General features: G+C 40.6%; 63 protein-coding genes, 2 tRNA genes and 1 pseudogene (2 of these 66 cut by a window edge). 61 read left to right on the top strand and 5 right to left on the bottom strand.

The window, feature by feature from the left end:
- From dcm to EHLA_RS10380, 36 genes and pseudogenes are all read left to right on the top strand, one after another.
- Positions 1–748 carry the 3' portion of a DNA (cytosine-5-)-methyltransferase gene (gene dcm, locus EHLA_RS10560; protein WP_096240797.1) on the top strand. Its footprint begins 662 nt before the window's first position, so the window shows 748 of its 1,410 coding nt (coding positions 663–1,410); its start codon lies off the left edge, out of view; the stop codon is at positions 746–748.
- Positions 741–1,043, top strand: a complete 303-nt coding sequence (locus tag EHLA_RS10555; RefSeq protein ID WP_096240796.1) for a helix-turn-helix domain-containing protein — start codon at positions 741–743, stop codon at positions 1,041–1,043. The genes dcm and EHLA_RS10555 overlap by 8 nt, the downstream gene beginning before the upstream one ends.
- A gap of 440 nt (positions 1,044–1,483) precedes the next feature.
- Positions 1,484–1,894 (top strand): helix-turn-helix domain-containing protein, encoded by a 411-nt coding sequence (locus EHLA_RS10550; protein WP_242970719.1) that lies wholly within the window; start codon positions 1,484–1,486, stop codon positions 1,892–1,894.
- Positions 1,872–3,086: a PBSX family phage terminase large subunit gene (locus EHLA_RS10545; RefSeq protein ID WP_330400047.1), complete on the top strand. Its 1,215-nt coding sequence runs from the start codon at positions 1,872–1,874 to the stop codon at positions 3,084–3,086. The genes EHLA_RS10550 and EHLA_RS10545 overlap by 23 nt, the downstream gene beginning before the upstream one ends.
- Positions 3,087–3,091: 5 nt before the next feature.
- Entirely contained in the window at positions 3,092–4,450 is a 1,359-nt protein-coding gene (locus tag EHLA_RS10540; protein ID WP_096240793.1) for a phage portal protein, read from the top strand.
- Between the two features lie 2 nt (positions 4,451–4,452).
- On the top strand, positions 4,453–5,445 hold the full coding sequence (locus EHLA_RS10535; protein ID WP_096240792.1) for a phage minor head protein: 993 nt from the start codon (positions 4,453–4,455) through the stop codon (positions 5,443–5,445).
- On the top strand, positions 5,445–5,852 hold the full coding sequence (locus EHLA_RS10530) for an HK97-gp10 family putative phage morphogenesis protein (RefSeq protein ID WP_096240791.1): 408 nt from the start codon (positions 5,445–5,447) through the stop codon (positions 5,850–5,852). The genes EHLA_RS10535 and EHLA_RS10530 overlap by 1 nt, the downstream gene beginning before the upstream one ends.
- Complete coding sequence (locus EHLA_RS10525; RefSeq protein ID WP_096240790.1) at positions 5,852–6,352, top strand: hypothetical protein; 501 nt, start codon at positions 5,852–5,854, stop codon at positions 6,350–6,352. The genes EHLA_RS10530 and EHLA_RS10525 overlap by 1 nt, the downstream gene beginning before the upstream one ends.
- A 4-nt stretch (positions 6,353–6,356) precedes the next feature.
- Entirely contained in the window at positions 6,357–6,749 is a 393-nt protein-coding gene (locus EHLA_RS10520; protein ID WP_096240789.1) for a hypothetical protein, read from the top strand.
- Between the two features lie 9 nt (positions 6,750–6,758).
- Entirely contained in the window at positions 6,759–7,700 is a 942-nt protein-coding gene (locus tag EHLA_RS10515) for a GH25 family lysozyme (RefSeq protein ID WP_096240788.1), read from the top strand.
- Positions 7,701–7,771: 71 nt separating this feature from the next.
- Positions 7,772–8,356: a hypothetical protein gene (locus EHLA_RS10510; protein ID WP_096240787.1), complete on the top strand. Its 585-nt coding sequence runs from the start codon at positions 7,772–7,774 to the stop codon at positions 8,354–8,356.
- A 12-nt stretch (positions 8,357–8,368) separates the two neighbouring features.
- The gene (locus EHLA_RS10505) at positions 8,369–9,289 is read left to right on the top strand and encodes a hypothetical protein (RefSeq protein WP_096240786.1); all 921 of its coding nucleotides are present in this window, start codon (positions 8,369–8,371) and stop codon (positions 9,287–9,289) included.
- A gap of 50 nt (positions 9,290–9,339) precedes the next feature.
- Positions 9,340–9,819: a hypothetical protein gene (locus tag EHLA_RS10500; protein ID WP_096240785.1), complete on the top strand. Its 480-nt coding sequence runs from the start codon at positions 9,340–9,342 to the stop codon at positions 9,817–9,819.
- A complete protein-coding gene (locus EHLA_RS10495; protein WP_157908584.1) occupies positions 9,816–10,163 on the top strand; it encodes a phage head closure protein in 348 nt (115 codons plus the stop codon). Before EHLA_RS10500 ends, EHLA_RS10495 begins: the two co-directional genes overlap by 4 nt.
- Complete coding sequence (locus EHLA_RS10490; RefSeq protein ID WP_096240783.1) at positions 10,160–10,525, top strand: hypothetical protein; 366 nt, start codon at positions 10,160–10,162, stop codon at positions 10,523–10,525. Before EHLA_RS10495 ends, EHLA_RS10490 begins: the two co-directional genes overlap by 4 nt.
- A gap of 12 nt (positions 10,526–10,537) precedes the next feature.
- Positions 10,538–11,113 carry a hypothetical protein gene (locus tag EHLA_RS10485; RefSeq protein WP_096240782.1) on the top strand — a complete coding sequence of 192 codons (576 nt, stop codon included), beginning with the start codon at positions 10,538–10,540 and terminating at the stop codon, positions 11,111–11,113.
- Positions 11,114–11,123: 10 nt separating this feature from the next.
- A complete protein-coding gene (locus EHLA_RS10480) occupies positions 11,124–11,522 on the top strand; it encodes a hypothetical protein (RefSeq protein ID WP_096240781.1) in 399 nt (132 codons plus the stop codon).
- Positions 11,523–11,775: 253 nt separating this feature from the next.
- Positions 11,776–14,091: a phage tail tape measure protein gene (locus EHLA_RS10470; protein WP_242970771.1), complete on the top strand. Its 2,316-nt coding sequence runs from the start codon at positions 11,776–11,778 to the stop codon at positions 14,089–14,091.
- 89 nt (positions 14,092–14,180) lie between these two features.
- On the top strand, positions 14,181–17,222 hold the full coding sequence (locus EHLA_RS10465) for a fibronectin type III domain-containing protein (protein WP_123864854.1): 3,042 nt from the start codon (positions 14,181–14,183) through the stop codon (positions 17,220–17,222).
- Positions 17,222–18,235, top strand: coding sequence for a hypothetical protein (locus EHLA_RS10460; RefSeq protein WP_096240777.1), 1,014 nt, complete (start codon positions 17,222–17,224; stop codon positions 18,233–18,235). Before EHLA_RS10465 ends, EHLA_RS10460 begins: the two co-directional genes overlap by 1 nt.
- A complete protein-coding gene (locus EHLA_RS10455; RefSeq protein ID WP_096240776.1) occupies positions 18,228–19,376 on the top strand; it encodes a hypothetical protein in 1,149 nt (382 codons plus the stop codon). The genes EHLA_RS10460 and EHLA_RS10455 overlap by 8 nt, the downstream gene beginning before the upstream one ends.
- A 2-nt stretch (positions 19,377–19,378) precedes the next feature.
- Complete coding sequence (locus EHLA_RS10450) at positions 19,379–19,666, top strand: hypothetical protein (protein ID WP_096240775.1); 288 nt, start codon at positions 19,379–19,381, stop codon at positions 19,664–19,666.
- Positions 19,663–19,902 (top strand): hypothetical protein, encoded by a 240-nt coding sequence (locus EHLA_RS10445; RefSeq protein WP_096240774.1) that lies wholly within the window; start codon positions 19,663–19,665, stop codon positions 19,900–19,902. The genes EHLA_RS10450 and EHLA_RS10445 overlap by 4 nt, the downstream gene beginning before the upstream one ends.
- A gap of 13 nt (positions 19,903–19,915) precedes the next feature.
- Positions 19,916–21,775, top strand: coding sequence for a hypothetical protein (locus EHLA_RS10440; protein WP_096240773.1), 1,860 nt, complete (start codon positions 19,916–19,918; stop codon positions 21,773–21,775).
- A 2-nt stretch (positions 21,776–21,777) separates the two neighbouring features.
- Positions 21,778–21,942, top strand: coding sequence for a hypothetical protein (locus tag EHLA_RS16375; RefSeq protein ID WP_162290845.1), 165 nt, complete (start codon positions 21,778–21,780; stop codon positions 21,940–21,942).
- A gap of 63 nt (positions 21,943–22,005) precedes the next feature.
- On the top strand, positions 22,006–22,347 hold the full coding sequence (locus EHLA_RS10435) for a phage holin family protein (RefSeq protein ID WP_157908583.1): 342 nt from the start codon (positions 22,006–22,008) through the stop codon (positions 22,345–22,347).
- Positions 22,348–22,381: 34 nt separating this feature from the next.
- Positions 22,382–22,633 carry a hypothetical protein gene (locus tag EHLA_RS10430; protein ID WP_096240771.1) on the top strand — a complete coding sequence of 84 codons (252 nt, stop codon included), beginning with the start codon at positions 22,382–22,384 and terminating at the stop codon, positions 22,631–22,633.
- A gap of 102 nt (positions 22,634–22,735) precedes the next feature.
- Complete coding sequence (locus tag EHLA_RS10425) at positions 22,736–23,113, top strand: hypothetical protein (RefSeq protein ID WP_096240770.1); 378 nt, start codon at positions 22,736–22,738, stop codon at positions 23,111–23,113.
- Positions 23,114–23,620: a hypothetical protein gene (locus EHLA_RS16265; RefSeq protein WP_157908582.1), complete on the top strand. Its 507-nt coding sequence runs from the start codon at positions 23,114–23,116 to the stop codon at positions 23,618–23,620.
- Positions 23,621–23,720: 100 nt separating this feature from the next.
- A complete protein-coding gene (locus EHLA_RS10410; protein WP_096240767.1) occupies positions 23,721–24,557 on the top strand; it encodes a hypothetical protein in 837 nt (278 codons plus the stop codon).
- 115 nt (positions 24,558–24,672) lie between these two features.
- Complete coding sequence (locus EHLA_RS10405) at positions 24,673–25,095, top strand: hypothetical protein (protein ID WP_096240766.1); 423 nt, start codon at positions 24,673–24,675, stop codon at positions 25,093–25,095.
- A gap of 13 nt (positions 25,096–25,108) precedes the next feature.
- Positions 25,109–25,507 (top strand): hypothetical protein, encoded by a 399-nt coding sequence (locus EHLA_RS10400; RefSeq protein WP_096240765.1) that lies wholly within the window; start codon positions 25,109–25,111, stop codon positions 25,505–25,507.
- Between the two features lie 17 nt (positions 25,508–25,524).
- Positions 25,525–25,842: a hypothetical protein gene (locus EHLA_RS10395; RefSeq protein ID WP_096240764.1), complete on the top strand. Its 318-nt coding sequence runs from the start codon at positions 25,525–25,527 to the stop codon at positions 25,840–25,842.
- A 79-nt stretch (positions 25,843–25,921) separates the two neighbouring features.
- A pseudogene (locus EHLA_RS10390) lies at positions 25,922–26,470 on the top strand (sigma-70 family RNA polymerase sigma factor); the annotation flags it as partial.
- Positions 26,471–26,655: 185 nt separating this feature from the next.
- On the top strand, positions 26,656–27,486 hold the full coding sequence (locus tag EHLA_RS10385) for a tRNA (adenine(22)-N(1))-methyltransferase (protein ID WP_096240763.1): 831 nt from the start codon (positions 26,656–26,658) through the stop codon (positions 27,484–27,486).
- 68 nt (positions 27,487–27,554) lie between these two features.
- The gene (locus EHLA_RS10380; RefSeq protein ID WP_096240762.1) at positions 27,555–28,409 is read left to right on the top strand and encodes a histidinol-phosphatase HisJ family protein; all 855 of its coding nucleotides are present in this window, start codon (positions 27,555–27,557) and stop codon (positions 28,407–28,409) included.
- Positions 28,410–28,833: 424 nt separating this feature from the next.
- Here the strand turns inward: EHLA_RS10380 and EHLA_RS10375 are convergent, their stop codons facing one another.
- A complete protein-coding gene (locus tag EHLA_RS10375) occupies positions 28,834–29,058 on the bottom strand; it encodes a helix-turn-helix domain-containing protein (protein ID WP_096240761.1) in 225 nt (74 codons plus the stop codon).
- A 91-nt stretch (positions 29,059–29,149) separates the two neighbouring features.
- On the opposite strand from EHLA_RS10375, the gene EHLA_RS10370 reads away from it, so the two are divergent.
- Both EHLA_RS10370 and EHLA_RS10365 read left to right on the top strand, forming a co-directional pair.
- Positions 29,150–29,614, top strand: coding sequence for a hypothetical protein (locus EHLA_RS10370; protein ID WP_096240760.1), 465 nt, complete (start codon positions 29,150–29,152; stop codon positions 29,612–29,614).
- Between the two features lie 23 nt (positions 29,615–29,637).
- Positions 29,638–30,096 (top strand): hypothetical protein, encoded by a 459-nt coding sequence (locus tag EHLA_RS10365; protein ID WP_096240759.1) that lies wholly within the window; start codon positions 29,638–29,640, stop codon positions 30,094–30,096.
- Between the two features lie 397 nt (positions 30,097–30,493).
- On the opposite strand, the gene EHLA_RS10360 is transcribed toward EHLA_RS10365, so the two are convergent.
- The 4 genes from EHLA_RS10360 to EHLA_RS10345 form a co-directional block, all read right to left on the bottom strand.
- Positions 30,494–31,690 (bottom strand): DNA polymerase Y family protein, encoded by a 1,197-nt coding sequence (locus EHLA_RS10360; RefSeq protein WP_096240758.1) that lies wholly within the window; start codon positions 31,688–31,690, stop codon positions 30,494–30,496.
- Positions 31,691–31,725: 35 nt separating this feature from the next.
- The gene (locus EHLA_RS10355) at positions 31,726–31,998 is read right to left on the bottom strand and encodes a hypothetical protein (RefSeq protein ID WP_096240757.1); all 273 of its coding nucleotides are present in this window, start codon (positions 31,996–31,998) and stop codon (positions 31,726–31,728) included.
- A 225-nt stretch (positions 31,999–32,223) separates the two neighbouring features.
- Positions 32,224–32,295, bottom strand: a tRNA-Glu gene (locus tag EHLA_RS10350).
- A gap of 75 nt (positions 32,296–32,370) precedes the next feature.
- Positions 32,371–32,442 (bottom strand) — tRNA-Glu (locus EHLA_RS10345).
- A 134-nt stretch (positions 32,443–32,576) separates the two neighbouring features.
- Here EHLA_RS10345 and miaB point away from each other — a divergent pair.
- The 23 genes from miaB to lspA form a co-directional block, all read left to right on the top strand.
- Positions 32,577–34,025, top strand: coding sequence for a tRNA (N6-isopentenyl adenosine(37)-C2)-methylthiotransferase MiaB (miaB, locus tag EHLA_RS10340; protein ID WP_021907141.1), 1,449 nt, complete (start codon positions 32,577–32,579; stop codon positions 34,023–34,025).
- Entirely contained in the window at positions 34,018–36,648 is a 2,631-nt protein-coding gene (mutS, locus tag EHLA_RS10335; RefSeq protein WP_096240756.1) for a DNA mismatch repair protein MutS, read from the top strand. The genes miaB and mutS overlap by 8 nt, the downstream gene beginning before the upstream one ends.
- 62 nt (positions 36,649–36,710) lie before the next feature.
- Positions 36,711–38,831, top strand: a complete 2,121-nt coding sequence (mutL, locus tag EHLA_RS10330) for a DNA mismatch repair endonuclease MutL (protein ID WP_096240755.1) — start codon at positions 36,711–36,713, stop codon at positions 38,829–38,831.
- 6 nt (positions 38,832–38,837) lie between these two features.
- Positions 38,838–39,812 (top strand): tRNA (adenosine(37)-N6)-dimethylallyltransferase MiaA, encoded by a 975-nt coding sequence (gene miaA, locus EHLA_RS10325; protein WP_096240754.1) that lies wholly within the window; start codon positions 38,838–38,840, stop codon positions 39,810–39,812.
- A complete protein-coding gene (locus EHLA_RS10320; protein ID WP_096240753.1) occupies positions 39,796–41,115 on the top strand; it encodes an aminotransferase class I/II-fold pyridoxal phosphate-dependent enzyme in 1,320 nt (439 codons plus the stop codon). Before miaA ends, EHLA_RS10320 begins: the two co-directional genes overlap by 17 nt.
- 102 nt (positions 41,116–41,217) lie before the next feature.
- The gene (gene radC / locus EHLA_RS10315) at positions 41,218–41,940 is read left to right on the top strand and encodes a RadC family protein (RefSeq protein WP_096240752.1); all 723 of its coding nucleotides are present in this window, start codon (positions 41,218–41,220) and stop codon (positions 41,938–41,940) included.
- Between the two features lie 162 nt (positions 41,941–42,102).
- The gene (locus EHLA_RS10310) at positions 42,103–43,143 is read left to right on the top strand and encodes a rod shape-determining protein (protein WP_021907135.1); all 1,041 of its coding nucleotides are present in this window, start codon (positions 42,103–42,105) and stop codon (positions 43,141–43,143) included.
- A gap of 15 nt (positions 43,144–43,158) precedes the next feature.
- The gene (gene mreC / locus EHLA_RS10305) at positions 43,159–44,028 is read left to right on the top strand and encodes a rod shape-determining protein MreC (protein WP_096240750.1); all 870 of its coding nucleotides are present in this window, start codon (positions 43,159–43,161) and stop codon (positions 44,026–44,028) included.
- Between the two features lie 75 nt (positions 44,029–44,103).
- Positions 44,104–44,619, top strand: coding sequence for a rod shape-determining protein MreD (gene mreD / locus EHLA_RS10300; protein WP_021907133.1), 516 nt, complete (start codon positions 44,104–44,106; stop codon positions 44,617–44,619).
- Positions 44,603–47,551, top strand: a complete 2,949-nt coding sequence (locus EHLA_RS10295; protein ID WP_096241642.1) for a penicillin-binding transpeptidase domain-containing protein — start codon at positions 44,603–44,605, stop codon at positions 47,549–47,551. Before mreD ends, EHLA_RS10295 begins: the two co-directional genes overlap by 17 nt.
- A gap of 79 nt (positions 47,552–47,630) precedes the next feature.
- Entirely contained in the window at positions 47,631–48,377 is a 747-nt protein-coding gene (gene minC / locus EHLA_RS10290) for a septum site-determining protein MinC (RefSeq protein WP_021907131.1), read from the top strand.
- 21 nt (positions 48,378–48,398) lie between these two features.
- The gene (gene minD / locus EHLA_RS10285; RefSeq protein ID WP_021907130.1) at positions 48,399–49,190 is read left to right on the top strand and encodes a septum site-determining protein MinD; all 792 of its coding nucleotides are present in this window, start codon (positions 48,399–48,401) and stop codon (positions 49,188–49,190) included.
- 14 nt (positions 49,191–49,204) lie between these two features.
- Positions 49,205–49,480, top strand: coding sequence for a cell division topological specificity factor MinE (minE, locus tag EHLA_RS10280; RefSeq protein ID WP_021907129.1), 276 nt, complete (start codon positions 49,205–49,207; stop codon positions 49,478–49,480).
- A 19-nt stretch (positions 49,481–49,499) separates the two neighbouring features.
- Positions 49,500–50,624: an FtsW/RodA/SpoVE family cell cycle protein gene (locus tag EHLA_RS10275; protein WP_096240749.1), complete on the top strand. Its 1,125-nt coding sequence runs from the start codon at positions 49,500–49,502 to the stop codon at positions 50,622–50,624.
- Between the two features lie 13 nt (positions 50,625–50,637).
- Positions 50,638–51,033 carry a methylglyoxal synthase gene (mgsA, locus tag EHLA_RS10270; protein ID WP_021907127.1) on the top strand — a complete coding sequence of 132 codons (396 nt, stop codon included), beginning with the start codon at positions 50,638–50,640 and terminating at the stop codon, positions 51,031–51,033.
- A gap of 24 nt (positions 51,034–51,057) precedes the next feature.
- Complete coding sequence (locus EHLA_RS10265) at positions 51,058–52,023, top strand: D-alanyl-D-alanine carboxypeptidase family protein (protein WP_096240748.1); 966 nt, start codon at positions 51,058–51,060, stop codon at positions 52,021–52,023.
- A 119-nt stretch (positions 52,024–52,142) separates the two neighbouring features.
- Positions 52,143–52,559, top strand: a complete 417-nt coding sequence (locus tag EHLA_RS10260; protein WP_021907125.1) for a hypothetical protein — start codon at positions 52,143–52,145, stop codon at positions 52,557–52,559.
- A gap of 132 nt (positions 52,560–52,691) precedes the next feature.
- Positions 52,692–53,639, top strand: a complete 948-nt coding sequence (locus EHLA_RS10255; protein ID WP_096240747.1) for a TIGR01212 family radical SAM protein — start codon at positions 52,692–52,694, stop codon at positions 53,637–53,639.
- A gap of 1 nt (position 53,640) precedes the next feature.
- A complete protein-coding gene (locus EHLA_RS10250) occupies positions 53,641–55,026 on the top strand; it encodes an HlyD family efflux transporter periplasmic adaptor subunit (protein WP_096240746.1) in 1,386 nt (461 codons plus the stop codon).
- A complete protein-coding gene (locus tag EHLA_RS10245; protein ID WP_096240745.1) occupies positions 55,026–55,718 on the top strand; it encodes a YggS family pyridoxal phosphate-dependent enzyme in 693 nt (230 codons plus the stop codon). Before EHLA_RS10250 ends, EHLA_RS10245 begins: the two co-directional genes overlap by 1 nt.
- A 15-nt stretch (positions 55,719–55,733) precedes the next feature.
- Positions 55,734–56,279, top strand: coding sequence for a cell division protein SepF (locus tag EHLA_RS10240; RefSeq protein WP_242970718.1), 546 nt, complete (start codon positions 55,734–55,736; stop codon positions 56,277–56,279).
- Positions 56,280–56,424: 145 nt separating this feature from the next.
- Positions 56,425–57,516, top strand: a complete 1,092-nt coding sequence (aroB, locus tag EHLA_RS10235; protein ID WP_096240744.1) for a 3-dehydroquinate synthase — start codon at positions 56,425–56,427, stop codon at positions 57,514–57,516.
- Positions 57,516–57,671: the beginning of a signal peptidase II gene (gene lspA / locus EHLA_RS10230; protein ID WP_021907119.1), read on the top strand. Its footprint extends 360 nt past the window's final position; the window shows 156 of its 516 coding nt (coding positions 1–156); the start codon lies at positions 57,516–57,518; the stop codon falls past the right edge of the window. Before aroB ends, lspA begins: the two co-directional genes overlap by 1 nt.

The following is a 57,671-nucleotide window of genomic DNA, read 5'->3' as shown; positions in this document are numbered from 1 at the left end:
CGGTTACAGAAGAAATACGCAGGTATTTGCACCTGATGGAATTACAGAAGCTCTTGATACTGGTCAAGGTGGTGGGAGAGGGCATCATGTAGCATTGCCGTGTTTTATAGATTTGTGCAATAGTGGAACAGAAACAACTAGCGTTGCTAGATGCTTGCAAGCGAGATACCAAAAAGGATATGGAACGTATAAAGCGCAAAATAGTGGTATTGCAATTCCGGTATTAACACCAGACCGAGCAGAAAAGCGTCAGAATGGACGGAGATTCAAAGAAGATGGTGAGCCGATGTTTACACTTACTGGACAGGATAGACACGGAGTGGCGATTGAACCGATTGGAGTTATTGATTCGCAGGGCATAAAAGTAGCCAAAGCAACAAAGCAAGGCTATTCCGAGTGTAGAGTAGGCATTGATAGCGTGAATTTATCAGTTCCAGGAAGTAAAACAAGAAGAGGAAGAGTCGGACAAGAAATCGCCAACACACTCGACACGAGTTGTAATCAGGGAATCTTCATTCAGGTATCGGAAGAACTAGTTGCGTATGCGGTCTGGTATGAAAAATATCAATGTTACATAGCAATCAGAAGACTAACGCCGTTAGAATGTTTTAGACTACAAGGGTGGACCGATGATTATTTTAAAAAGGCCGAGTTTGTAAATTCAGATAGTCAATTATACAAACAAGCAGGAAACGGCGTAACTGTAAATGTAATAAGAGCTATTGCAGAAAGGATAAAAAATGAGTAACCCCAAACACGATTGGTACGGACACGCAGTAAAGCAGGTAAAAAAATACCCAGACAAACTGATTGCAGAAAACACAGCTCAGTCGGCCTTGTGGATGTACGCTATTAACAAGGCGATAAAGCAGACAGAGGGGATGGACAACGGTGAGGACAGAATGAAAGCCGTACAGCTGGTATATTTTGAAGATAGATACACGATAGCAGGGGCGGCGGATAAGCTTGGATATGCAGAAATGACTATACGCAGATGGCTCAGTGCTTTCGCCAATTTGGCTGGTGAATATGCGGGATATTAGAGAGGGGAAATTATCTCCCTCTCTTTTTTTATGTTTGTCTAACGTGGCTTAAAAAATGCCGTACAATACACTTGTACGGACGAGTCTGGTAACTTTTTGTGAGACATAGCCTCCTCTATCTTGTGGTAAAAGTGTAAACTCTCACCCGCGTAAAAGAGAGTACGCAAGACGCCTATCCCACGGTGCCTTGCGTCCCATACGGGTTGCGGGATTTACAAGTGTTTAGGGACCAGTCGCTTATTAGACCCCGGCGGCTGTTAAGGTGCAATTCCTTATACTTGTGTTTGGTTGCATTATGCAACTGGTGCAAACGTTTTTTTTCATATTTTCTTTTCTTTCATATAACCCCGTAAACAATTCATTACGGGGTTATGGTTGTATTTAGGAGGTGACCCCAAAATGGGATAAGTAAATATCAAGAGTGGCTGACCAAAGAAGGGTTGCTAAAAATAGAGGGATGGGCGCGGGATGGATGCACAGACAAAGAGATCGCGGCAAACATCGGTATTAACCCAGATACCTTGTATACATGGAAGAAAAAATTTCCAATTTTAGCCGACACCTTAAAAAAGGGGAAAGATGTTGTAGACAGGCAGGTGGAAAAAAGCCTGTTACAACGGGCACTAGGGTACAGCTACAAAGAGACGAGCGAAAAGTACGAAGGCGGAGTAATGACGGAGCGAAAAGTAACAAAGAAGCACATTCCACCAGATACAACAGCGCAAATATTTTGGCTAAAGAACAGGAAGCCAGAACAGTGGCGTGATAAGCCACAGTCAGAGAGCGCAAGCGATAAAGTACTAGCAAAAGCTATTGAAATCCTTGGGGGTGTCGATAGTGCCATTGACTAGCAAGCAGGCAGAATACCTGCAAGGCTGCAACCATCGTTGGAATGTAAAGACCGGGGCGACAGGCTCCGGGAAATCCTTTGTTGACTACGCGGTCGTAATTCCTCAACGCCTGACACATCTAAAAGGATTAGGGTTGGCTGTGATGTTGGGAAACACCAGAGGCACACTACAACGTAACATACTTGACCCCATGCGAGAGATATGGGGCGAGGAGTTAGTTGGCGAGATACGGAGCGACAACACAGTACAGCTATTTGGCAAAAAGGTATATGCGATAGGCGCTGATAACAAAAAGCACGTTGCAAGAATACAGGGGGCAACGATTGAGTATGCTTACGGCGATGAGCTGACAACGTGGAATCAAGAAGTTTTCGAGATGTTAAAATCTCGTCTCAGGACGTCGCACAGTCATTTTGACGGGACGTGCAACCCGGCGGGGCCGAAACATTGGTTTAAGGGCTTTCTGGATTCCGATGCAGATATATTCCAACAGGCGTACAACATACACGATGGCTGCCTGCCTCCGGCGGTAGTGGACGAGTTAATAAAGGAGTACTCAGGGACACACAGGTATCAACGCTACATACTGGGCAAATGGGCAGTGGCAGAAGGGCCTGTGTACGATATGTTTTCAGAGGAAAGGCACGTCTGCAAAGCAAAGACCAGCGGAGAGATAATTGTGAGCAGTGATTTTGGTATGCAGAACCCTACCGTCTTTCTCATCTGGCAGAAAAGAGTAGATACCGGCAACTGGCACTGCATAAAAGAGTACTACTATTCAGGCAGGGAGAACAACCGCATGAAGACAGTCAGTGCGCTAGTAAAAGGACTAGAGGACACGCTAAGCGGGCAGAAAGATGATTTAGTGATCGTTGACCCATCCGCTACCGCTCTCATCGTGGAGTTACGTAGCAAAGGGCATAAAGTCAAAAAAGCAGATAACACTGTTAACGATGGGATAGCAGACGTTGAGACGATGTTGACACAAGACAAATTATCGTTTGACCCGTCTTGCACACACACGATTGAGGAGTTTGGTATCTATGCATGGGACCCAACAGCGGCTGACAAGGGAAGGGACGCAGTTATAAAACAGTCAGATCACGCGATGGATGCTATCAGGTATTTTGTAAAAACATTAAAACTCGTCAAGCGCAGCCGAACAAGACAATACAAATCAATTTTAGGGTAATAACAATGTATTTATCATATCAAGATTTCATTGCCGCAAAAGACAAAGGGCAATTTATAAATCAGTTTATAAAATTCCACGAGAGTACAGGAGCATACAAAGAGGCATTAAGGGCGGACAAGTATGACGCACAGGAAAATGAGACTATCTTGCAATTTCAACGCGTTTATTACACTCTGCTAGGTCAAAAAAAGATAGATAATTTCTCCTCAAACGCACAGATCTGCTCTAATTTCTTCCACAAATTAAATACACAGCGCTGTTCGTACAGTCTGGGAAATGGCGTCTTTTTTAATGACATGAGTGTCAAAGACAAACTGGGCAAACAGTTTGACAGAAGAATCAAAGAGGCAGCGTACAATGCATTAATTCATGGCCAGTCCTTCCTCTTCTGGAATGTGGACCACGTGCACGAATTTCCTTTTACGCAGTTCGCCCCAATGTGGGACGAGGACACAGGGGCGTTGATGGCGGGCATACGATTCTGGCAGTTGGACGAACAAAAACCATTTAAGGTTGTGCTGTACGAAGTAGATGGATATACAACCTACAGCGCAGAAAGCAAATTTGGGGAATTAAAAGAGACCGCTCCCAAACGGGCATACAGACAGATAATTGAGACTGCAAACAATTTGGAACCCGAAATTATCGGAGAAGAAAATTATAGCAGTCTCCCTATTGTACCGATGTTTGGCAATAAAAGGCATATAAGCACGCTAAGGGGGATGCAGTCAAAGATTGATGCTTACGATGCGGTACAAAGTGGTTTTGCTAATGATCTAGACGACTGCGCGCAGATGTATTGGCTCATTTCTAACGCTGACGGTATGACAGACGACGAACTGGCGGAATTCAGGGACCGGCTCAAGTTTCAGCACATCGCAAAGGCTGAGGAAGGGCAGGTACAGGCATACACGCAAGAACCGCCATATGCGGCCAGAAAAGAGTTTCTCACGCAGATGCGGTCAGAAATTTATGAGGACTTCGGGGCGCTGGATGTACACACCATAGCCGCCGGAGCAACAAATGATCATATCGACGCCGCATACCAGCCACTAGATGATAATGCAGATGATTTTGAGTACTTTGTGGGCGATGCGATTGAGAAGATTCTGGAGCTTGCGGGGATTGATGACGAACCACAATTTAAGCGGAACAGAATCAGCAACGAGAAAGAGCGTACAGATATGATTCTTGAGGCGGCTAATTATCTGGACGAAGAAACCATTCTGAAAAAATTACCGTTTGTCGCACCGGAGGAAGTGCCGGACATTTTGGCAAAGCTGGACGAAGAATCATATAACCGCTACACGGAGCCGATTGAACCCGATACGCCGGAAGATAACCCGGAAGGGGATGAATAACTATGTATCCATCCGACAAGTGGACAGAACAGGAGCTACAAAAGCTAGAAAAACGGTTAGCAGACGTATATAAGCAGGCTGAAAAAGAGCTTGACGGCAAAGCGAGAAACTATTTTAAACAATTCTCCAGGCGATACGCTAAAGAATATGCGGCATACCAGGCAGGGAAGTACACCAAGAAAGAATTTGAAGCATGGCTAATGAATCAGTATGGCAGAGGGCAGAGGTGGGAAGCACTCCGTGATGACATGGCGCGGCGCCTGACAGAGTCAAATGAGATTGCCGCGGCATACATCAATGAGAAGACCCCTCTTGTGATTGCCATTAATCATAACTTTGAGGCATATATGATTAAATCTCTTGTGCCTGATAGACAGATAAAAGAGATTGGAGATATTGCGTTTAATTTGGTTGACGAGCACACAGTTAAACGGCTGACGGTCAAAAAGCAGAAGATTCTTCCACCGCGTAGGGTACTGAAAAGCAAGGATGTGCACTGGAACAAGAAGAAATTGCAAAATGCACTACTGCAAGGAATATTACAGGGTGACAGCATAAAAAAGCTCGCAGGGCGATTTCAGGACGTTACAGGTATGAATCATACTGCCGCAATCCGAAACGCCCGCACAGCGTTCACAGGGGCGCAGAATGGAGGCAGGCAGGCGGCATACGAGGAAGCCTACCAGATGGGGATTGATGTAGTTAAGCATTGGACAGCGACAAAAGACTTGAGGACACGAGACAGTCACAGGGCACTAGACGGTGAGGAAGTGCCGTTTAACATGGCTTACTCCAACGGTCTCATGTATCCGGGAGACCCAAGCGGAATCCCGGCAGAAGTTTATAACTGCCGCTGTACGCAACGGACTGCACTACCCGCCGAACTGGAACAACCGCGAATGATACGCGTCAGAAACCCAAAGACAGGCAGGAGCGAAGTCGTAGAGGACATGACCTACTACGAATGGTTAGCAACGCAAAGGGGGCGAATATAATGGCGGATATTGATGTTGTGAGCCATGTGGACGAAGTAATACTCAAGACCACCATGGCACTCGCAAGAGCATTAGAGCAAGCAGGAGCCGCCGCAGAGGGGCACGCAAAAGACCTTTGTCCGGTCGATACGGGCGCGTTGAGAAACAGTATTACGCATCGGACTGACTTGGAAAATCTCACAGAGATAATAGGAAGTAACGAAGAATATGCCGCCTATGTGGAACTGGGAACTGGCGTGTATTACAAGGGAGGACGAAAGACCCCATGGACTTATCAGGATGATAAGGGACAATGGCACATCACAAACGGTCAGAGGGCACAGCCGTATTTAAAACCGGCGGCGGCAAATTACGCAAAAGAATACACAGCAATTATTGCGGACGAATTAAAAGGAGCGATGGGATAATGGACAGATTGTCTTTACTCGTCAAAGCAAAAGAAACAGCAGAGTATTTTGTTGATAAAAAATTTAAATACTCTCAAGGCGTGGCGAATAGCTGGGCGGGTGCAAAGAAGAAAAAGGTAAGTAATTGTGCATCGTATGTATGCTATTGCCTACAGCAATTAGGCATCCTCAAACCGGGACAACTGTTTTATTGCAACAGGAACGGAAGAGTTGTCTATAAGGGCGCAGGAACAAAAGCAGCTATATCAAAACGATATAGATTGATAAAAGTAAATAAATTACCACGGGATTATAAAAACAAATTAAAACCGGGAGACATTTGCTTTTACCGCCTGCACACCAATATTTTCGCAGGAATAAACGAGAGCAATAAAATGGTGTGGTGGGACGCCGGAAAGGCTAGCACAAATACTAAAAAAGCAGGCGGAACATATAAAAAAATACACAGAGTTATCAATGAAAATCAGAAGCTTTTATACGTGTTGAGATGGAAAGGGTGACGGAATGAAAAAGAAGATTTTAGTAGTAGCAACAGCAGTAATGTTAGCCACAGGAGCATTAGTGGGGTGTACAGAAGCAAGTCAGGTATCCAATAATGTCTCACAAGAAGCGGATAACTTTAATGTCTTAAGAAGATTTGCAGTTATCAACACAAGAACGGACAAAGTAGAGTTCGAAGTAGTAGGAGCCTTTTCTTTAGATGCCTCCGATAGCAAGAAAATTAGCTTAATCTGCGAAATGGAAGACGGGACTTACAAGAAACAGATCATTGGTTTAAACAGGGACTCTATGTATGTGATTGAAGATTTAGGCGGCGCAAAGGTAAACAAATATAAGTACGAAGTAAATTATATTCCAGAATCTATTGTACCGTTTACAATTACAAACAAGAAATAGGAGGCTGAGATGAAAATTATTGATGTATCGGTATACAACGGCACAATCGACTGGAAAAAAGTAAAGAAATACGGTTGTGATGGTGCAATCATTAAGATTATCCGCAAAGATTTAGGCAAGGATAAAAAGTTTGAGGAGAACTATAAAAAGTGTGAGAAATTAGGTATCCCATGGGGCGCGTATAACTACACATACGCAACCACAACGGCGAAAGCCAAATCCGATATGAAGCTTGTTTGTGACATCCTCGATAAAGTTAGCAAGAAACATTTTAAATACGGCGTTTGGTTTGACATCGAGGACAAAGTGCAGGCAAGGCTAAGCAAAGCAAAGATTGCTGAGATTATCAATGCGGCACAGACTGTCGTTGAGTCAAGGGGCTATAAATTTGGTGTTTACACCGGGATGTCGTATTTTTCGGAGCATATTGATAAAAACAAAGTTAACTGTAAAAACTGGTGGATTGCACGTTATTACAAAGGCTATAACCGCATGGCGTTTAAAGCGACACCAAACAAATCTTATAAGCCTACAAACGTGCCTGACCTTATGGCATGGCAGTATACCAGCTCTGGCGTATTCCCGACCAAGGTTTCAACCGGCAACGGCGGAAATTTTGATTTAAATATTTTGTATCATGACTTCTCGGTGACGGCACAGAAGGAAGAAACAGCAAAAAAAGGTAAATACACCGGGAAATTCCCTAAATTGCCGCCAAGAGGCTATTACACATTTTTAGACGGCATTACAGTGCTAAAAAGTGCAGGATGGGAAATTGAAAAATTGCAGAAGTTTTTAAACTGGGCTATCGGCTCGAAATTAGATACTGACGGCAAATACGGCGAAAAGACAGAAGATGCGGTTAGCATTTTCCAGTCGAAATGTAAATTAAAAATTGACGGCAAATTTGGGGCAAAATCCCTTAAAGCCGCAAAAACATTTAGAAAGTAATCGCGAAGTACTGCGATTTACATATAAAGTCATTTAGGGAAAGAAATCCCTCGAAGAAAAGGAGTAATCAAATGGCATTAACAAGAGCTTTTTTAAAGAGCATGACACTTACAGATGAACAGATTTCCGCGATCATCGAAGAACACTCTGCAACCGTTACAGGTTTAAAAGGCGAGATCACTAAATACAAAGAGGACGCAGAGAAAGTTCCAGACCTCCAGAAAAAATTGGAGGACTACGAAAAGGATGATTGGAAAGGCAAGTACGAGAAGGAACACGCAGATTTTGAAGGCTACAAGGCCGAACAGGACAAGAAGGCATCGTACAATGCGAAAGAAGCCGCATACAAAAAGATGCTTGAAGATTCCGGCGTGTCCAGTAAAGTAATTAACCTTGCATTAAAAGCATCAAAAGAGACTATTGATAATTTAAAAATCGGAACTGACGGCAAACTTGAGAATGCAACAGAGGTAGAAAAAGGCATCAAAGAAGCGTATGCCGACTATATTACAACCGAAACGACTCATGGCGCTAACGTATCGAACCCACCGGGAGGAGAACCGGGGAAAATGACCAAGAAAGAAATCATGGAAATTAAGGATGCGGGCGAACGTCAGAAAGCGATTGCGGAAAATCACGAACTTTTTGGATTTTGAAAGGAGTAGACAATGCCAGGAATAACCACTAGTACTGTATTAAATACAGATAGCGCTCTCAAAGCGAGAGAAATTGATTTTGTAACAAGGTTTGACAAAAATTGGGATGCATTAAGAACCATCTTGGGAATCTTTAGACCTATTAGAAAAGAGCCGGGCACCAGCTTAGTAACCTACGAGGCGCAGATGAAAGACGAAGCCTTACAGGGCGGCGCAAGTGTGGGTGAGGGAGAAGCAATCCCTTTTACACAGTTTAAGGTCGTAGAAAGCAAAAGAGAAGATATTGTCGTAGAAAAATACGCTAAATCTTTAACTCTTGAGTCTGTGTCAAAATGGGGCGCAGCGGTCGCGATCGAAAAGACAGATGATGCCTTTATGGTTGAACTGCAGAACAAGGTTTTAAAAGATTTTTACACATTTTTAAAAACAGGAACATTAAAAGGAACACAGAAAAAATGGCAGAAAGCACTGGCGATTGCAAAGGGGGCTGTACTCAATAAATTCGCAGGAATGAACAGAAATGTAACCGAAGTCGTAGGATTTGCAAATGTAATGGATTTTTATGACTGGTTAGGTGATAAAGAGATTACTGTACAGACGATGTTTGGTTTGCAGTATATCAAAGACTTTTTTGGCTTCTCCACACTGTTCCTCCTCCCTGACGACTACATCCCGGCAAAAACCGTCATCGCAACGCCTGTGGAAAATATTGATTTATATTATATAGATCCCGGTGATAGTGATTTTAAAAAGCTTGGTCTGGACTACACAACATCTGGCGAAACAAATCTGATTGGATTCCACGCAGGCGGCAACTATACAAACGCCACAGGCGAAACATACGCCATTATGGGGATGAAACTGTGGGCAGAATACCTTGACGGTGTTTGCGTAGTTACTGTCGGAACTACAGAAAATATTCCGACAGTATGAAGCACCGTTTCGGAAACAAGTTCGAATGTAAAATAAAAGGGGATGATTGAGTGCTTTACGAAATCATGAATCACATTCACAATTTTTTCCCAGTCAAAGGGGCGGCAATCACAGGCAAAATAACAATCGGGGAGTGGATTTTTGACACGCATATAGATGCGACAGCAGACACCAAAGACCTACGTTATTCTGGCACTGCGATTCGTCTCCCTTTGCAGGACGGGCAATACTATTTAATCAGCGGTTCTGTTTTTAATGACGGGGTTTACCAGTATCGCAAAGGCGATACTGCCCCGTTACAAGAGGAGACGTTTGACGGCGTGGTGGTTCCGCTGGCTATCCCCAAACCGTTCTTGTCACTGGTGGATGAAATCAGCGAGTGGCAGGCAAAAAACGGCAATCAGGGGGCGTATCAATCAGAGTCATTTGGCGGCTATTCGTATAGCAGGGCAACAAACAGTAAGGGTGAGGCCTACACGTGGCAAGATGCGTTTAGAGCGCGGCTGAATCCATGGAGGAAAATGGCATGAGTTTGATTAACGAGTTTTTACAAGATTGCATACTCATGGATAAAAAGCGCACTTCTGACGGCGAGGGTGGATTTATCACCGAGTGGGTGGAAGGCGCTAAAATACAGGCGGCAATAGTCCGAGATACCTCTATGTCTGCCAGAGTGGCGGAAAAAGAGGGTGTAACAGCAACATATACAATCACTACAGCTAAAACAGTAAAACTAGGCTATCATGATGTATTAAAAACAAAAGACGGGAAAATTTTTAGAGTTACATCAAATGCAGGAGAAAAAGAAACCCCTGCGTCGTCTAATTTAGACATAGCACAGGTCATGGCGGAGAAGTGGGAGTTAACGTCATGACCCCAACAGCGGCACTATATCAATTCTGGTCATCCTTTGGCATAACTGCATATCCGTCTAACAGAGTGCCGGAGGATACCGCTTTCCCTTTTATTACATATGAGCCAATTATAGCAAACTGGTGGACAGGCGCAGCCGCCGCCAGCACTATAAACGTATGGTACCACACAGAATCAGAGGCAATTCCAAACAAAAAGGCAAAAGAAATCAGCGGCAGGTTGCAAGGGGGTACTACGGTCAAGTGCGATGATGGAATCATTTTTCTGTCGCAAGACCAGCCTTGGACTCCTTTAGTCGATGAAGCTGACTCGTCAATAGTACGCAGATACACAGTAATAACTATGCAATTTATAACTATTTAATGAGGTGAGCAAATGAAGTATACGCAGGTACCTCCTGACCTTTTCAAAAAAATACAGATTAACGCCGGTATTATTGTATCAGCTTTTGAGCCGGAAATGGGTGCCATAACAGCAGCTAACATCCTCATGGCAACCAGCGGCGGTTGTAGCTTTAGCGCGGAGCCATCCTTTACGGATTTCGGGGAAGACATTGATAATGTGCCTAAAAACACGATGGAACTCAAGGAAATCGAATCTATCGAAGTAAAATTATCAGGCACAGCCGTTACAATGGATACCGCACAGGCTAAAAGTTTTATGGCGGCGGCAGACGTAGCGGGAAACAAAGTAACACCAAGGGCAGATTTAAAGGCAGAAGATTTTAAGGATATTTGGTGGATCGGCGACTATTCGGACGAAAATTCCGGGGATTCCGCCGGATTTATCGCAATCAAAATTATGAATGCACTCTCAACGGGCGGATTTAAGATTAAATCAGATGATAAATCCAAAGGAAATTTTGATTTCGAATACACAGGACATTACAGCATTAAGAACGCAGAGACAGTACCTTACGAGGTTTATATCAAAACAGGCGAAGCGGCGTAGGAGGTAAAGCATGAAATTATCAGAATTAACAGCAGAACAGGGTTTAGAAGCCATTGCGAACTCCCTCGAACATATCGGTAACATTGCAGACGATGATGATGCGCTCAGCCTGTGCCAGAAGCTTGTACCACAGGAAGGGGAGAAATATATCAAAGTCTTTGCTAGGGGTGCTAAAACAGCTCCTAGGCTGTTAAAAACACACAAAGATGATGTAATTGGAATCTTAGCAGCGTTTGAATTGCAGAGTGTTGAGGAATACAAGAAAAAGCATAAATTAATGGACATTATCAAAGGCATGGTTGACCTCATCAATGAGCCGGAGGTACGTCAGCTTTTTTTCTCAGCGCCAACAAGCGCAGCAGAAGAACCCTCTGGCGATGCGCAGGAGAATACAGAGGAAGAAGCGTAAAGGGCTTTCTGCTGTATGTCAAAGCCAAGATTTTAGACGACACAGAAGAATTAATTTACAAACGATATATGGCTGACGGGCTGAAATATGTAACCGAAAGTATTTCGCAGGCGTTTGGCGGGGAATATCTCTATGCATCGTTTATTGATTTAATTAATAACAACAAAAAACAAACAGTAACAAAGACTGGTGAAGAAATAGCCGCGGACGTCATTAAAAGAGCCGGATTGGTGGTGATGGATAGTTGAATGTAATGGAGTTGTTTGTCACTCTGGCAATCAAAGACACCGCATATAAGCAGGGGCTGAAAGACGCAGAAGGTAACGCCAGCTCGTCCACATCAAAAATTGGCGGGGCATTTAAAGCGGTCGGGAAAGTAGCTAAAACAGCTATGGTGGCCGGCTCTGCTGCCGCCGTTGCATTTACAAAAACATCAATAGATGCCGGAATTAATTTTGATACTGCAATGTCTCAGGTAGCAGCTACCATGGGAACAACCGTAGACAAAATAGGAAACGTCAAAGCCAAGGCCGAGGAAATGGGGCGCACAACAAAGTACACCGCAACGGAAGCGGCCGAAGGAATGAATATCCTTGCTCAGGCTGGCTTGTCGGCGGATGAGCAGATTAGCGGCATCGGGACAGTACTTAATCTTGCCTCTGCTGGTGCTATGAGTCTGGAAGAATCGGCATCGTATACCGCAGGTGCGGTAAAAGGCTTTGGTGACTCGATGAGTAACGCATCTTACTATGCCGATTTGATGGCAAAGGGTGCTACTCTTGCTAATACGGACGTAAGAGGCCTTGGAGAGGCTTTTTCCGGTTCTGCTGCCACAGCGAAAAACTACGGTCAAGCGGCGGACAGTGTCACGCTTTCCTTACTTCGCTTGGCAGAGCAGAACGTGACAGGCTCCGAGGCATCTACGGCATTAAATAGGGCAATGGCGGACTTATATACTCCGACTGATGATGCATCAAAAGCTTTAGATCAGTTAGGTGTATCCGCCTATAAGTCAAACGGCGAGGCAAAAGATTTTAACGACCTCGTAGACGAGCTTAATGGCTCTTTGCAGGGTATGACAGCGGAACAAAAAAACAATGCTCTTGCAACGATTTTTACAACGCAAGGATTACAGGCGTTTAATAAAATGACCGCATCGAGTGATGCGACTGTGCAAAAATTTTGGAAAGGAATACAGGATTCTTCCGGCTCCGCAGCACAACAGGCGGCTACGCAGTTAGATAATTTGCAGGGCGACATAACCTTGCTATCTAGCGCCACAGAAGGCCTGCAACTTGCTTTTTATAATACCTTTTCGGGTACTATCCGTGGTGCCATCAAAGGTATAACAAGCGAGGTTAGTGGATTAGCTGAGGCGATGGAATCTGGCGGCATAAGCGGCGCCCTTTCCAAACTGGCGCAAGATGCGATTAATTTTAGCGGCCAGTTGCCGGGGCTGACAAAAATCGGCGGCGACCTCATAAACGGTTTAATTTCAAGCGTTACTCAAAATTCTGGCAGTATTACAACTGCTGTCAGCCAACTGTTAAATAATCTTGCCTCTACGATTTCCACAGGGCTAAATGTATTTACATCGGTCGGAGTTAATTTGCTGACGACTATCGCTAACGGCATGACTCAGGGCATCCCGACCTTTTTGGGGCAGGCGTTGCCGATGCTGACACAATTTACAGAGTCATTGAGGAGCAACGCAGGCAAATTGATAAATGCAGGCCTGACACTTATCCAGAATATTGCTCAAGGGCTGATTAATTCTATTCCTGTATTGATTGCATATGTACCTACAATCATAACGAATTTGGCTGGCATTATTAACGATAATGCGCCAAAAATCCTTGCAACAGGAGTAACAATCATAACAAATTTAGCGATTGGCTTAGTTCGTGCGATTCCGTTATTAATTGCTAATTTGCCTAAAATTATCACAGCCATTGTGAGCATATTTACAGCGTTTAACTGGTTTTCGCTTGGTAAAAACATTGTTACCGGCATAATAAAAGGGGTCAAAAATCTCCCATCACTCTTAAAAACTGCCGCCAAAAATGCTGTAAACGGATTTAAAGGGGCATTTAGGGGCAACGGCATTTTATCGGCTGTAAAAGGAGCATTTACTAAGATACCATCAGCTGTTAAAAGTATCTTTACTAAGGCGGTATCCTTGGTAAAAAGTTTCCCTGGACGGTTCAAGAGTGCTTTAAAATTTAGCTGGTCTCTACCACACCTAAACCTACCACATTTAAGTGTTTCTGGCGGAAAGGCTCCGTTCGGTATTGGCGGAAAGGGCTCCCTGCCATCATTCCACATTAGCTGGTATAAAAAAGCCATGGAAAGCCCATATGTATTTTCTGATGCCACCTTGTTTGGAGCAGGAGAAGCAGGAGATGAGATGCTGTACGGTCGTAGCAGATTAATGAGCGATATCAAAGAGGCGACACGGGGAACAAAAAACGATGTAACTATTAACGTAACCGTAAACGGTGCAGATAACCCAGAAGAATGGGGAAGAAGAATGGCAAGTGAGCTTAGAAGGCAGGTGAAAATGGCATAATGGCAAAGAAAAATAAAAAATCTGCTGCTCCCAGCGGTCTGTCTATATCTAGAGACAATCTGAAATTTACAATATCTTGGAAGATACCGGTGAAAAAATATGAGGATGGGCAGTGGCTATGGTATCGTCTACATACAAAAAACGCTGGTGCCTCCAAATGGGATTGGACAAAATGGAAAGAAATAAATGTGGGGAAATCAGCAACTAAAAAAACAGTCGCGCTTGATGCAAAAAATTATTATCCTGCCTCATCAAAATTATTAAATGCGATAGAGTTTAAGGTAAAGGGCAAAACAAAAAGTGATAAAAAGCATACCTATACAGCCGCGCATTCCACAAAGACATTTACCATATATGCACCAAATACCCCTTCTGTTTCTTATTCCCTTGATGATACCGGCGCAAATAAAGGCACGTTTACCTGGAGTACCTCATACGAGGCGAATGATGCAAGGCATTTTGCAAGAACACAGGTACAGACCGCATTAATGACAAACTATAAGGGTGCCATTGCAAACGCTCGCTTTGCCAATGCATCCTATACAGGAGCATCTGGAACATGGGCGATAACGGAGGATGGTTCCCCGACACAGAGTATGACATTTTGCCGTATTGTAAGGGTAAAATCAAGGGGGTGCGCCGGAGATTCCGGTTGGGGCTATGCATACCATTATTACAGCATCCCGGAGCGCCCAAACATACAGAGCACAGGGAGCAAAGAGATAGGCTCATCTAGCCGCTATGTATGGGCAAACTGGGTGCAGGCATCGCCGCAGGACCGCCCTGTGGATTCCATGGAGTTACAATACGCTATAGACACGCCGGAAAGCGGAGAGAGATATACTGGCACATCGTGGAGCACAGGAGTAACTGTTGCGTACCATGATTATACGGTGTCAGCAGATTTCAACACGGACGACGGCATAGCGGAAGACCAGATTATGTGGACAAGGGTGCAAAGTACGCACGATAAAAAATATGCATATTCTGAGCCACGAGTAGCGGCACGAGGGGCTTTGAAATCCCCGTCATTTGATACGGTATCAGCGACAGGAACAACACTGACAATTAACAGCATTGAGCGCAACACGGAAGTACCTGACGCTAAAACAGCCGTCTGGATGAAAATAGACAATGAAGAAAAAGGTATTATTGCAATCACCGACAAAGAGGGGACGATCACGGTTACGTGTCCGGATGTTTCCAGCGGCACTGAATACCAGATTGCCCTCAAGAATTTTACCGGAACTTCTACACCTCAAAACGGAGCATCTGGCATCATCTACAAACTTGGCCCCCTCATGCAGTCAGGGTGGGTTTACTCAGAGACACGAAAAATCGCAGTCCCACCGAAAAATATAACTGCAATGGCGGTAGCATCTGATACCGTAGAATTAACATGGGATTGGTCGTGGAAAAATGCGGATGCAGCTACCATTGCGTGGGCGGACCATGAGGACGCATGGATTAGTACGGATGCCCCAACTACTTATGATGTAGAGGACAGGGAAACTACGTGGCATATCGGCTCTCTGGAATCGGCAAAAACATATTATTTCCGCGTAAGATTGCGTGATACGTCCGGAGACGAGGAAGTGTTGTCTCCTTGGTCTGATACGGTTTCCGTATCGCTGAGCGAGACACCAACGACTCCTACGCTTGCAACGACAGAAAATTATCTTGCTTTGGACGATACAGTTATTTGCAGTGTTGGCTACACCGGAAACAGCAAAGCGAGCATAAAAATAGCGGAAGCGATTAACGATGAACCGGTTAAAGGAAATGATGGAAATGTTGTTGTTTTGATGATGTCCTCCGGCATGGAGACATTGTCAGAAACGATTGAAAATATTAATAAAATCTATACTGCAAACGGTCTTTTAAGCGATCTATGGAACGTAGGGGAAATCCATTATTTAAAAGCAATGGTTACGGCACAAGGAGGCAAGGAAGGGGCATGGTCAGATTCTGTGGCTGTTGAAATCGTTGCAAAACCTACAATAGACAGCGTTGCAACGAATCTCGTCTCAGAAGCAACGTCATATAATTCTGACGATGTTACCACGGAGGCAACCGACCAGACAGTACCGGAATCATCGGAAGGCACAACAAATTATTTAGAACAGCTACCACTAACAATATCCCCTTCATTCGGGGATTCTTCCGGCACAGCAAAAGTAATGATTGTCAGAGACGAGGATTATTATATTCTGCGCCCGGACGGATTAAAGGAACAGCATTTTTCCGGCGAAATTATTGCCAGTTTTACCGGTAGTGAAACAGATAACTACAGTATTGCCTTGGGTGACCTGATCGGGCAGATGGATGACGGTGCAAGGTACAGCATACAGATTGCATTTACAGATATTTATGACCATGTGGCAGAAAAAAAGATACCGTTTGTTGTACGGTGGAAACACCAGCCGGAAGTACCAACGGCCACTGTAAGCACAAGCGAAGACAACAAAACAGCGAGCGTTGTTGTTGCTAAACCAACTACATATGCTGATGGGGATACATTTGACCTGTACCGGATGAGTGTAGACAGAGCGGAATTGATTCTGGAAAATGGAGTTTATGGACAGAAATATGTTGACCCATACCCAGCGTTAAATGAGTACGGCGGCATACTGGTTGTAAATAAAACCGCCAACGGTGACTATATAACGTCAGATAGTTCGTTTGCGTGGTTATATAGCGATTTTTCCATCGAATATAAAAAGGCAATCATTGATTTTGACGGAGAATCTATCGAAATTCAATATAACATTGATTGCGACAATTCATGGGATAAAGATTTTGAAAGGACAGTATATCTTGGGGGCTCTGTACAAGGCGACTGGAACCCTGCAGTCACTCGCGATTTAAAAATTGATGCAGTAAGTATATCACTAACGGAACCAACAATGATTGAGCAAATGAGGCGGCTCGCAACGTATCCCGGAATATGCCACGTTAGAACACCGGACGGCTCGTCTTTTTCCTGCGATATACAGGTATCGGAGAAAAAAGACCACGATAACAAAATGCGGACAGATTTTTCTCTAACGATCAAAAAAGTGGATTCGGAAGAACTGGACGCTGTGACGGAAGAGCAGTGGAGCGCAGAACATCCTAACGAGGTGACGTGATGGATTGGAGTAAAGGATTTTCAACAAGATATATTTTGACAACAGTTGACCCCAAGACGTGGACAGACCAGAAAGAATTTGAATTTACTGAGGGCAGTATTGACCGGGACAGCACGTCAGATTTAAGGGAATCTGCCTCTGTCACAATGACAGAAAAGATAACAGACAATGAGTGTTGGGTTCGCATTTACCTGCAAGCCAGACAAGGAGGGTCAGGGGCAAAAGTAGCACTGTTTACCGGCCTGACCGCCTTCCCGGAAAGAAAACTTGATGGCGTGAGGGAAACCTATAATATTGACTGTTATTCCGTTCTCAAGCCGGCAGATGATGTGATCCTGCCGCGTGGTTATTATGCACCAGCCGGTAGCGGAGCAAAACAGATTAAAAATCTGCTTAATGATTGTATCCCTGCCCCCGTGTATGTCGAGGGAACATCGCCGATAACTACAGATAATATCGTTGCGGAGGATGGGGAAACAAGGCTCACAATGGCACTGCATATTTTAGATGCTATTGGTTGGCGGATGCGAATACTTGGCGATGGAAGTATTGTTATCTGCGCAAATGATAATAATGGCAGTCTTACAGTAGGAATTAACACAAACGACATCGTGGAGTGCGATGTAACAGACACATTTAATTGGTATGACACGCCAAACTGTTTTATGGCAATACATGACGATTACGGCGCAGCCATCGCAAGGGACGACAGTCCGGATAGTTATTTATCGACCGTCAGCCGCGGAAGAGAGGTGTGGAAATCGGAAACAGGCGTTGAATTATCCTCTGGGGAAAACATAGCAGCATACGCTGTTAGAAAGCTAAAGGAATTGCAGAATCCTGCCAGAACGATACAGTATAGCCGGCGGTTTTTTGAGGATGTACTTCTGGGCGATGTGGTCTTTTTAAACTATCCACGGCATAACCTTACCGGAAAATTTAGAATAATATCGCAATCACTGTCTCTGGAACATGGTTGCCGCACGAAGGAAGAGGTGGAAAGCATTGAATGAATTTGTAAAAGAGATTGCTTCAGCAATGAAAGAAAGTAAAACAAAGCCATACGACACAGTTGCCGAGGTTCTTCGCGTTGATGAAAAAACAGCATATGTCCACATTGACGGTGGAGCAGACGAAACCCCCGCACAGATGGCTATTAATTGTAAAGCAGGGGATAGCGTAAAAATACGTGTTTCTGGTGGAAGAGCATGGCTCACTGGAAATCTCACATCTCCACCAACAGATGATACAGCCGCAGAAAAAGTAAAACAATCGCATGAAAGATTTAAAAAAGGAACCGTTAAAAATTTTGGGTTACAGAATGGAAAAATTATTAATGCAGCTAAAACTGCAACAAATTTTATTGATTATATAGATGGTGTTGGACTGATAGTTGGCGACATGAGAGGGAACACCCTTAAACAAAATACATTATTAGACAGTAACGGGATGGCGGTGCGAAACGGTAGCAACGAAATTGTACGGTTTGGTACAGCACCTATCGTGATCACTAACACGGACGGCGATAAAACTTATGAGGGCTCCGGCTCCGTGATGCAATCCGACCGCAACATTGTTGTTTCCACCCAGCAGACAAACCCAGACGACATCCATGGCGGCGGCAAGGCGGCTCTGGAATTGTATTACGATAAAACCAAGGACACCACAGGACTTTCGTTAACCGTTAAAGAGGGCTCGACGTATAGCGATCTGTATGAGTCTATGGGAACTGGAATACATGTCGATAACAACCACATACAAATTGTATCTAATGACGTAGAGTGCATCTTAGGTAAAAATAACATCCTGTGGGATGCTAACACTATAGGATATTGGATGCTTGCAGAGCATAAATTTACACTAAATGAGCCAATATCAATGCAACCGACCGGTGCCGTATTTGTCTGGAGCCACTATAGTAATGAAGCTTGTGATAATTGGTGGTGGACAACGTTTTTTGTACCTAAACAGCACGTTGCCTGGCGACCTGGAGATGGTATGTTAATGAGCAATCCATATTACGGATTAAATAAATACCTATATATCGGTGATACATTTATACAGGGTACTGACGGTAATAAATCTAATAACGCACAAAACGGAATAGCCGTTAACAATCAAGGGTTTGTACTAAGATATGTGTTAGGAGTGTAATTATGGAAGAATATTATATTGGATACGTGTTTGATGGTTTATACCCACCAAAAGCTGCACAGTGGTGCAATGAAAATGGTACGTGTCATATCGAGGCAAATGAGGAAGGAAAGTATGAAATCGTTGAGAACATTGACCGAGAAGAACCGGAACACCTATTTAACGATAACACGCCGTCCATACCAGAACTAAACAAAAAAATAGAAGAGCTCACAAAACAAAATGAGATGCTCACAGATTGCGTGCTAGAGCTGTCTGATAGATTTATACATAAGGAGGTGGAAGTATGATAGCTAGCGGGACAATAATTATTGACGGGCAGACATACCGCAAAGGAGATGTTATACACGATTTAGGTGGATGGGATTGCATAGATACGGACGGAAGTAAGCGATATTATTGGGGAAAGTCTTCTGAAGTAGATAAATTGCCTCATTATGTTGCAAGCGGTTCGACGGCGTTATGTGTAGACACAGGGGAATTATATGGCTTTTATGCCCCTGATAGCAAGTGGTTTTTACTTTAGGGAGGTGTAGAGCATGAGAAAAAGCGGTTTAACGGGAGATGAGGCGTATGCACTCTCGAAACGTAGGGGAACATCAGGAGACCTTGGCCCACTAAAGAAAGAACTTAGTTTGCTAAAGGAAGATTTATCCAACAAAATTACAAAGTTCTATGCCTCAAATCAAGGCGAAACCCATCTTACCGATTCTGATAATGGCAAAATCATGGATATGATGCTGTATGGAAAGAGCGAGCAGAAAAGTACCATGGGGAAGAATTTACTGAAATTATCCGAACCCAATGTACACGAAGGTACAAATATAAATGGTCTTTTGTCCACAATGAATGCGGATGGAAGTATATCTGTGACGGGTACTTCAACATCTACATGGTCAAATATTACAAAAACAAATAATGAATGCCATACTGATAATGCAACGTATACTTTTTCAGTTGACAAAAACTCAGATGTTGTGATTGGTTTAAAATTAGGGCGAACTAAATTGGACGATGCTAATTATCAAATACATAGAATTATGCAAAATCAATTAAGTTGCACATTTGAGACAGGCGCAAGTAATGAATACTGTAGTTTATTTTTAGAGGGATTAACAGTAGGAAAATCGTATAATTTCACGATTTATCCTATGCTCGAACTCGGCACCGAAGCCACCGCCTACGAACCATACACCGGAGGTCAACCATCGCCCTCTCCTGACTATCCGCAGGAGATTAAGAGCGTTGTGAATCCGACTGTGAAGGTTTGTGGGAAGAATTTGCTAAATGCGACATTACAGACTATTACGCTGAATGGGGTGACCTGTATAAACAATGGCGATGGGACTTATACTTTGAACGGAGCGTCAACAGTCGATACGGATTTTTATATTTTTGGGGCTTACAATACTGTAAATAAGGTTTCCCTGGATAGCCAAAAAACATACGTTGTCAAAAAAAGTGGGAATAGCAAAATTCAGTTTCATGTAGGGAGTCCAGATATATATACGACAATAGTCAGTCTCGAAGACGGACAGATTAAAAACCAAACAACAATATCTTTCTTTATATGCAGAATATTAAGTGGAGCCATATTAAATAATTTTACGATATACCCACAAGTTGAAGAAGGATCTGCTTCTACAGATTTCCAACCCTACCACGAACAGGCCATCACTCTCCCATACACATTGAACGCTATCCCTGTAAGTTCAGACGGTAACATCACCATTAATGGACAACAGTATGTTGCGGATTATGTGGATGTGGAACGGGAAAAATTGGTGAGGATGATAATTCAAAAGAAGTTAAAGGAATTAGACTGGACCAATGTAACAGTATATCAAACTAGATTGAATGAAAGCAATGGATACGTGTCATTTCGGTCTAAAAATATTGTTGGATACTTGAATGAAAAACAAGCTATTTTGTGTAAAAATTATATTTTTGTAAAAAATGGGTGGGATGTAGCAAAAACACTCATATCTTACGTAGATGGTTTAATAATCAATGATATCTATTCAAATTTTGGTTTAGAAAATTGGTCTAAAGACGCACATATAAGTTCAGACATTTTCGGAGATACTACATTTTTTGCGGAGCTTGCCACACCTCAAGAAATAGACTTAACATCAGACCAGATACAAGCTTTTAAATCCCTCGCCACAAATTATCCAGTAACAAATATAGAAGTATCTTCTGACCAGTTAGACGGACTGACAGTATTCAATTATCCAATAAGCATGGCTAATGGATGGAACTATGTAAAACAGCAGTTAAACGACAATCGTGATTATATCTATGATATGGACACAAAAACGCAGGACATCGACACACAGGCGGCAGAAGCCTATGTTAACAGCGAATACGCAGTAGTACTTACAGAATTGGAGGTATGATTATGTTATACAGAACATTACTGAAACTTAAAGAGAGAAACGGTCTAACAGACGATTTAAAGAATAAGATTGATATTTTCTTCGCAACGGGCAGGATTACAGAGGAACAGTACAATGAGCTGATGGATATTAATAAGGAAGAAGAACCGAAAACGGAAACTAATTAACTAAAGGAAGCTTTAATTAATTTATAAAAACAAAAGAAAAATAATTTTTAAGGAGGAATGGAGATGGTAGATATTATGTTACCCTTAATAACTTGTATTTTTGTAGTTTTTGATTTGGCTAGTGGCGGAGTATCCGCCTGTGCCAACCACGAGTGGAAATCCTCAGAAATGAGGAAAGGATTGTATCATAAATTTGGCTCCATTATGCTCGTGGTGCTTGCGTATCTTATCGACTATGCGCAGAGATATGTAGACTTAGGCTTTCAGGTGCCTATTGCCGCAGGAGTTTGTGTATACATTATTTTGATGGAGCTTGGCTCTATTGTGGAGAACATCGGTAAAATTAACCCTGATTTGCTCCCAGAAAAGGTTAGATCGATTCTGGGACTGGATAAAACGAAATAAATTTACGTAATTTTTGCGTGTTTGAGGTGATACAGTGAACAGAAGTTTGATTAAAAAACTCTGGAAATTAGGCGATAAACAATTTATTGATTACGCTTTGTCGTGTGCCCGCTTAACCTTGCGGGAGCGCGAAACTGTACAGTACTTGCTTTTTGACGGATTAACGCAGGAGCAAGCCGCCGAGAAAATGGATATAAGCACGAGAGGATTACAGGGGCTGTGGAGTTGTTCCGTAGAAAAGATTTTGTTAGTTCCTGGCACAATTCCGTACATAAATAGCCTTTAAGAAACTAAAGATAACTAAAAATCATGCGAGAAATAAGCGCGTTACCTTCGTGGTGACACGCTTATTTTTTTGCGATAATAAAACTATAAGGAGGGCAAAAAAATGTATCAATATTGGAATCCTAACCCCGCAGCGGCAAAAGTGGGAGATTGTACTGTACGTGCTATCTCAAAGGCTATGGGTCAGACATGGGAAGAAACATACATACAGCTTGCATTGTACGGATTGATACTGTCAGATATGCCCTCGGCTAATGCAGTGTGGGGCGCATACCTCAAAGATAATGGATTTAGCCGTTATATAATCCCAGACGAATACATGACCTGTACCGTCTCAGAATTTGCAAACAACCACCCAGAAGGGGTTTATATTTTAGCACTGTCAGGGCACGTTATAGCGGTAATTGACGGCAATTACTACGATACGTGGGACAGTGGAGCAATGACACCTATCTACTATTGGAGGGAAGGAGGAAAATAAATGTTCGGTTATCCACAATATCCACAACAGTATCCACAGTATCCGCAATATCCACAACCGGATTATCTTGACCAACTAAATCGACTAAAACAACAGCAGACACCGCCCCAACAAATGCAACAACAATCCAATCCCGATGAGCGGATTTGGGTGCAAGGACAGGGCGCGGCGGAGGCGTATTTAGTAGCGCCAAACTCTTTTGTTCGCCTGTGGGACAGTCAGGCGCCAGTTTTTTACGAAAAAAGAGCAGACCAGACAGGCAGGCCGTTTTTAGAGGTGTTTGAATACAAGCGCAAAGGCGCAGATTCGCCCACAGTGGAGCTTTCACAGTCTAGCCAACTAATCAATTATGAGGAACGCTTAAACGCCTTAGAAAGGCAAATGGAGACGCTAAGAAGGAGGGTATTAAATGAATCTCAATCCAATGCAGATGATACAGCAGTTTCAACAGTTCAGACAGCAGTTTCAGGGGGACCCGAAGCAGGAAGTGCAAAACCTGCTAAATAGCGGGCAAATGAGCCAGCAACAGTATAACCAGTTGCAGGGTATGGCAACACAGTTCCAAAACCTTTTAAAAGGTTTTAAATAAATAAAAAGGAGTGATTTCATGGGATTAACAACAGACGGAATGAGTCCGGCGGATTTAGCGGCGGTCACAGGCAACAATAATGGCGCATCTGGCGAGGACAACGGTGCTTGGTGGATTATCATTCTTTTCCTTTTCATCTTCTGTGGATGGGGAAACGGAAATGGATGGAATAACGGCGGCGGAGGCGCGGTAGATAACTATGTATTAGCTTCCGACTTTGCAACCTTACAGCGCCAGATTGATAGCGGAATTTCCTCCCTTGAGCGCAAGGGTGATGCTATCAACAGCGGTATTTGTGACGGATTTTATGCAATGAACACCTCTCTACTCAACGGATTTGCAGGAACAAATAGTACAATTCAGCAGAACGGCTATGATACACGGAATGCAATCCAGCAGGGGCAGATTGCAGATATGCAAAGTTTCAACGCTTTGCAGGCACAGTTAGCGCAGTGCTGCTGTGATAACAAACAGGCTATCGCAGGCGTTAACTACAACATGGCGATGAATACCAATGCAATCCAGCAGGAAGTTACAAACGGCTTCTGCCAGACAAATTTTAACAACGCAAACAACACAAGGGATATTATCGACAACCAGAACAACAACGCTAGAGCTATTCTCGATGCCCTCACAGCGCAGAGAATCGAAGCTAAGGACGCTAAGATTGCCGAGCAGAATCAGCAGTTATTTGCGGCACAGTTAGCGGCTTCTCAGGCATCACAGAACGAAACCTTAAAGGCGTATATGCAGGGACAGTTTACTTACTACAACCCTAGACCAGTGCCAGCTTTTCCGGTTTCCGCACCATATCAGTACGGTAATTGCGGATGCAATACTGGTTGCGGATGCTAAAATTTTTATAATTAGCAACTTCCTGCGTTGACGGGATTGTTCGGCTTGTGCCGATGATGCTTATAGCGGCGGGGCAATCGTTCCGCCGTTTATTATTAAAAAAAGGAGTGATAACGTGGCAGAATTTACTAATAGCAATATCGTAACCGTAGCAGCGGGGCAGAATTTACCGCTCACAGAGACAGCCGTAAAGTGCGGTAGCTGTATTGCACACCGGGAGGGAGCAGGAATTGTGACCCTTAGAGGCCTTACAAACCAGTGCAGGGCGCGCTATAAGGTCAGCTTTGGGGCTAATATCGCCATACCTGCCGGTGGAACTGTGGCACCTATTTCTATTGCCCTGGCAATCGCCGGAGAACCATTAAATAGTGCGACAGCAATCGTAACACCTGCGGCGGCAGACGAATATTTTAATGTATTTACGGCGGCATTTATTGACGTTCCGCGCGGGTGTTGCATAACGATCGCAGTCGAAAATACATCTACGCAGGCAATTAATATAGCCAATAGCAATTTAATCGCCGAGAGAGTAGCGTAAAGGAGGGCGAAAAATGGAATCATTACACAAATTAAAAAAGATGATGTGCAGAGAGCTGGACGAGATTTCGAACAAAGGCGATATGAGCGCCGGGGATTTAGAAGCAGTCCACAAACTGACAGACACAATTAAAAATATTGACAAAATCATGTATCTGGAAGGTGGCAACGAATACAGCCGTGGCGGCGACTGGAACACGTCAGGAAGATACAGTCGCGGGCGTTATCCTGACATGGATTACGACGACTATAGCAACGCTCGTAGAGGTCAGCACTATGTGAGGGGGCATTACTCTTACAACGATGCAAAAATGCAGGTAAAAGAAACTATCAAAGACATGATGCACGACAGTAATCTGTCTAGTACAGATCAGGCAGCACTAGGCAGAGCATTAGCAGAATTAGACCGATAAGAGAAAGGAGTGCCGCAATGATTAATATGGACGAAATTAATGCCGAAATTGCGGCATTAGAGGCAGGAAAAACAACCTACGCCACTTGCGAACGGCTTTCGATTTTATACAATGTACGCAATAATTTAATGAGCAATCAACAACCGAACCAACTATCTTCTAACACATCATACTACTCTTACAGTTCCGAGCCGGATTCTGAATTTAAAGAAATCGCCCGAAACGCAGACTTTGAGCACTTATTACGCGTGCTTGACGAACACATGAAAGCCATCGAAGCAATGTATCCGCGAGAATATCGGTCAGTTTTGCGAAAAATAAAAGAGGGCGCTTGAAACGTCCTCTTTCTTCTTGTATAATATAATTACTTCTCCTTTATTTCTATCATATTTTGTTATACGGTAACTGACCTTAACCTGGTGGATCAGGCAATCCATTACGAGAGCGATTGCAGATCAGGCGAGGACGATTCGGATTCCGGTGCATATGGTAGAGACAATGAATCGGGTTAATCGAACGAGCAGGAGGCTTTTACAGGAATACGGAAGAGAACCCACCCCAGAAGAAATCGCGGTTACGATGAATCTTCCGGTGGAGCGGATACTTGAAGTTTCTAAGATTTCACAGGAACCAGTTTCTTTAGAAACACCAATTGGAGAGGAAGAAGACAGTCACCTTGGAGACTTTATTCAGGATGAACATGTGCCTGTTCCGTCAGAAGAAGCAGCCCACACATTACTTCGTGAACAGCTTGAAGAAGTTATGGATACCTTGTCTGATCGGGAGCAAAAGGTTTTAGCACTTCGTTTTGGATTAGAAGACGGAAAGCCACACACCCTGGAAGAAGTGGGAAGAGACTTTCAAGTGACAAGAGAACGTATTCGCCAGATTGAGGCGAAGGCCCTGCGCAAGCTGCGTCATCCAACGAGAAGTAGAAAGCTTAGAGATTTTTTGGGAGAATAGAATAAAGAAATAGAGAATAAAGGACAGGTATATTTATATGGATTTTAAGTCTTATAAATATACCTGCTTTTGTCATTGAAAAAAGGGATAGAGATACCGTATAATATTCAGAGAAAATAGATAAGTAATACATACGAAACAAGAAATAGGTTAAGGAATATAATTTAGGAGGCAGACAATTTAAAATGGAACTTTCAATACGATTAAAAACAGTAGCAGAAGCGGTAACACCAGGAAATCGTGTGGCAGACATAGGAACGGATCATGGTTATGTGCCGATTTATCTTGTAAAGAATAACTTGTCACCAGGTGGTATTGCCATGGATGTGAATAAAGGACCACTTGAAAAAGCCAAGGAGCATATTCGTGCAGAAAAGCTTAGCGGTAAAATAGCAACCCGTCTTGGAAATGGACTTGCTCCACTAGAGCCAGGAGAAACAGATACGGTAGTTATTGCTGGTATGGGTGGTGATTTAATATGTAAAATACTAAAAGCAAAACCAGAATTTCTGATAGAAGGAAAGGAATTGATTTTACAGCCCCAGTCAGAATGGTTTAAAGTTCGCCAGATTTTAAAAGAATATCGTTATCAGATCGAAAAGGAATGGTTCTTAAAAGAAGATGGCAAATATTATGTTATTATCAAGGCAGAACCGGGATGGACGCAGCCACAGCGAATGAAGCACAAACAGCCTTCTATTCACGAATATATGAAAGAAATAGCAGATATGCCGGAGAATCAGACCGTTGCGAAGACAGAAATGGAAGAGATTTACGAACGGTATGGCAGATACTTAATCGAAACGAAAAATCCAGTCTTAATAGAATATTTAGAGAAAGAAATTGCAAAAAAAGAACAAATAGCAGCAGACTTAAAACAATCTATAAAGAAGATGGGAAATATAGAAGAATCCGAAGAAATTTCCGGAAAAGACCGGGCAAATATTATAAAAAGACAGCGAAGATATCAGGAATTACAAAAAGAAATAGAGGATATGAGAAAGGCCATTTTTTAAAATATGCTTATCGAAGACCGTTGCAATATTTCAAAAATTATAGAAAATATTTGGATAAAGGAGAAAAAATGTTAGCAGATTACCATGTACACACAGCGTTTAGTAATGATTCTGTTTATCTGATGGAAGATGTTGTTAAAGATGCGATTTCTTTGGAAATAGAGGATATCTGTTTTACAGATCATGTAGATTATGGTCCGTATCGTGACTGGGATGACCCAAGAGGGATTGAATATCGTGCGGGAGAGGAAGACGAACCGGAATGGGTTGCGCTTACTAACGTAGAATATAAAAAATATTTTTCACTAATTGAAGAACTGAAAGAAAAATATAAGAAGCAGATTTCAATAAAAGCCGGGTTGGAGTTTGGGGTGCAGACACATACCATTCCAGAATATGAGAAGTTATTTGCAAGTTATCCATTTGATTTCATTATCTTGTCCATCCATCAGGTAGGTGATGAAGAATTTTGGACAAACGAATACCAGAGTACGCGAACACAGCAGGAATATAATGAAGGGTATTATAAAGAATTACTTTCCGTTGTACAAAACTATCACAATTACAGTGTATTAGGACATATGGATTTAATAGTCCGTTATGATGAGCAGGGACCGTATTCATTTGAAAAAGTAAAACCAATTATCACAGAAATTTTAAAAACGGTCATTGCAGATGGAAAAGGAATAGAAGTAAACACTTCCAATCACCGCTACGGAATTGCAGATATGACACCATCAAGGGATATATTAAAACTTTACCGGGAACTTGGTGGCACAATTATCACGATCGGAAGTGACAGCCATAAAAAAGAACATCTTGGTGCGTATATTGACTGGGCGAAAGAGGAACTTCGTAAACTGGGGTATACACAATTTTGCACATTTGAGAAGATGAAACCGGTATTTCATGACTTGGAGTAACGGACGAAAAATAAAAAGTATCTTATAGCATCTGTGCCAGTAGTCGCTGCACATTGAATGCTTGCATAAAGGCTCGCATTCAATCCTTGCTCCGAGGTCACATCTGCTATAAGATACTTTTTATTTTTCTGTCTACTCCAAACCAGGCAGAAGACAGGGGGAAGCTCCAGAAGATTATGACAATCAATAAGCGAGACTCTTCGGCAGATGAGAAGAAGGAGCTGTATGACAAATTATAACTTTTATACGGAACCAAAGTGAGGAAAGCGAGTAATTATACGTTGACTTTGATTATAATGGATTGCGTGAGACGATAAGAATGAGGGCAGGATAAGCTGAAGAGAGTATCCTGCCCTTTTTCTTAGCGTTATAAAATTAATCATCATAGCTTTTTGTCTGGAATTATTTTAACCTGAATTTAGGATTATTTTTTTACTATTCGTGGGTAAGGTTTCTTCTCGTCCGTTAGTTCAGCGAGATAATCCATGCTTGTTTCTAATGCCAGTGCAATTTTTCTGCATTGTTCAAACGTATAATAGCGTTTTCCATTTTCTATTTTGGAATAGTCACTTTGATCGATTCCTGTTAATAACTGCATTTTTACCTGAGTGTATCCCTTTTCTTTTCTTAATTCTTTTAAACGAGACATAAGAACTCCTTTTTTGAAGAATTATGGCATATTGACCTATTGACTTTAGGGTGAAATTGACCTATTATTAAAGAAAACTTAAGGAGGAAGTATGATTATAATATTTTTTAATTTAGGGTTAGTATTAGCATTTATATTGCTAGTTTCTATTGTTTTTATTAACGCATCTACAAAATTTGTGTTGGCTATTCTGGGAGTGACTTGTATTTTATTTTTGATTAAGAATATAATTCAGGATTTATATTTCGCATTATATAAATATAAAAATAATGCCGTTATTGTACTTATATCTTTTGTGTTTGATGTTGTTAGAATAGCTTTTTTTTATAAACTTATACATCATTTTGCTGCGGGAACTGCTAAGGCAACTGGGTTGTCTATGTTTGGTTGGATGCTGGGATATATCATTTCAATATTGGTAGGTGGAATTATTTTTTTTGCTGGGGAAGCAAACGGATTACTTTTTGGAATGGGACAGCAAGAAAAAGAATCTTCTATCCTAATTAACATATTTATGACAGGCTGTTTAGTGGCGTTTTGTCATTTTATAATATGATTATTTTTATAAGGGAGGATTTTATGAGTCAAATAACAGAAAAAGAAAGAGAATTTGTCGAAAGTAAACTTAAGATGATGTCAAGAACAATTGAGGTTTCACGTATAAAGCAATTTTGTTTGAATAAAATTGGATGTGAGATTGTCCTTGATGGACGAAAAATAGCATCAGTAGATAGCGGAAAGAAGGTGAATATAAAAGTTAATGGGTTGCCTCATAAGCTAGCTTGTCTTTGGACATTTGCCGATGGAAACCAGACATTAACGGAAAATTTTACGATACCATATGGTGTGTCATCACTTAAATACGAAACAATGAGAAAAACGGAAAAAAGTCATCTATTTACTTTGAAAGGTTTAAATATAACAACAACACCAATAGGTGTTTTGATGGAAGATATTCAGGTAAAAGAAGAAAGTGATAATGTATTCCGTCAAAAATTAAATGAAATGCTGGAAGAGTACAGAAAAAATAATTTATAATGATAAAAGATTTGATAAAGACAGCAATTATAAAGGATCTATAGTAGTAGATGCGGTTCTTTCTGGACTTTGGGTATAGTAGAGAAGAGTCAGAAAAAAGAAAAATGATATATCCCAGATGCGGCTTGGGAGCGTGTTTAAGAAGCGGATAAACATCTTAAATACAGCGGCTACAGAGTAGAAGGGATAATTTAATTTAGCGGAAAGCCATAACCTTCTGGAGAATTCCCACTCTTACCAACTGTGGATTTAGATAGTCAGAAAAAAGAAAAAATACTATATCCCAGATGCGGCTTGGGAGCGTGTTTAAGATGCGGATGAGCATCTTAAGCACAGCGACTACAGAGCAGATGGGATATAGTATTTTTTCTTTTTTCGTCTACACGAAATCTACAACTCAGCATCTGCTTCCTCGTTTCACAGAGTCTTTGCCATATTTTTTCTGAATGGAGTCGAGTGCGGCATCTAATTTTGCCATTTTTTCACGACTTTTTTGTCTGGAAGCAGTCTCGGTAAAGAGCTGAATCTGTTCGATTTTATCAGAGGTCAGCTTTCCTCCGCGAACTCCGAGAAGACGGATAGGTGTTCCGTCCCATAATTCCTGAAAAAGTTTTATACTGATTTGGTAGAAATCATCGGTAGTGTTTGTGGAATAGTCAAGGACGGTCTGGTGAGATTTTCGACGGAAGTTTTTGTCTTTTAGCTCTACTTCGATAACCTGAGCATAAATGTGATCTGCTCTAAGGCGTTTAGTAACCGTTTCGCAAAGTTCTAAAAGAACAGGTCTGGCTTCAGAAAAAGAGGTCAGATCTTTGCTTAGAGTCATAGAGTTTCCATAGCCTTTTGGCGCATCGGGAGTTTCTTTTACAGGAGAATCGTCGTGGCCGTTTGCATAGTTCCATAAAGTGATGCCTTGAGAATTTAAATGTGCCTGAAGAAAATTCGGATCACTTCCCGCAAGGTCACCGATTGTATAAATGCCAAGTTGGTTTAATTTTTTTGCGGCAGCTCTTCCTGTGAAGAAAAGAGTGCGAACGGGCAGATGCCACATTTTTTCTGCCATCTCCTGTGGAAACAGTGTGTGGATTTTATCGGGTTTTTCAAAATCAGATGCCATTTTTGCCAGAAGCTTATTGGAGGAAATGCCGATATTTACAGTAAAGCCCAGGGTGTCCCGGATTTCTGTCTGGATTTTTGCGGCTGCTTCAAGTGGGGTAGAGTAAAAGTAATGTAGTCCGCTCATGTCAAGATAAGCTTCATCGATAGAAACCTGTTCTACCACAGGGGCGTATTTTTTTAAAATAGTAATAAATGCATTAGAGTATTCACGATAGAGGGGAAAGTTTGGACGGAAGCTTTTCAAGGAAGGACATTTTGTTAATGCATCGGTAACCGGTTCTCCTGTGTGGATGCCAAAATGTTTGGCAGGAAGAGATTTGGCAAGGACAACACCTTTTCGTAGGGAAGTATCTCCGCCAATGATTGCCGGGATTGTTCGTATGTCTGTACTGGCACCATTTTTAAGCTGGTAAACGGCTTCCCAGCTTAAAAAGGCACTATTTACGTCAACATGAAAAATCAGTCTTTCTTTCATAAATAAAAATCCTTTGTAAAGAATAGTTTCGTCTATTATTCTAGATTTTTTAGGGCATCCTCTTTCCAGTCGATTGCCTGCTCTAAACGCTCAATCTTTTGGAAACAATCCTCATAAGCTTCTTCATAGTCCTCCGAGTGTAACTCCCGGTAAATCTCCCCGATTTTATAAGTGGCAGAGCGGATTTCTCGTTTATCCTGGCGAATCTGATCTTTTAATTTTAAAATTTCAACAGTTGTCTTTGCTTTGTCTACGGTAGTTTGGCCAGTAGTCATAAGATTTTGTTTTAAGGTGTCGAAAAAAGCCATAGAAGAGTCCCTCCTTTATGAAATTCAAGTCGAGCAGCCACTCACCACTTGAAAAAGGTGGGAGTCTTCTCGACTGAGATAAAAATAATAGTTTCTGAGAAATAATACAGGAAAAAATCTGTATCATAAGATAACTAGGAAAAATATTCTATTCAACAAAAGTAGACATTTTCTTTTATTAAACAAAAAAGGTCTGTCTAAACAGACAAACCTTTCTAAAATAAATAGTCGATAGGGGAATCGAACCCCTGTTTTCGCCGTGAGAGGGCGACGTCTTAGCCGCTTGACCAATCGACCATGTCGTTGCGACTTGATTAGTATATCACATACTAAAGTGAAAATCAAGTGCTTTTTTATTTTATTTTTAATAAATAGTCGATAGGGGAATCGAACCCCTGTTTTCGCCGTGAGAGGGCGACGTCTTAGCCGCTTGACCAATCGACCATATCGTTGCGACTTGACTAATATAACACAGACAAAAATAAAAATCAAGTACTTTTTTCTTGAAAAATAAAAAGAGTTATCCTATAATAATTTTATCTGCGTAAAAATCAATTTTACACACCTTGGAGGTTATAATGAATATAAACTATGAATTAATTGATACAACCGCGCCTGCACCGGAAAAGGAACCGGAGAGACAGCGGTATTTTATTGCAAAGTGTAGAGAAATCATAAAGGAAAAAGAAATGGAGCTTGGACGTAAGCTTACATTTTATGACCAGACGTTTGGATGCCAGATGAATTTTAAAGATTCGGAGAAGCTGAACGGGATTCTTGAAGATATCGGTTACGTGAAGGCGGATACGGAAAAAGCGGACTTTGTTTACTATAATACATGTACTGTGCGTGAGAATGCGAATGTACGTGTTTATGGAAGACTTGGAGCATTGAAAAATTATAAAAAGAAGAATCCGGAGATGGTCATTGCCATGTGTGGATGCATGATGCAGGAACCGGAGGAGCAGGAAAAGGTGAAGACAACATTTAAGTTTGTTGATGTTGTTTTTGGGACACATAATATTTTTAAGCTTGCAGAACTTTTATATGAATGTCTTTCCGGAAGGAAGAGGGTATTTGATGTTTGGGAGAAAACAGATCAGATTATCGAAGATCTGCCAAGTGACCGTAAGTTTGGATTTAAGGCTGGAGTTAATATTATGTTTGGCTGTAATAATTTTTGCAGCTACTGTATTGTTCCTTATGTAAGAGGAAGAGAGCGAAGCAGAAAGCCAGAGGATATCGTAGCAGAAGTAAAGAAGCTGGCATCAGAAGGTGTTGTAGAGGTGATGCTTCTTGGACAGAATGTAAATTCTTACGGAAAGAATCTTGAGAATCCGATTAGTTTTGCCAAGCTTCTTACTATGGTAGAAGAAGTAGAAGGAATCGAAAGGATTCGTTTTATGACTTCTCATCCAAAGGATTTATCAGATGAGCTTATTGAAGTGATGGCACATTCTAAGAAGATTTGTAAACATCTTCATTTGCCGGTGCAGTCTGGAAGTAGCCGCATTTTAAAATTAATGAACAGAAAGTACACAAAGGAACATTATCTTACATTAGTAGATAAGATTCGTACTGCTGTTCCGGATATTGCGATTACAACAGATATTATTGTAGGTTTTCCGGGAGAGACAGAGGAAGATTTTCAGGAGACGCTTGATGTTGTAAGAAAAGCAAAGTATGACAGCGCATTTACTTTTATTTATTCTAAGCGTTCGGGAACACCGGCAGCAAAAATGCCGGATCAGGTTTCAGAAGAAGTGGTGCATGAGAGATTTGACCGCTTATTAAAAGTGGTAAATGAAACAGCAAGAGAGCAGAATGGCAAGCTTGCTGGGAATACAGAACTTGTTTTAGTAGAAGAGATTGACGAGAAGGATGCTTCTATGGTTACAGGACGATTATCAAATAATAGTGTTGTACATTTTAAAGGAGATGCTTCTTTAATTGGTAAGATTGTTCCTGTTGTGCTGGAAGAGTCGAAAGGATTTTATTATCTGGGGAGGTTGAGCATCCATGGCTAAACTGACTCCGATGATGGAACAGTATTTCCAGATAAAGAATAAATATAAAGACTGTATATTGTTTTACCGTTTAGGAGATTTCTATGAGATGTTTTATGATGATGCACTGACTGCATCAAGAGAATTAGAGATTACTCTGACAGGGAAAAACTGTGGTCAGGAAGAAAAGGCGCCTATGTGTGGGGTGCCTTTCCATTCCTGTGAGCCTTATATTAACAAGTTAGTGGAGAAAGGATTTCGTGTTGCCATCTGTGAGCAGGTGGAAGATCCAAAGGCTGCGAAGGGAATCGTAAAAAGAGATGTTATCCGCGTTGTTACACCGGGAACGAATGTTATGACGCAGAGCCTTGATGAATCAAAGAATAATTTCATTATGAGTGTGTTCTGTGAAGATGACCTGTTCGGAATTGGTGTGTGTGATTTATCTACCGGAGAATTTCGGACAACACAGGTTGAACATCAGGACGCACTTTTTGATGAAATGAATAAGTTTCAGCCGTCTGAGATTATTTGTAACGATGCCTTTTGTATTTGCGGTATGGATTTTGATTATATCAGAGATAAGGTTGGCGCAGTGATTTCACCGGTTTCCAGTGATTACTTTGAAAATGATCGGTGCGAGAAGCTGATTAAAGAACAGTATGCTCTTGTGAATTTAGAGGGAATCGGACTCTCAGATTATCCATTTGGCATGATTGCGAGTGGGGCATTATTACAGTATCTTCATGAAACACAGAAGAATTCTCTTGCTCATCTGATGGAATTAAAAGTATATTCGACAGAAAATTATATGGTCATTGACAGCTCTACCAGAAGAAATTTAGAGCTGTGTGAGACATTAAGAGAAAAAGGGAAAAAGGGAAGTCTTTTATGGGTGCTTGATAAAACAAAGACTGCGATGGGTGCCAGAACACTTCGTAAGATGATCGAGCAGCCATTAATTCATAAAGGGGCGATTCAGGACAGGTTAGATGCGGTAGAAATGCTAAAAGATAACCTTATGGCAAGAGAAGAACTTCGTGAGTATATGAATTCTATTTATGATCTGGAACGTCTTACAATGAAGGTAAGCTACCGTACGGCAAACCCAAGAGATTTGATTTCTTTTAAGACCTCTATTCAATATCTGCCATATATTAAAGATATTCTCGCGCAGTTTAGTAAAGGTGTTCTTGCAAAAATGGCAGAAAGCCTTGATACATTAGAAGATCTTCATGAATTATTAGAGTCTTCTATTGAGGAGGACCCACCGATTCCGATCAAGGAAGGTGGAATTATCAAAGAAGGTTTTGATGAAGAAATCGACCATTTAAAGAAGGCGAAAACGGATGGAAAGACATGGCTTGCTGAATTAGAAGAGAGAGAGCGGGAAAAGACAGGAATTAAAAATCTGCGAGTGCGTTTTAATAAAGTTTTTGGCTATTATATAGAAGTAACGAATTCTTATAAAGACCTGGTGCCGGATTATTATATCCGCCGTCAGACTCTTGCGAATGCCGAACGGTATACGACAGAAGAACTGTCTGAACTGGCAAGAACAATTCTTGGGGCAGAGGATAAACTTTATGCTTTGGAGTATGAAACATATGTGGCAATTCGTGAAAAACTGGCATCTGAGATGGAGAGAATTCAGAAAACAGCCAGTGTGATCGCATGGACAGATGTTTTTGCCTCTCTTGCACTTGTAGCGGAAGCAAATCAATATGTACGACCGACCCTTAACCAAAGAGGTGTCATTGATATTAAAGATGGACGTCATCCAGTTGTGGAAAAAATGATGTCCGGTGAACTTTTTGTTGCGAATGATACATTGCTTGATCATAAAAAGAATCGTGTCGATATTATTACCGGTCCAAATATGGCAGGAAAGTCTACGTATATGAGACAGACAGCCTTGATTGTTCTTATGGCACAGATTGGTTCTTTTGTTCCGGCAAAGTCTGCAAATATTGGTCTGGTAGACCGTATTTTTACAAGAGTAGGGGCATCGGATGATCTGGCTTCTGGACAGAGTACATTTATGGTGGAAATGAGTGAAGTTGCGAATATTTTACGGCATGCAACGAAAGACAGTCTGTTGATTCTTGATGAAATTGGAAGAGGAACGAGTACATTTGACGGTCTTTCTATTGCGTGGGCGGTTGTGGAATATATAGCGGGTTCTTCTTTAGCCGGAGCAAAGACATTATTTGCGACCCATTATCACGAGCTGACAGAATTAGAAGGCAAGCTTCCAGGCGTAAATAATTACTGTATTGCAGTGCAGGAAAAAGGAGACAGTATTATTTTCCTGCGAAAGATTATTAAAGGCAGTGCGGACAGAAGCTACGGGATTCAGGTGGCAAAGCTTGCCGGTGTGCCGGAAGTTGTTATAGAAAGAGCAAAAGAAATTGCGGCGGAATTAGAAGAATCTGATATTACAGCGAATACAAAAAATATTGGAAAGAAACGTACAGAAGAAGCCGAGCCAGTTCAGATTTCATTATTTGATACGATGGGAATGGTGGCAGAACAGCCAAAGAAAAGTGAAGTGGAAGAAACATTGAAAAAGTTAGATATTAGTAATATGACTCCGATGGAGGCAATGAATCAGCTTTATGAACTGCAGAAAAAATGTAAATAAAATCACTTCATACATATCATTTTAAAAGGACATGAGAGAAGAATTGTCAGAAGGGAGAAAGCATGGCAGAAATAAAAGTTCTTGATCAGGATACGATTAATCAGATTGCAGCCGGTGAAGTAGTAGAACGTCCTGCTTCTATTGTAAAAGAGCTTGTAGAGAATGCAGTAGATGCCAGTTCAACAGCGGTCACAGTGGAAATCAAAGGCGGTGGCATTGATTTTATACGAATAACAGATAATGGATGTGGCATTGAGAAAGAACAGGTTCGTAAGGCTTTTCTTCCTCATGCAACAAGTAAGATCAGATCAGCAGATGACCTTGAGACGGTGGCTTCACTGGGATTTCGAGGCGAGGCATTATCAAGTATTGCGGCGGTTGCAAAGGTGGAACTTGTCACAAAAACAGATGAAGGGATTTCCGGAATCCGTTATGTTATTGAAGGAGGCGAAGAAAAGAGCTGCGATGAGATTGGGTGTCCGGAAGGAACAACATTTATTATTCGTGATCTTTTCTTTAATACACCGGCAAGAAGAAAGTTTTTAAAGTCAAAAATGACAGAAGCAGGTTACGTAGAATCTTTTATTCAGCGGCTTGCCTTAAGCCATCCAGCGATTTCTTTTAAGTTTATCTGTGATAATAAAAATAAAGTTTCCACATCAGGAAATGGAAATTTAAAAGATGTTATCTATAATATTTTCGGAAGAGATGTGGCAATGAATCTTTTGCCGGTCAAAGGCAATGAAAATGGAATACTAGTTGATGGCTATATTGGAAAACCGGTTATTTCCCGCGGAAATCGAAATTATGAGAACTATTTTGTAAATGGACGTTATCTGAAAAATAATATTATCAGCAAAGCAATCGAAGAAGGCTATAAAGGACATGCCATGGTGCATAAATTTCCATTTACAGCATTGATGATCTCAATGGACCCTCATTCATTTGATGCGAATGTTCACCCGGCAAAGATGGAAATGCGTTTTCGAAATGCAGAAGAACTGTATTCTTCTGTTATGAGTGCAGTTCGGAGTAGTTTTGTGAAAAAAGAGCTGATTCCCAAAGTGGGTCTTGGTAATGAGCAAAAAGTAAAGGAAAATGCGAGAAAGATTCCAGAACCATTTGAAAAAAAGAGGAGAGCGATCGAAGAGCGGTTTTCTTCTCTTTCTTCGGAACAAATAAAGCAGATTGCAAAGAAAAAAGAAAATAATGAATCTAAAATAAAGGACTCATTTTCAAAAGCAGAAGGCAGAGTACAAAATGCTGCGCTAAATCCGAATGGACAGGGATGTGTTCAGGATGAGGATGTATCAGAAATATCAAATCGAAGAAGTTCGATTGAAGAAAGGATCGCCCGTTTGCATGTCGGAGAAAATACTGCGATTCAAAAAGAAATTGATAAAGTGATTCCAAAGACAATGGAAAAAAGCAGTATAGATCCTGAAAAATCTGAAAACAATACAGAAATTAATACAGGACAACCACAGTTACAGCAGCCGGTTCAAGTAGAAAAAACAAAGGCTGAACTTGTAAAAGAAACAGATAACTATGCGAAAGGTACACAGATGAGTTTTGCGGATGTTCCGCTTCTTTCTGAAGAAGCCCGTCCAAAGCACCGGATTATAGGGCAGGTATTTCGTACGTACTGGCTGGTAGAATATGATGAGAAATTGTTTTTTGTGGATCAGCATGCTGCTCATGAAAAAGTGATGTATGAAAAGTTGAAAAAAGATCTCGAAAATAATACAATTGTCCAGCAGATGGTTGCGCCGCCGATTATACTTACTTTTAGTATAAAAGAACAGCAAAAATTTGAACTGTGTGAAGAATCTTTTAAAAAACTGGGATTTCTTATTGAAGAATTTGGCGGAAACGAGTATTGTATTCGTGGGGTTCCGGCAAATCTGCTCGGAATTGATCCACAGGAGCTGTTTATTGAAATCTTTGATCAGATTGAAGAAAACAGTGGTAAGATGAATATGGAAATGATTACGGATAAGCTGGCATCAATGGCATGTAAGGCAGCGGTAAAAGGAAATACAACGATGTCTTATGAGGAAATGGACAGTCTTATGGAACAGCTTATGAAGCTGGATAATCCATACCAGTGTCCGCATGGTCGTCCGACAATTATTTCAATGACAAAATATGAACTGGAAAAGAAGTTTAAGAGAGTGCAGTAGAGGGGGATGGTCGTGAAACAACAGGAAAAGAAACCTCTTATTATATTAACCGGACCGACAGCTGCCGGGAAAACAAGTCTTTCTATCGAACTGGCCAAAAGTATCGGTGGGGAGATTATCAGTGCAGATTCTATGCAGGTATATAAGAAGATGGATATAGGTACGGCAAAGATTCGTCCGGAAGAAATGCAAGGAGTACCACATTATCTGATTGATGAATTGGATCCATCGGAGGAGTTTAATGTAGTAGCTTTTGTGGAAAAATCAAAAGAAGCCATGAAAAAGATTTATGCGGCAGGACATATACCGATCATTGTTGGTGGAACAGGATTTTATATCCAGGCGTTACTGTATGATATTGATTTTTCACAGCATGAAGACAAAGAAAGTTACCGTAAAGAATTAGAACAGCTTGCAAAGGAAAAAGGAAAAGAATATCTTTACGAAATACTTAAGAAAAAAGATCCGGAATATGCAAAGATCACACATTGTAACAATGTAAAGAAAGTGATCCGCGCATTAGAATATTATAAAGAAACCGGAAAGAAATTGTCAGAACATAATGAGGAACAAAGACAGAAAGAATCTCCGTATAACTTTGCGTACTTTGTTTTATATCATGACAGGGAAGAACTATATGACCGGATCAACCGGCGTGTCGATCTCATGATGGAAGAGGGTCTTCTTTTTGAAGTTGAAAGTCTCATAAAAGAAGGTTATACAAAGAATTTAGTATCTATGCAGGGGCTCGGTTATAAAGAGTTTTTTGATTATTTTGACGGCAGAATGACTTTGGAGGATACAGTCGATAAGATAAAAAAAGATACCAGGCACTTTGCAAAGAGACAGCTTACCTGGTTTCGTAGAGAAAAAGAGGTAATATGGCTGAATAAAAAAGAATATGAACAGGAAAAAGATTTACTTGATTCTGTTTTAAATATAATAGAAGAGAAAGGAATCAGGAATGGAACAAAGAGATAAAATACTAGAAGAGTATTATGCACAGATGGGAATTGCGAAGCCAGTATATGACTTTTGCATGAAAGTAGAAGAAGAATTAAAAGATCGCTTTTTATCGATAGATAAGACAGCAGAATGTAACCAGATGAAGGTGCTTCGTGCCATGCAGAAGAATCATTTAAGTGAAGCCTGTTTTGCCCCGACAACCGGTTATGGTTACAATGATATTGGAAGAGAAACACTAGAGAAGATTTATGCGGATGTGTTTGGAACAGAGGATGCTTTGGTGCGACCACAGATTACCTGTGGAACACATGCTCTTGCCCTTGCGCTCATGAGCCAGCTTCGTCCGGGAGATGAGCTGTTATCACCGGTAGGAAAGCCATATGATACATTAGAAGAAGTAATTGGTATTCGTCCATCCAATGGTTCACTTGCAGAATATGGCATTAGTTATCGTCAGGTAGATCTGCTTCCAGATGGAGAGTTTGACTGGGAAGGAATAGAAAAAGCATTAAATGACAAGACAAAGCTTGTTACAATACAGCGTTCAAAAGGGTATGCATCCCGTCCGACACTTTCTGTAAAAAGAATCGGAGAATTGATTCATTTTATTAAAGAAAGAAAGCCGGATGTACTTTGCATGGTTGATAACTGTTATGGAGAATTCGTAGAAATTAGTGAGCCATCTCAGGTCGGAGCAGATCTTATTGTTGGTTCATTGATTAAAAATCCAGGTGGTGGACTTGCACCGATCGGTGGATATCTTTGCGGAACAAAAGAATGTATTGACAGAGCGGCATATCGTCTGACTTCACCGGGACTTGGAAAGGAAGTAGGTGCTACATTGGGCGTGACACCTGCATTAACACAGGGACTTTTCCTTGCTCCTACCGTTGTAAAAGGTGCGTTAAAAGGTGCGGTTTTTGCAGCAAATATTTATGAGAAACTTGGATTTAAAGTGATTCCGGACAGTAAGGAAAGTCGTCATGATATCATTCAGGAAGTGGAGTTCCATGATCCTGAGCTGATGGTAGCGTTCTGCGAAGGAATTCAGGCAGCTGCACCAGTAGACAGCTTTGTTCGTCCGGAACCATGGGATATGCCGGGATATGATGCCAAAGTAATTATGGCGGCAGGCGCTTTTGTTTCTGGTTCTTCCATTGAACTTAGTGCAGATGGCCCAATGAAGGATCCGTATGCGGTTTATTTTCAGGGGGGACTTACCTGGGAACATGCAAAGTATGGAATTATGATGTCTTTACAAAAAATATATGAGACAGGAAAACTTAAAGATATCTTAATAAATGACACAGAAAGTTAACGAAAGCTGTCCTTGTACCCTATATACAAAAGTTTGTTTTTATGGTAAAATGTTTTTCGAATCAGTGTGTTCGTGCCTGGAGAGAATACAGGAGGGACCAATATGGAAAGACAGCCATCAATACAGTCATCACCAGCGAAAGTAACGATGAAAGAACGACCGGAAACAGAACGTCCGTATGAGAAGTGTCTGAGAGCAGGCGCAGAGAGTCTTACAGACGGAGAGCTGTTAGCAGTCATTATTCGTTGTGGAACACGAAGCTGTACTGCTCTGGAACTTGCATTTTCGCTTTTGAACAGACACCCGGTTTATAAAGGACTGGCAGGACTGCATCATCTTGATATCGAGATGCTGAAAGAGATTCCCGGTATAGGCAATGTCAAGGCAATTGAGATTTTATGTGTACTGGAGTTGTCTAAGAGACTGGCGAGAGCTTCTATTAAAGAAGAAAGTGATTTCAGTTCGCCGGATTATATTGCAGCTTATTATATGGAAGATATGAGACATCTTTCCGTAGAAAAGGTGATGCTTTTACTTCTGGATGGACGACACAGGCTGATGAAGGAGATTTTACTTTCGAAGGGAACGGCGAACAGTTCCTGGGTTCCAGTTAGAAATATTTTTGTGGAAGCTCTTCGGTGTGAGGCAGTATATATGATACTGATTCATAATCATCCGTCAGGATATCCGGAGCCGAGCCGGGAAGATCTCATTATCACAAGACAGATAAAAGAAGCGGGAGAACTGTTAGGAATTCCGCTTTCAGATCACATCATTATAGGGGATAAGTGCTATACTAGTTTGCGGGAACAGAATATGATGTGAGTCATAGATGTGACCATGGATTACAGATTATAGACATATTCTTGAATCTCGTGATCTTAATGTAATGTACCTGATGTCAGGTATATCGGACAAAGAGGAAAGATAAATGCGGCAACACCGCATTTGTTTCATGTATAAATGCTAACGAAAGGAGACATACCAATGTCTGAAAAAATATATGGAATTGATATGGGAACAAATTCCATCAAGATTTACCAGAAAGCTGCAGGAGTAATTTTACATCAGAAGAACATGATCGCTATGGTGAAGAAAAAAGAGCCATTAGCTTTGGGAGATGAAGCATACTCAATGTATGAGAAGGCTCCGAAGAACATCGAAGTAAAACAGCCGATCGTTAACGGTGTTATTGCCGATTTTACTGCTATGCAGACCATGATTCAGTTATACTTTAAAGGAATGCATGGAAAGAAGTTTGCAGAAGGACTTGCTGCCGGCGGCAATGCAGAGTTTTACATTGCAGTACCTTCTGATATCACAGAAGTAGAGAAAAGAGCGTTTTTTGATCTGATCGCAAGCTCTTCTTTAAAGACAAAGAAGATTCGTATTGTTGAAAAACCAATCGCGGATGCACTTGGAGCAGGTCTTGATGTCATGGATGCGACTGGTCGTCTGATTGTTAATATCGGTGCAGATACAACAGAAATCAGTCTGATCAGTCTTGGTGGAATTGTACAGAGTCGTCTGTTGAAGATTGGAGGAACCAAGTTTGATGAGGCGATTCAGCAGACTGTTAAGAAAAAGCATAACCTTGTAATTGGTATGAAGAGTGCAGAGCGCCTGAAGATGCAGCTGGCAAGCGGTATCAAGGAAGAGGAAGAGATTACGTATGACGTAATGGGCCGTAATCTGATCACAGGTCTTCCTAATAGGGTAACTGTTACAAATCATCTCATTTTTGAGGCAATGTCAGAGAGCCTTTCATCTATTATTGATGCGATTAAGTTCATTTTAGAGAAGACACCACCGGAATTATCCATGGACATCATGCATGATGGAATATGTATGACAGGTGCATCTACCCATATTAAGAATCTGGATCTTCTTATCCAGCAGGAGACAGGACTTTCCATTATGAAGATGGAAGAACCGGAACTTACTGTAGTAAAAGGATTAGGAATGATTATGGAAAATCCGGATTATGAAAGACTGGCTCATAATTTACAGGATTCTGATTTCCATTAATCAAGGAGTGGTACTATGAAAAATCGTCATAATTTTGAGTTTTCACCTAAAACGATGCTTATTTTGCTGACAGTTCTTTGTATATTACTTCTGTCTGTCAGTACAGTATTAAAAGATGTGGTGAAACCTCTTTCTGCAGTCGCAGAAACGGTAGTTATTCCAATGCAGGATGGAATTAACTCTTTTGGAGTCTGGGTAGGAGAGCATGTTGGCTCATTTAAGAGTATGAAGGAACTGAAAAAGGAGAATGCAAAGCTTAATCAGAAGGTGAAAGAGTTAACGCAGGAAAACGAAACTTTAAGTACCAATGAAAACGAATTGAATAGTCTGCAAAAGCTTCTGAAGATGGATAAAGAATACTCCCAGTATAAGAAAGTGGGAGCGAGAGTAATCAGCAAGGGAAGCGGCAACTGGTATAATACTTTTATTATTAATAAAGGTACAAAAGATGGAATCAAGGTAAATATGAATGTACTGGCAGATGGAGGTCTGGTCGGAATCGTAACGGAAACCGGACGGACCTATGCAAAGGTATGTTCAATTATAAATGATACCAGCAGCGTAAGTGCCAAGTCATCTCAGACTGGAGATACCTGTGTCGTACAGGGAAACAGTGAATCTGTTCAAAAAGATGGAACGATCGATGTGACCTATATCAGTAAAGATGCAGATATGAAAGAAGGGGAAGAACTGATCACTTCACATATCAGTTCAAAATATTTAGAAGGCATTAAGATAGGAACAGTCAGCAGTATTTCTACAGATTCCTCCAATTTGACACAGTCTGCCAAAGTGACACCGTTTGTAGATTTTCAGCATCTTGAAGATGTGCTGGTTATCACACAGCTAAAAGAAGTTCCCGCAGATAGTGAAAGTGCAGATTAAAGGATAAATCAGGCGGAAATAAGGGTATCGTACAGATATTTCTCTTTCCGCCATTTGTGTAAGAAGGGATTTATTATGAAACGAGGAATAGTGACAGCAGTACTGGTATTTATTTGTTTTATATTGCAGACTTCCGTATTTGAGTTGATTAAACTGGCAGGAATCGCACCGAATATATTACTGATTTTTATTTCCTCAATAGCAGTAATGAGAGGCCAGAAGCCAGGAATGATCGTTGGATTTTTCAGTGGGCTTTTGATGGATATTTTTTATGGCTCAACAATCGGTGGATTTGCTTTTTTATATATGATGTTTGGTTTTGTAGATGGATTTTTTCATCGAATCTATTATTCAGATGACAATATTCTTCCACTTGTCCTGATCGGTGTAAATGATCTAGTCTATGGAGTCATTATGTATATTCTTTGTGGATTGTTACATAATCATTTACGTATTGTCTATTATCTTAAAAATATTATTCTTCCGGAAATAGTTTATACCGTAGCGGTAGGTCTTGTATTTTATCAGATTTTATTGAGAATAAACGACTGGTTGGAAAAGAATGAAAAGCGGGGTGCAGATTTTGTTTAAATTCAAAAAAAAGCAGGAGACGGATAAGGCAAAAACAAAGAATCAGATTATAGAGCTGCTTTCCAACCGTATTATCATTATGGGAGTACTGTTGACGGCATTATTTTGTGTTTTAATCTATCGACTTTTCGTATTACAGATCATACAGGGTGATGAACATCTGGCGAATTTTAACTATAAGATAAAGAAGACGATTGAGATCAGTGGTGCAAGAGGAAATATATACGATTGCAAGGGAAAGATACTGGCTTATAATCAGCTGGCTTATACAGTGACGTTGGAGAATTCAGAAAAAACGAGTAAGATTGCCCAGGAGAGAACAGCTAAAAATGGAAAGAATGGTCCGAAAGTAACAGAGAATGAAGTTAGAAATGAGGTAATCTATAAGCTGGTGAAGGTTTTAGAGCAGAATGGTGATACGATAAATTACAGCCTTCCTATGACAGTAAACAGCAAGGGAAAGCTGAAATTTACAGTGTCTGGCTCAGCGCTTACGAGATTTAAAAAAGATATTTATGGAATTGCTAATATCGATAATCTGTCCGGTGATGAAAAAAAGAAAGCGGAGAAATATTTGAATTCTACACCGGAGGAAGTGTATGAATATCTGAGAAGCGGAAAAGGTGGTCCACAGGGAACGGGAAGTATGTTTGGTATCTCGGACAGTTATTCTACAGAGGATACATTAAAGATCATGTCGGTGCGGTATGATGTATTTATGAACCGTTATTCACAGACAACGCCGATTACTGTGGCAGCGAATATCAGCGATAAAAGTATTGCTGCTATTTCGGAACATGAGGAGGAATATCCGGGAGTTTCCATTAAGGCAGACTCTCTTCGTAAATATAATGATGCAAAGTATTTTTCTTCTATTTTGGGATATACGGGAGTGATTTCCGAAAGCGAATTAAAAGAATTGAATGCGGACAATGGCAAGTATGAGGCAAACGATGTTGTCGGTAAGACTGGAATCGAAAAGACGATGGAAAGTACTCTTCAGGGAAAGAAGGGACAGAAAGATGTTTTAGTAGATAATCTTGGTAAGATTATTAAGACAGTAAAGACAACAAAGGCTTCCGCAGGTAACAATGTGTATTTGACGATCGATGCGGATTTGCAGAAGTATGCCTATAATATTTTAGAACGACGTCTTGCAGGAATTCTGCTTGCACATCTAACAACAGCAGATACTGCCGGCTCAGACAAACGAGTTCCGATAAAGGACGTATATTATGCGCTTCTTGATAATAATATTATAAATATTTCCAGATTAGCAAAGAAAAATGCGAAAAGTAATGAAAAAGATGTTTACAGAATTTATAAGAAGAAACAGGAAAGTGTATTAAACACTCTTCGAAAAGATTTGAAAACAGGAACGACAGTTCGTAAATATCTTAGCGAGGAGAAGCAGGATTATGTAAATTATATTTACAAAATGTTAGAGAATGACGGAATTCTTGTTGCTTCTTCTATTGATGAGAATGATCAGGTTTATCTTGACTGGAAAGAGGAAAAAATCACATTCCGAAAGTTTCTTCAATATGCGATCAATAATGAGTGGATTAATATCAGCTCCTTTAATATTAAGTCAGATTATTATGATGCAGATGAAATATATGACGAATTAATAAATTATATTGTTGATGCATTGAAATCTGAGGAAGACTTTGATAAAATTCTATATGAGTATATGATCAAAAGTGGAACGCTGAGCGGACGGAAAGTTTGTCTGCTTTTATATGATCAGGGAGTTCTTGATAAAAAGAAAGATAAGGATTGTAATAGTTTGTATACAGGCAAAATGTCTGCTTATAATTTCATGTACAAAAAGATAAAGAATATAGAAATTACACCAGCTCAGCTTGCCTTAGATCCATGTTCCGGTTCTGTTATTATTACAGACCCTGATACCGGAGAGGTAAGGGCGATGGTTTCCTATCCAAGCTATGATAATAATCGCCTTGCGAATGGAATTGATTCAGAATACTATGCATCTCTTAATACAGATTTATCTTCGCCGATGTTAAACAGGGCCACGCAGTCAAGGACAGCGCCTGGTTCAACATTTAAACCAATCTCATCTACGGCAGTTCTTGAGGAAGGCGTAGCTACAGCTTCTACATATGTAAAGTGTACAGGGATTTTTGATAAGATTTCTCCGGCAGCGAAGTGCTGGATTTATCCGAATGCGCATGGCTCACTTAATGTAAGTGGAGCAATCGCTGTATCCTGTAACTTCTTCTTTTATCAGATGGGATATAATCTTGGTACGGTGAATGGAACCTATAACAGCCAGAGAGGTTTAACAAAGTTAAAGAAGTATGCATCAATGTATGGCTTAAATCGAAAGTCCGGTGTGGAAATCACAGAATATGAGCCGCATATTTCAGATGAAGATGCGATTCGTTCAGCAATAGGACAGGGTACCCACAGTTATACACCAAGTCAGATTTCAAGATATGTGACATCCCTTGTAAACCACAAGAATCTGTTGGATCTGTCTCTTTTAGAGAAAACCACAGATGCAGAGGGAAACACATTGACTTCTTATGAGAAGAAAACAGAAGAAAAACTGAAGATCAGCTCATCTACATTTGATTTGATAAAGAAAGGTATGATCGGTGTGGTTAACGGAAAGGACAGCTCTATCAAGTACCTGTATAAGAAACAGGGAATGAAAGTAGCTGGCAAGACCGGTACAGCACAGGAGAACAAAAAGCGACCGAACCATGCATTATTCATATCTTATGCTCCGTATGACAATCCGGATATTACCATGACCGTAGTAGTGCCAAATGGTTACACTTCAGCCAATGCTGCAGAGATTGCCAGAGATATCTATAAGTACTATTTTGGAAAGGCCAGCAAGGCAGAAAAGAAGGCGACTACAGCATTACTGCCTAGCGGTTCAGATGGAAGTAATGATTAATATACTCCTGCGGCGGCTCGACTTGAAAAGTTCGGACGCGAAAGATTCCCGGAGTATATGCTAGCAAACAGGAGGAGATATGAAAAGTTCCGTTATAATTAAAGGGAATAAATATGGATTTCAGATTGTGCTGAATCCTACACTTCCTTTTGAAGAACTTCTTCGGGAAGTGGGGGACAAGTTTAAGGAATCTACTCATTTTTTTGATTTAAAAAAGCCAATCGCGGTAAGTTTTACAGGACGGGAACTCACGTCCGGAGAACAGAATCTTCTGGTAGATACGATAGCTGAGAACAGTGGGCTTAATATAAGCTGTGTGATCGATGGCGCAAAAGTATATGAGACACAGTTTGCTAAAGTGTTATCGGAACTTAAAGAAGAGGAAAAAAAAGAGGAACATAAAACGGAAGAATCTTTTCCGGAGAATCGTCTGGGAAAGAATGGCCAGTTTTATCGTGGAACATTGCGTTCAGGTCAGAAGATAGAAGTAGATGGAAGTATAGTAATTCTTGGCGATATCAATCCAGGCGCACAGATTATTGCGGGGGGCAATGTTGTGGTGTTAGGATGTCTGAAAGGAACAGTACATGCCGGATATCCGGATGATAAGAGCGCATTTGTGGCAGCGCTTATGATGGAGCCAATGCAGATACAGATTGGCAGTTATATTGCCCGCTCACCAGATCAGAGGGGGAAGAGTACAAAAAAGAATGTCAGAAGAAAGAATCAGCAGGAATTGCTTGCGAAGCTGGCATTTGTAGAGAATGACAATATTTTTATTGAAACGATTACGAGGTCGTTGATCAGTGAGATTAGTATTAGTTAAGTGAGATAAAGGAGAACAAAGATGAGTGAGGTAATTGTTATTACATCTGGAAAAGGTGGAGTTGGAAAGACCACGACAACAGCGAATATTGGAACGGGACTTGCAAAACTGGATAAGAAAGTGGTTATGATCGACACAGATATAGGACTTCGTAATCTTGATGTTGTTATGGGATTAGAGAATCGTATAGTATATAATCTTGTAGATGTTGTAGAGGGGAACTGCCGCTTAAAACAGGCACTGATTAAAGATAAAAGATATTCTAATCTTTTCCTCTTGCCTTCTGCCCAGACAAGAGATAAAAGTTCTGTAAGCCCAGAACAGATGAAAAAGCTTGTGGATGAGCTGAGAACAGAGTTTGATTATATTCTTCTTGATTGTCCGGCTGGTATTGAGCAGGGATTTAAGAATGCCATCGCAGGTGCGGACCGGGCTATCATCGTAACAACTCCGGAAGTTTCTGCCATTCGTGATGCAGACAGGATTATCGGACTTTTAGAGGCGGAAGAGCTGAAAAAGATAGAATTAGTTATCAATAGAATCCGCATGGATATGGTGAAGCGTGGAGACATGATGTCTGTAGAAGATGTCGTTGATATTCTTGCTATTGATCTGATTGGTGTAGTTCCGGATGATGAGAGTATTGTCATTGCAACAAATGAAGGAGAACCACTTGTTGGTTCTGATACACAGGCTGGAAGAGCGTTTGCTAATATTTGTCACAGGGTGCTTGGAGAAGAAGTTCCGATCATGGAGTTTGAGACAGAAGGCATACTGAAAAAAATAGCAAATTTATTTAAACGTGGTTACTAAAGGGGGAGAATCTAATGGGGTTCATGGATAGCTTTCTTAGAAAAAAAACATCGGGCAGTACGGCGAAAGACCGTTTGAAGCTTGTTCTGGTATCTGACAGAGCAAACTGTTCACCGGAAACGATGGAATTAATAAAAAACGACATAATAAAAGTAATTTCAAAATACATGGAGATTGATACAGAAGGACTGGATATTCAGATAACCCAGACAGAGTCGGATGGAGGACATGGAAATGTTCCGGCAATTTATGCCAATATACCGATCAAAGAACTAAGATCTCCTAGATAGCGAACGCAGGAGGAGAAACATGTTAAAACAGAAATACCAATTTAAAAATTATAATTGGGTGTTGATAAGCGCAGTTCTTATTTTAAGCGGGATGGGAGTGATGTTTATCAATAGTGCGGACAGCAGCTATACGAGTAAACAGTTGATTGGACTAATATTTTGTGCAGGAATCATGTTATTGTTGTCTGTTGTGAATTTTAATTTTGTATGTGGCTTCAGCAGGATTTTGTACCTGATTAATATTGTGCTCCTTGTTCTCGTAAAACTTGTTGGTGTTAAAGTAAATGGTGCCCAGAGATGGATTAATCTTGGCTTTACAAGACTTCAGCCGTCAGAATTGACCAAAATTATTATGATAATATTTGTGGCGGTGTACATACAGGAACATGAAGAAGATTTCATGGAATGGAAAGTACTTTTTAAACTTGCTCTATTGTGTGCGCTGCCTCTTTTCCTGGTAGTGATAGAACCGAACCTTTCAACTACGTTAGATATTACATTCATATTGATGTCTGTAATTTTTGTAGGAGGTCTTTCCGGTACACTGATTAAAAAATGTCTCAAAATAATCATACCGATCATCATACCGCTGGGCTTCCTTTTTATCTGGTACATACAGACACCGAATCAGGTATTACTTCATGATTATCAGGTTACCAGAATTATGACATTTTTAGAGCCTTCAAAATATTCGTCTACGACCGCATATCAGCAGGATAATTCTGTTATGGCAATCGGCTCAGGCAAACTATATGGAAAGGGACTGAATAATAATACGATCGCAGATGTTACAGTATCTGATACGGGATTTGTGTCAGAACAGCAGACCGACTTTATCTTTTCTGTAGTCGGAGAAGAAACAGGGTTTATCGGAAGTGTTATTGTTATTGCATTATTGGCTATAATAATGATAGAATGTTTTAAGACGGCATATGTCGCGAAGAATATGAGTGGACGGCTCATTGCAGTAGGAATGGCTGCACTGATTGGTTTCCAGTCATTTATTAATATCGGAGTGGCAACAGAATTACTTCCGAATACAGGATTGCCGTTGCCATTTGTAAGTTATGGATTAACATCATTGTTAAGTTATATGGCAGGTATAGGGATTGTGCTAAATATAGGATTACAAAGACACTACTAGGAGGGGAAAACATATGAATATTGGATTAATCGCACATGATGGAAAGAAGAAATTAATGCAGAATTTTTGTATTGCTTATCGAGGAATTCTTAATAAGCATGAACTGTTTGCAACCGCAACAACAGGAAGACTTATTGAGGAAGTAACGAACCTCACGATACACAAATATCTGGCAGGACCACTTGGTGGAGAACAGCAGATGGCTTCTCAGATTGAACATAATCTCATCGATATGGTTATTTTCCTGAGAGACCCACAGAATCAGCAGCTTCATGAGCCGGATATATTTAATGTAATGCATTTATGTGATGTACACAATATTCCACTTGCAACGAATCTTGCAACAGCAGAGTTATTAGTTAAGGCTCTTGAAAGAGGAGACCTTGAGTGGAGAGAAATGTACAGATAGTACAGACAAAGAGAAAGAGTGACTATGAAAAAGAGAATAATATGCACAATCAGTATTTTTGTGTTAGTAGCAGCGTTGTGTAGTGGATGCAGTGGGAATCCTTTTAAGATCACAGATTCTTTTGCATCTTACTATGCAGAGAATAAAGAAGAGGCAGGTTCAGATTTAGAGGGGATGGCAGCAGAACTTGCAGTAGTGTCTGATTCAGAAGCGACAGACCCGAATTATCAGAGCAATGATTATGCGGATTTATTGATTAATGACAGTGCGAACGAGATTGTACAATCATATCATTGTTTTGATAAGTTATATCCGGCCAGTATTACAAAGGTAATGACTGCATTGCTGACATTAGAGCATGGAAATATGGATGACGAGATTACGTTAAAGCATGACATTAATTTAACAGAAGACGGAGCAGTGATCAGTACCCTTACAAAGGGAGATACCGTCACTGTAAGCCAGGTTTTCCATACGATGCTGATCAAATCTGCAAATGACTGTGCAGTAATACTTGCTGAGTATGTAGCAGGTTCTGAAGCCAAGTTTATAGATATGATGAATGAGCGGGCCAAAGAATTAGGAGCGACACATACACATTTTGTCAATCCAAACGGACTTCACAATAACGATCATTATACGACTGCGTACGATCTTTATCTAATCTTTAAAGAGGCAGTGAAGCATGAAGAATTTGTTGATACAGTATCTTCAAAGGACTATACAATGACATATACTACAGCAAAGAAAACACAGATTAATGAGTATATGCAGAGTACAAACTACTATCTTCTGAATGAATTCCCTGTACCGGAAGGTGTAGTGATGTATGGTGGCAAGACGGGAACGACCTCTATGGCGAAGTCCTGTCTGATATTGATGACAAAGAATAAAAAAGGAGAGCGTTTTTTCTCCGTTGTACTTGGAGCAGAAACAAAGGAGGCTTTGTATTCGTCAATGACCAGACTATTAGAAAAAACAACAAATTAAAGGTTGTGCTTTTATATGATATAAATTATAATATAACATATAAGGGAGTTGGCACGAGTCTTTCTCATTACAAAAGAAAGGACTACAGTCCAATAATATATCTAAAGGAGGATATTCACATGATTGATATTATTGCAGGTGCGAAAGGAAAAGGAAAAACTAAGATCTTAATTCAGCAGGTAAATGATGACATTAAGCTGACAAAAGGCACAATCGTTTACCTTGATAAGAACAATAAGCATATGTATGAATTAAGCAATCAGATTCGTCTTATTGTAGTTCCTGAATTTAATGTAACAGATACAGATATGTTCCTTGGCTTTATTGCAGGAATTATTTCTCAGGACCATGACTTAGATAAGATTTATCTTGATAGTTTCCTTACTACAGCATGTATTGATGATAATCTTGATTACGCAGTTGAAAAACTTGGTGCTTTATCTGACAAGTTTGGGGTTGATTTTGTAATCAGCGCTTCCGTAGATAAAGAAAATATGCCGGAATCTGTACAGAAATACGTTTCTCACGCATTATAATTCGTTATTATCTGATGCAGAACCGTCCGATAATATTACATACATGGCGGATATCTGGAATTTGAATAAGATACGAAAAGGTTAAGGCGCCTCATATTATTATGAGGCTGCCTTTTTATGGTTTAAGCTAAAATGGAAAAACAATATTATTATGCATATTCACAATATTTAAAAGATAAATACGGAGAGAAAGTATATAAGCTTCCTGTGAATCTTCCCGTAACCTGCCCAAATAAAAAAGATGGAAAGGGCTGTCTTTTCTGCGCGGAAGCAGGGACAGGATTTGAAGCAAGTGACAGTTCAGTTTCTGTTTTTGAACAGTTAGCAGCATCAAGGACAAAAGTAGAAAAACGTTATCATGCACATAAGTTTATTGCTTACTTTCAGAATTATACCAATACATTTCTTCCTTTAGACAGATTACTTGGCTATATGGAAGAAGCATCAAAAGTAGAGGATATTGTTGAGATTTCAATTTCGACAAGACCGGATTGCATCAGACAGGATTACCTGGAAGCATTTTATGAATTCAGTAGCCGGACAGGAATAGAAGTATCTATAGAACTTGGATTACAGACAGTGAATTATCATACATTAATGGAGATGAACCGAGGTCATGGACTCGCAGAATTTATTGATGCGGTTTTAAGAATTGCGCCGTATCATTTTCCTGTTTGCGTACATATGATTCTGAACCTTCCGGGGGATACGATGGATGATGCGGAGGAATCTGCAAGAATCCTGTCTACATTGCCGATTTCCATGGTGAAGCTGCATTCTTTATACATTCCTAAGCAGTGCGAATTATATGATAAGTATATTCGTGGAGAAATCGAAATTTGCCCCAAAGAAGAATATTTAAACAGATTAACAGAGTTTATTGCATTATTAAGACCGGACATTACAGTGGAAAGATTGTTTAGCCGTATCCCTGAAAAAGATTCCGCTTTTTCAAATTGGGGAAACAGCTGGTGGAAATTAACAGATGAATGGAAGGCGCTCATGGAAGAGAAAGGGTATGTTCAGGGAACAAAGTACAATTATCTCAACGGGGCAGCTTTAAATAGATGGGAGATATAATATGGCAAAACAAAAAAAGAAAAGTGTACATTTGCATATGAATCTCGGAACTTTGATATTTCTCATTATTGTGATCTATCTGATGGCATACATATTGAGTTATCTTGGAAAAAGCAAACTGGCAATCTATGAGGTGAGCGCAAGTGATATCGTAGACAGTATCGATGGAACGGGAGTGATTCTTCGAAAAGAAACTCTGGTGCATACAGAACAAAGTGGATATATTAATTATTATGTTCAGGAAGGTTCAATGATTCGTCAAAATGGTACAGTCTATACGGTAGATACTACAGGAAAAGTACGAAAGTATTTGAAACAGATGCTTGAGAAAAAGAATTCCGTCAGTCAGGATGAAAAAGAACAGGTAGTAGAGAAATTAAAAGTATTCAGTGAAGGTTATACAGATAATAATTTTTCTCTTCTGTATGAAACACAGAATGATATCAGTAGTACGCTTTTAGCATATACAGATACAATGCTTGCTCAGAATAAAGAAGAGCTTGCACAGAAATACGGACAGAGTGCATATATTACAGCCGCATCGCCTAAAGAAGGCTTGGTTTCTTTTTTATCTGATGGAATGGAAAAGCTAGAACAGGAAAAAGTTTCAAAAAATATTTTTGTCAATAAAGTGAAGATGAAGGATCTTCGCACAGATAAAAAACAAAAAGCGGGAAAACCGGTATATCGTCTTGTAGAGGGACAGGACTGGCAGCTAATGATTCCTGTTAATAAGAATGATTATGATCGTTTAAAGAAGAGGGAAGAAGACAGACAGACGATTCAGGTGACATTCCATAAAGATAATTTTGTGGCAGCAGCACAATATCATTGTTTAAAACAGAATGACAGTTATTATGTTATTCTGAGTTTTGATAATTATATACAAAGATATTTGAATCAGAGATATCTTTATGTGTCACTTACTTTATCAGAAACCAAGGGATTAAAAATTCCGTCAAGTTCTCTTGTAAAAAAGGAAGTATATAAAATTCCAAAAAGTTTTCTTGTAAATGGCGGCAACTCTTCGAAAAAAGAGCAGGTCAACATAATGAAGACAAACAAAAAGGGAGAAAAGGTTTTGACACAGGCAGCTGTGAATGTTTATAAATCGGATGAAGATTATGTCTATGTTTATTCTGCGAATCTGACAAAAGGTACAGTTCTATCGGAAACCAATAAAGAAAAGATCTATACATTAAAGAATAAGAGTCAGATACAGGGCGTTTATATTGTAAACAGAGGTTATACTGTTTTTAAACAGATCGAGATGGTAGAGAGAAATGAAGACTATTGTATTGTATCTGCAAAAAACAGCGGAATAGAACTTTATGACCGAATTATTTTAAATAGTGATACAGTAAAGGAAGACCAGGTGATTTATTAATGCTTAAAGATAATTTAAAAAAAGTACAGACAAATATTAAAAGCGCATGTGAAAGAGCAGGAAGAAAACCGGAAGAAGTTACGTTAGTGGCAGTAAGTAAGATGAAACCTCTTTCTGATATTGAAGAGCTTCTTGAGACGGGACAGATGGAATATGGTGAAAACTATGTGCAGGAGCTGTGTGAGAAGTATGAGAATATTTCCAAACCAGTACACTGGCATATGATTGGACATCTTCAGACGAATAAAGTAAAGTATATTATTGATAAAGTAGAATTAATTCACTCCGTAGATTCCTTCCATCTGGCAAAGCAGATTGAAAAAGAAGCGGTAAAGAAGAATGTAGAAGCGCAGATTCTTGTACAGGTAAACATCGCACAGGAAGATACCAAGTTTGGAATCGATGGACCGGAAGTGATCGCACTGGTAGAAGAAATCAGTAAGTTGCCGCATGTTCATGTAAGGGGATTGATGACAAGCGCTCCTTTTGTGGACGATCCAGAAGAAAATCGCTGTTATTTTAAAAAATTACATCAATTATTTATTGACATTAGAGAGAAAAACATTGATAATGTATCTATGGACATTTTATCTATGGGGATGACCAACGATTACGAAGTGGCCATAGAAGAAGGTTCGACGATGGTACGTGTCGGTACCGGAATCTTTGGGGCGCGGAATTACAATAAATAACAGGAGGTACATGGGGTGAAGTTTGCGGAAAAGTTTTTAAACATGATGAAGTTAAGCGATGCAGATGACGAAACCGAACCATTTGATGAAGAATACAACGAAGTGACAGAAGAAGGATATGACAGTGATGAGGAAGAGGAAGATGAGGAAGAAGATGATGAGCCTCATAAACCAATTCTTTCTCTGAGACGGAAGAAGAAGGAAGTATCCGATTCAGAAGAGTTCGATGGTAATCAGGGAAGAGTAATTCAGTTTCATGGAAAAGAAGAAGGTGAAAGTGTGAAAGTAATCAGAGCGCAGACATTTAATGAAGCACAGATCGTAGCAGAATTCTTAAAGGAAGGGAAGACGATCGTGGTGAATCTTGAGGGAATCGAGATTGGAAAGGCACAGCGTATCATTGATTTTATCGGAGGTGCATGCTTTGCAGTAGATGGTTCCTTAAAGGCAATTTCTAATAACATTTTTATCGTAGCTCCAGGAAATATTGAAGTAACAGGAGATCTCAGGGAAGAGCTTGTCAGTGAAGATATGCTGTCACCGGAGCTTTCAAACTTTTAGTACACCCGGATATACATACCGGATATACATAGAAGAATAACAGAGAGAATAGTTGGACGAGAAACAAAAGGCAGAGTGGATTTATGGATGGAGTGGAGGCCGTCCATAGATCCTCTCTGCTTCGTTTATTTCAGGAGGACAGACAATGTTAGAAAAAAGACTCGAAGTAAGTGCAGAAGGAAAAAAAGTATATGATATTGTAATTGAAAATAGTTTTTCAAACCTGGTAAAAGAACTTTCTGCTCTTGATATTCAGGAACGGAAGTTATGTATTGTTACAGAACGAAGGGTGGCTTCCTATTATCTGGAAGAAGTTAAAAGTATTTTAGAAGGCAGATGTGCAAAGGTAGAAGTATATATTTTTCAGGAAGGGGAGGCAAGTAAAAATTTATCCACAGTAGATAATCTGTATCACTTTCTGATTACACATGAATTTGACAGAAAAGATATGCTCCTTGCACTTGGCGGCGGAGTTACCGGAGATCTGACAGGATTTGCTGCTGCTACTTATCTGCGGGGAATCGACTTCGTACAGATTCCTACAAGTCTGCTCGCACAGGTGGACAGCAGTATCGGAGGAAAAACAGGAGTAGATTATCATGCATATAAAAATATGGTAGGTGCTTTTTATATGCCAAAACTGGTATACATTAATGTAAATACGATAAAGACACTTTCTGAGCGACAGTATCACAGTGGACTTGGAGAGGTCATCAAACATGGACTTATTCGTGATAGAGCATATTTTGAATGGATAAAAGCGAATAAAGAAGCCATTGCAGAAAGAAAAGACGAAGCACTCGCACATATGGTAGAGGAAAGCTGCCTTATTAAAAGAGCGGTGGTTGAGGAAGACCCAAAGGAACATGGTGTCCGCGCCCTGCTTAATTTCGGGCATACGTTAGGACATTCTATAGAAAAGTTAATGAATTTCTCACTGACACATGGAGAATGTGTGGCAATTGGTTCATTGTTAGCAGCGGATATATCAAGTAAAAGAGGATATATTAGTGAACAGGAAAACAAAGAAATCAAAAACATTTATGCATATTTTGATTTTCCAGCATTGCCGAAAGAACTTAAGGCAAAAGAAGTTGTGAAAGAAACAAAACACGATAAAAAAATGGAACATGGAAAGATTAAGTTCATTTTATTAGACCAGATTGGAAAGGCAGCAATTTATCAGGATGTCACTCCAGAAGAAATGCTTGCCGTTATAGAACAGGGAGAAGTATAATGGGGAAAAAATTAAAAGCAGCAGTTATTTTTATTATACTTCTGTTAGCAGACCAGCTTACAAAATTATGGGCAGTAAAGGTATTAAAGCCAATAGGAAGTATTCCTGTTATCCGGAATGTACTTGAGATTTATTATGTGGAAAACCGGGGAGCA

Origin of the sequence: Anaerobutyricum hallii (assembly GCF_900209925.1) — a bacterium.
GTDB classification, from domain to species: domain Bacteria; phylum Bacillota; class Clostridia; order Lachnospirales; family Lachnospiraceae; genus Anaerobutyricum; species Anaerobutyricum soehngenii.
This window is presented reverse-complemented; position numbering and strand designations above follow the sequence as displayed.

Excerpts from the sequence above, each read along its gene's own strand:
- EHLA_RS10365 (WP_096240759.1), top strand. The coding sequence starts at position 29,638 with ATGAGTCAAATAACAGAAAAAGAAAGAGAATTTGTCGAAAGTAAACTT.
- mreC (WP_096240750.1), top strand. The coding sequence starts at position 43,159 with ATGAAAAATCGTCATAATTTTGAGTTTTCACCTAAAACGATGCTTATT.
- EHLA_RS10540 (WP_096240793.1), top strand. The coding sequence starts at position 3,092 with ATGTATTTATCATATCAAGATTTCATTGCCGCAAAAGACAAAGGGCAA.
- radC (WP_096240752.1), top strand. The coding sequence starts at position 41,218 with ATGGAAAGACAGCCATCAATACAGTCATCACCAGCGAAAGTAACGATG.
- EHLA_RS16375 (WP_162290845.1), top strand. The coding sequence starts at position 21,778 with ATGTTATACAGAACATTACTGAAACTTAAAGAGAGAAACGGTCTAACA.
- EHLA_RS10525 (WP_096240790.1), top strand. The coding sequence starts at position 5,852 with ATGGACAGATTGTCTTTACTCGTCAAAGCAAAAGAAACAGCAGAGTAT.
- EHLA_RS10490 (WP_096240783.1), top strand. The coding sequence starts at position 10,160 with ATGACCCCAACAGCGGCACTATATCAATTCTGGTCATCCTTTGGCATA.
- EHLA_RS10515 (WP_096240788.1), top strand. The coding sequence starts at position 6,759 with ATGAAAATTATTGATGTATCGGTATACAACGGCACAATCGACTGGAAA.
- minD (WP_021907130.1), top strand. The coding sequence starts at position 48,399 with ATGAGTGAGGTAATTGTTATTACATCTGGAAAAGGTGGAGTTGGAAAG.
- mutS (WP_096240756.1), top strand. The coding sequence starts at position 34,018 with ATGGCTAAACTGACTCCGATGATGGAACAGTATTTCCAGATAAAGAAT.
- minC (WP_021907131.1), top strand. The coding sequence starts at position 47,631 with ATGAAAAGTTCCGTTATAATTAAAGGGAATAAATATGGATTTCAGATT.
- EHLA_RS10495 (WP_157908584.1), top strand. The coding sequence starts at position 9,816 with ATGAGTTTGATTAACGAGTTTTTACAAGATTGCATACTCATGGATAAA.
- EHLA_RS10510 (WP_096240787.1), top strand. The coding sequence starts at position 7,772 with ATGGCATTAACAAGAGCTTTTTTAAAGAGCATGACACTTACAGATGAA.
- EHLA_RS10460 (WP_096240777.1), top strand. The coding sequence starts at position 17,222 with ATGGATTGGAGTAAAGGATTTTCAACAAGATATATTTTGACAACAGTT.
- EHLA_RS10265 (WP_096240748.1), top strand. The coding sequence starts at position 51,058 with ATGAAAAAGAGAATAATATGCACAATCAGTATTTTTGTGTTAGTAGCA.
- mutL (WP_096240755.1), top strand. The coding sequence starts at position 36,711 with ATGGCAGAAATAAAAGTTCTTGATCAGGATACGATTAATCAGATTGCA.
- EHLA_RS10250 (WP_096240746.1), top strand. The coding sequence starts at position 53,641 with ATGGCAAAACAAAAAAAGAAAAGTGTACATTTGCATATGAATCTCGGA.
- EHLA_RS10255 (WP_096240747.1), top strand. The coding sequence starts at position 52,692 with ATGGAAAAACAATATTATTATGCATATTCACAATATTTAAAAGATAAA.
- mgsA (WP_021907127.1), top strand. The coding sequence starts at position 50,638 with ATGAATATTGGATTAATCGCACATGATGGAAAGAAGAAATTAATGCAG.
- EHLA_RS10380 (WP_096240762.1), top strand. The coding sequence starts at position 27,555 with ATGTTAGCAGATTACCATGTACACACAGCGTTTAGTAATGATTCTGTT.
- EHLA_RS16265 (WP_157908582.1), top strand. The coding sequence starts at position 23,114 with ATGTTCGGTTATCCACAATATCCACAACAGTATCCACAGTATCCGCAA.
- minE (WP_021907129.1), top strand. The coding sequence starts at position 49,205 with ATGGGGTTCATGGATAGCTTTCTTAGAAAAAAAACATCGGGCAGTACG.
- EHLA_RS10485 (WP_096240782.1), top strand. The coding sequence starts at position 10,538 with ATGAAGTATACGCAGGTACCTCCTGACCTTTTCAAAAAAATACAGATT.
- EHLA_RS10310 (WP_021907135.1), top strand. The coding sequence starts at position 42,103 with ATGTCTGAAAAAATATATGGAATTGATATGGGAACAAATTCCATCAAG.
- EHLA_RS10480 (WP_096240781.1), top strand. The coding sequence starts at position 11,124 with ATGAAATTATCAGAATTAACAGCAGAACAGGGTTTAGAAGCCATTGCG.
- EHLA_RS10505 (WP_096240786.1), top strand. The coding sequence starts at position 8,369 with ATGCCAGGAATAACCACTAGTACTGTATTAAATACAGATAGCGCTCTC.
- EHLA_RS10450 (WP_096240775.1), top strand. The coding sequence starts at position 19,379 with ATGGAAGAATATTATATTGGATACGTGTTTGATGGTTTATACCCACCA.
- EHLA_RS10535 (WP_096240792.1), top strand. The coding sequence starts at position 4,453 with ATGTATCCATCCGACAAGTGGACAGAACAGGAGCTACAAAAGCTAGAA.
- EHLA_RS10400 (WP_096240765.1), top strand. The coding sequence starts at position 25,109 with ATGGAATCATTACACAAATTAAAAAAGATGATGTGCAGAGAGCTGGAC.
- miaB (WP_021907141.1), top strand. The coding sequence starts at position 32,577 with ATGAATATAAACTATGAATTAATTGATACAACCGCGCCTGCACCGGAA.
- EHLA_RS10260 (WP_021907125.1), top strand. The coding sequence starts at position 52,143 with ATGATTGATATTATTGCAGGTGCGAAAGGAAAAGGAAAAACTAAGATC.
- EHLA_RS10410 (WP_096240767.1), top strand. The coding sequence starts at position 23,721 with ATGGGATTAACAACAGACGGAATGAGTCCGGCGGATTTAGCGGCGGTC.
- EHLA_RS10555 (WP_096240796.1), top strand. The coding sequence starts at position 741 with ATGAGTAACCCCAAACACGATTGGTACGGACACGCAGTAAAGCAGGTA.
- EHLA_RS10425 (WP_096240770.1), top strand. The coding sequence starts at position 22,736 with ATGTATCAATATTGGAATCCTAACCCCGCAGCGGCAAAAGTGGGAGAT.
- EHLA_RS10440 (WP_096240773.1), top strand. The coding sequence starts at position 19,916 with ATGAGAAAAAGCGGTTTAACGGGAGATGAGGCGTATGCACTCTCGAAA.
- miaA (WP_096240754.1), top strand. The coding sequence starts at position 38,838 with ATGGTCGTGAAACAACAGGAAAAGAAACCTCTTATTATATTAACCGGA.
- EHLA_RS10245 (WP_096240745.1), top strand. The coding sequence starts at position 55,026 with ATGCTTAAAGATAATTTAAAAAAAGTACAGACAAATATTAAAAGCGCA.
- EHLA_RS10470 (WP_242970771.1), top strand. The coding sequence starts at position 11,776 with ATGGAGTTGTTTGTCACTCTGGCAATCAAAGACACCGCATATAAGCAG.
- EHLA_RS10355 (WP_096240757.1), bottom strand. The coding sequence starts at position 31,998 with ATGGCTTTTTTCGACACCTTAAAACAAAATCTTATGACTACTGGCCAA.
- EHLA_RS10370 (WP_096240760.1), top strand. The coding sequence starts at position 29,150 with ATGATTATAATATTTTTTAATTTAGGGTTAGTATTAGCATTTATATTG.
- EHLA_RS10445 (WP_096240774.1), top strand. The coding sequence starts at position 19,663 with ATGATAGCTAGCGGGACAATAATTATTGACGGGCAGACATACCGCAAA.
- EHLA_RS10375 (WP_096240761.1), bottom strand. The coding sequence starts at position 29,058 with ATGTCTCGTTTAAAAGAATTAAGAAAAGAAAAGGGATACACTCAGGTA.
- EHLA_RS10530 (WP_096240791.1), top strand. The coding sequence starts at position 5,445 with ATGGCGGATATTGATGTTGTGAGCCATGTGGACGAAGTAATACTCAAG.
- EHLA_RS10520 (WP_096240789.1), top strand. The coding sequence starts at position 6,357 with ATGAAAAAGAAGATTTTAGTAGTAGCAACAGCAGTAATGTTAGCCACA.
- EHLA_RS10360 (WP_096240758.1), bottom strand. The coding sequence starts at position 31,690 with ATGAAAGAAAGACTGATTTTTCATGTTGACGTAAATAGTGCCTTTTTA.
- aroB (WP_096240744.1), top strand. The coding sequence starts at position 56,425 with ATGTTAGAAAAAAGACTCGAAGTAAGTGCAGAAGGAAAAAAAGTATAT.
- EHLA_RS10395 (WP_096240764.1), top strand. The coding sequence starts at position 25,525 with ATGATTAATATGGACGAAATTAATGCCGAAATTGCGGCATTAGAGGCA.
- EHLA_RS10275 (WP_096240749.1), top strand. The coding sequence starts at position 49,500 with ATGTTAAAACAGAAATACCAATTTAAAAATTATAATTGGGTGTTGATA.
- EHLA_RS10320 (WP_096240753.1), top strand. The coding sequence starts at position 39,796 with ATGGAACAAAGAGATAAAATACTAGAAGAGTATTATGCACAGATGGGA.
- mreD (WP_021907133.1), top strand. The coding sequence starts at position 44,104 with ATGAAACGAGGAATAGTGACAGCAGTACTGGTATTTATTTGTTTTATA.
- EHLA_RS10435 (WP_157908583.1), top strand. The coding sequence starts at position 22,006 with ATGGTAGATATTATGTTACCCTTAATAACTTGTATTTTTGTAGTTTTT.
- EHLA_RS10385 (WP_096240763.1), top strand. The coding sequence starts at position 26,656 with ATGGAACTTTCAATACGATTAAAAACAGTAGCAGAAGCGGTAACACCA.